We start from the raw sequence: 57,671 nt of genomic DNA on the forward strand, positions 1-57,671 counted from the left end.
GATCCGCTCGACTTGCATGTATTAGGCACGCCGCCAGCGTTCGTCCTGAGCCAGGATCAAACTCTCCATAAAGGATAAAGCTTGACTTGCTCATTTCAAAACTAGCTTGTTTGCGAACCGAAGTTCGCTATACTTGCACGCTCGTTGTTCAGTTTTCAAGGAACAATCCCGTCGTCGTCGACAGCAGCGCCGTCCGAACAGCGACTTTATTAATATACCACATCAGCCCACAACATTGCAAGAACTTTTTTTCTTCGTCCTTCGATCGGTCGAACGATGTCGACTTCTCTTGATGGGGCGAAGACTAATTTAGCACACCCCTTCGAACAAAGTCAAGCCTTCTCGAAAAGTTAGAAAAATCAATCAGGTCGGAAACAAAAAACGCTCAGCTGGTTCCCCAGCCAAGCGCATCGTTCACGTGCACACCGTATACCGCAGCTCGAGGCAGAGCGAATCGTCCTCCGACACGGCAACCTCGCGGATCAACTGCTTGCGCGACATCTTCGTAATCAGCATCGGAAGCTCCAGATCCAGCGCCTTCAGCTCGGCATCCTCGGCCAATTCCTTCAAACTCCACGGAGCCTCACGGCTCTTGATCACATTGAGCAGAATCGAGCAGCAGCTCTCCATCTTCGACATAACGGAGAATTCGCAGGCTAGCAGCACGAGCTTCACCCGTTGCTCCAGCGTCTCCTCATTGGAGAGCAGCTCTTCGTACAGCTTATACACGCCCGGATTGATGCGGCGCACCTGAGCCCACACCAGCACCTCCGGATGCAGCCCTTCCTCAATAATGACGATGCGCGCCCAGTGCCCGAGCGATTCCAGGACACTGCTGAACGCATCGAGCAAGTGACCGTCCTGCATATACTGCTTGCCCGTCTGGTAGCTCCGCACGAACTGCGAGAACTCCATCTGCAGCTTCTGCAGGCGCAGCTCTTCCGGATATTCGATGATGCGTTCGCGCAATCCTTCCATATACAGATGAGGATCCATAACAATCTCTCCTTGCAACATCCACTGGATAACGCTTCGAGTCGGACCGTACACGATCCACGACTCCAACTGAGCCGGGCTCAGGCATCGTTCTTGTATACGGAAACCGTCTTGACTATAATGGGATAGAGATCTTAGCCCATCCTCCTGATCGCGAACGATCAGCACGAGTCCGTCCAGTCCGTCGACCAGAGGACTAGAAGGGGCGGGATTCGGCACGAGTAGAGCGCCCCTCAAGGCAGCATCGGGTGCATACCGGAGCCGGATATGCTCTTTAACGGATTCCATCGCTTACCTCCAGCTTTACATACGATAGCGATTGGGCAGTTCATTTTCATCACTACAAGCTCTACTCCATATTTTCTACACAAGGCATTCGGTTTCCTGCCTCCCGCGAGGGACAATTATGAATTCCAGGTGACCGGGAAATGAGGGATCCCACTTGTTTTTCAAATCCAGCAAAATCAATGAATTCCGGCTATGGGGCCTGCTGCTCACGATGGGCGGCATGGCGGTTATGATCGTAGGCTTGGCCGGCATCGTATTCGATTGGGGACGAGCGGGCAAAGTCATCGCCGCGATCTTCATGGTCCTCGGCATGATCGTCATGCTGGGCAGCGTGGCCGTCTACTTCTGGGCGGGCATGCTCTCCACGAGTGCCGTGTCCCTCGAATGCCCCGAATGCGGCAGACGGACGAAGATGCTCGGCAAGACCGACCGCTGCATGTTCTGCAAGACGAAGCTGACGTTCGATCCTGCATACGCGCCCAATGAGGATGACTCGGCCGATCGGCCCTCCTCGACAACTTCAACAACGCCGCCGACGACCTAACCAATCACTTAGCCAAAACAAACAACCCGGATGCCTCATCATAGGCGATCCGGGTTGCCCGCGTTAAGGCCGGGTTTCCAACGTTTTCTTGATCAACTCCCAGATCGCAGGCACTTCATAGCCCCGTCTCCAAGAGCCGACCCCAGCCAGGTCGTATTTTTTCACCAGCTCGATTCTGGCTTTCATGGACACTTCGTCCTCCAGCCAAATTTTGTTCAGCGTCTCTCCGTCCTTATACTCCACATAGTTCTGTCCGACATCCGGCAGGAACACGGGCGTCAAGTTCTTGTTCTTCACAATCCCCCAAGCCGTATCCATAAACACCGCCCGCGAGGTGACCGACGTTTTGCCGTCCTTCGTTTGCTCGGTCCAAATCCGGGTATAATAAGGAACACCCAGGATGAGCTTGCTCGGCGGCACCTTGTCTTCCTTCATAATCTGCACGATCGACTTCTCCACCCACGGCAGAGAGGACACGGAACCCGCGGTCGGGCTGCTGGCCCAATATTCGTCGTAAGCCATCACCATCATATAATCGACGGTCTCGCTCAGCGCCTGGCGATCGTAAAACATCGACCAGTTCTCGCTGGAGGACTTCACCGTGACGTCGATGGAGACGACCAACCCTTGCTCGTGCAGGAACGGCGTCATTTCGCGTACGAATTGCGTCAAGTTCGCTTTGTCCTTCAGGTTCACATTTTCAAAATCGATATTAATGCCTTGCAGTTTATACGCCTGAGCGAACGACAGCAGCTGCTTGATCATTTTGAGCCGTTTGTCGTAAGTCGCCAGCGCCTCGGTTGTAATCTTGGGATCGAAATTATTATCGAATAAAGCCCACACTTGCAGGTTATTGGTCTGTGCCCACTTCACGTAAGCGGCGTCCGCCATGTTCTTAATATTGCCCTCGCCGTCCATCAGTTTGAACCAGGTCGGGCTAATCACATTAAGTCCCGGCATCGGTGCGATCTGAGCGGTATTCGGATTTTTGGTGACGACTTGTTCCCAGGTCAGATTCACTTTGCCGCCGAGCGGCTTCCAAGGTACAAAGGTGGTGGATGGTTTCGGAACCGGCACAGTCTCCACATGATCGAGCACGATGCTGTCTTTCTTCACATAGCCGGCAATCCCGTTTTTCCGCTGTACATTGTACCAACCGTCTTGATCGGATAAGATCGCGACCTGCTCCTTCGGCTCCAAATCCGCCACGATCGGGAATTTAATGCCGATGGATTTGCGCATGGGGACCGTGTCGGTTCGTTTGCGGCCGGCGCCTTGCACCGTCCCCCACTGAATCGTGTCTCCAGCCTTGTAAATCATGACGATCCCGGTTTCCTCGGATTCCCGGATGTCGAGCGCATAATACTCGCGCAGCGAATCGATCGGGATGTAGACGCTGTCACCGGACTTCTCGACCGGGAAGCGAAGCGTGAACGGCTTCTCATTCACCATGCCGGTAATGTTGTTCGTCTTGAGCCGGACGACCTTGTCCTTCGTCGTGATGATGACGGAATCGGAGGACGCCTCGTACAGCAACGCCGGGTCGATCTTGTCCTGCACCAGCGACAGCGGAAGCTTCAAGCTCTCCTTGCTCCCGAGCGCTTCTTCTTTCCAGATGGCGCCCTCGTAGAACACGGGCTTCTTCATATTGTGCAGATCGGGTTCCGTGCGATCGTGATTCGGATAATAGACGGAATACCAATAATAAGTGCCTGCGGCCGCCGAAAGAATCACGATCAAAAGCAAAAACAGAACAGCGCCGACTCGAAAGCCGCCCCGCCCGCGACGGCCCTGCGGGTCATTCGCAGATAGCTCCAAAGTTTCCCCTCCCCATAGCCCCACAAAGGAATGCGATTGATCCGATCTCCGCAAAAAAACGCACCCGAATCCTCTCCTGTTGGGGAAGAAGCCGGATGCGTCTAGTATACTGGAGTCCTACTAAATGAACATATCACAAAATGTTGTCAATGCGTTCGGGCGCACGAGGGGCAAAGTCCGTGCACTTCCAGGCGGTGTCCTCGCACCTGGAACCCCGTCTCTCTCGCAGCAGCGTTCTCCACCTCGTGCAGAGGCGGGTAGTCGAAGTCGACAATAACGCCGCATTGCTCACAGATCGCGTGATAATGATTCGACATGTCGGAATCGAAACGGCTGGAATCGTCCCCGTACGTCAGCTCGCGGACGAGCCCGGAGTCGATAAACACCCGGAGGTTGTTATACACCGTAGCAACACTCATGCTGGGGAATCGATCCTCCAGCGCCTTGTAAATATCGTCGGCGGTCGGATGGTTCATGGAATCCAACAAATATTCGAGAATGGCATGTCGTTGGGGGGTCATTCGGACACCGGTCGTTTTAAGTTTTTCTAGTGCTTGTTCAAATCGGGATGTCATCGATGTTCACCACCACAAAGTTTGTTGAATATGCCAGTTCAATATTTATTGTACGGTCGTGGCCGCGACTTTGTCAATCCGCGCGCTGAACGGAGATCCCCGAATTCGACGTATCCAGCTTGATTCGGTATTGGCCGGATCCGATTTTTCCCTGAATGTGCTTATCCGTGATGCTGAGCGGCAGGTTCGTGGTGACGCTGCTGCCTCGGCCGTCTAATTCGTAGCTGCCGTTCGAAGGCAGCTGCACTTCGATACGGCCGTTGGTCGTATCGAGCTCCCAATCGCCGCCGACCACACGGCTCGTCGCGGTGATGGACCCGTTCGTCGTTTCGAGCTTCAAGGCGGCTGGCGCATCCGTGACGCTGATCCGGCCGTTCGTAGTTTTCCCTTGAATCTCGCCGGTTACCCGCTCGGTCGTGATCGACCCGTTCGTCGTCTTCATCTCCACATCGCCGGTTACGTCCTGGGCGGTAATGCTGCTGTTGGATGTCACGAGCTGAACTTTGCCGGCGATCGAGGCGATCTTGATCGATCCGTTCGTCGTATGAGCGGTCAACCGCCCCTGCACGTTCGACACGTTCACGCTGCCGTTCGTCGTGTCGACCTCGACCTCGTCTTTCACAGGAAGCTTCGCCGCTTCGATCTTGCCATTCTCGCCCTTGATCAGCCAGTCCACCTTTATCCGCTCGGGTACGGTGATGACCAGCTCAATCGTAGGCTTGCGCGCGAACCGGTTGATGTCGCTTTTGCTCTCGATCGTCAGCGTACTGCCTTCCGAGTAATCGAGATGGGTACCGTTCGCGATTTCTTGCGCACCCTTGTCGTCGCTTCGGTTCACCCAGACGGTACGCTGAATGTCGATTTGGTTCACGCTGCCCGGCTGGACCGTGATGCTCCCGTACGGGTTGTCGATGACGATTTTCTCGGTTTTGTCCGCGAGCGGTACTTGCGTCGTGCCCATCTCGAATTTTTTGCCCAGTTCGCCCTTCACGATGGACTCCCAGTTCATGCCGTTCAGCCATTGGGTCGGAATCCACTTGGACTGCGTGACGCCCACGACACCGATGACGATGACCACCGCGATCAGCACGCCTCCGACATCCAGCCGGAGCTGGCGGTCGCTTTTCTGGTGCCGAATGTTGACCCACAAGTACTCGATGCCGAGCAGGATCAAGATAACCGGCCACCAATCGAGGATATAGCCTAAATAATTCGTATCGCCCATTTGATCGAGCAGCAGCAGAACACCGACCGCGAGTAAAATGAGCGCCGATGTAAATCTCCCCACTTTAATCATGGTGCATGACCCCTTTCGTCTATTTTCCGTCCGTTACGGATTGTTGTTCTTCCGTAGGAACAAGTACCCCCCGATCACGATTAAAACGACGGCCCCCGCATAGGACCCGATCGTGTCTACAACACCGGTCAGCCAGTCGGGCTTGTGGCTCAGGAAGAAGAACAGAGCTCCTACCCCGATAAGCAGCCATCCGGCCCGATTGCCCCGCGTGATCGTTTGCAGGCCGGACCCAAGCGGATCCCCCGCCCCGCCGTACAGCTCATTCGGGTCCCCGAACATCGGATCGTACCGGTGATTGATCCGGTCCGTCAGCTGCAGCGCATCGAAAATATTGTAGAAGTAGATGACCGGCAGAAGCAGGGAGAACAGGGTGATAAGAGGAATGCTAGCATTGACGCTGACGGACAGCTGCACGATGGCGAAAATATCGAGAATAATCGCCAGCATCACCATAATCCCGCGCTGCATCTGGCCCAAGTAAAAATGGCCCGTGCCCGGGATACAGAGCGCCAGCAGGGCGGCCGCGAACTTGCTCTTGCGCCTCGGCGGCGGCATGTACGGCTCGAACGGGAACCCGGCCGGCGGCATCGATTGGTGCGGCGGCGGACCGAAAGGCGCATGCGGCGGCGGGTTAAACGGCTGGGAAGGCCGGCCGGATGGCCGATCCTGCACGCGTTCGCGTGGTTGTTCGCCAAGCGGCGGCATTGGGGGTTGTTGGTCTTGCTCCGACATGGGAGGATCCCTCCTTGTTCTTATTATTGTACGTGGTCCTAGAGTGCCTGAATGGCAGCCGAAATCCAGTCGATCCCGGTATAAAGCGTCCCCGCGACCGTATCCCGGACCGCGAGTCCGAACTCTCCGCCCTGCAGCGAGAGCAGATCCGACCAAACCCCGGCCGAGATGAACAGGAAGGTAGCGGCAGAAGCCACCAATGCGTTCAGAAGTTCGGATCCAATCCCCCTGCTGCGTACATTTCTTGAGGGCGCTCCGGATTGGGTTCGCCGACCTTCCTCCTGAATGGCCCGCATCACCCGGTCGGTAAAATCGTTCGAAGGGTGCTCCAGCTTCAACCGTTCTCGTATGTCATTCGAATCCTGCCTGGAACTCATGAGGGTTGGCCTCCTTCCATCGATCTCTCAGCAACGCGCGTCCGCGGTATAGACGGGTTTCGACGGTTTTGACCGGCAGCCCGGCGATCGCCGCAATCTCCTGGACCGAAAGCTGCCGATAATGGTACAGAAACAAAATCAGCTTGTATTTGTCCGGCAAGCCGCCGACTAACCGCTGCATCAGCGCTTGGGCTTCCTTCGCCACGGCGCTCCGTTCGGGATCCTCGTCGACCGGATTGGCCGTCGGCATCGCAGTCGGGTCCCGACCGAGCCGCAGCAGCTTCAGGAGCGGATTGCGCGAATTCGCGCGCTTGTAATCCACGGCTGTATTGGCGGCGATGCGGTACAGCCATGTCGTGAACTTGGCTTCGGCCCGAAATTGCGGTAGCGACCGATACAGCTTGAGGAATACTTCCTGCGCCAAGTCCTCCGCAGTCTCCCGATGTCCGATCAGTTGGATCAGAAGCGTGAAGATATAGCTCTTGTGCCGCTCTACCAGCTCGCGAAACGCCAGCGGATCTCCACGGCCGGCCTGCAGCGCCAGCTGTTCGTCCGATGCCTCGGATCGTTCCATCGATTTCACCGCCTTTGTGCTTCAACAATTAGACGTACGTGATTCCAAATTCCCTTCAAAAATAATCTAAAAAACACGAAACCAATGGTCCCGTGTTTTTAAGGTAGGCGAGGATGGGCTCGCCCGTCCTACTCGATCGCGACACCGAGGACGCCTTCCACTTGCCGAAGCTCGTCCGTGACCGGCAGCAGAATGTCCGCCCGCGGCATCTTAACCGATAGGCTGATCGCAATAAACTCCTGATCGCCGACGCGGCCCTTCTCTTCGATGTTTACCTTGCGAATGTCGATCGCCCGGCGCGCCATCACGGCGGATACGGCGGCGAGCGCCCCGGGCTTATCCGGCATTTCGATGCGAATGACATGTGTACGCTTGCGGCTGCGGATCCATCTTTTCTCGACTATGTTCAGAATATAGAGGCTCATCAGGACCATAAGGGTGCCGATGATGGACGGATAATAGAAGCCCGCTCCGATCGACAACCCGATGGCGGCCACGACCCAGAGCGAGGCGGCCGTCGTCAGGCCCGAGATCGAAGAGCCGTTGAAGACGATCGTACCGGCCCCCAGGAACCCGATCCCGGTAATGACGTTCGCAGCGAGACGCGCCGGGTCGATCCGCACCTGCGGCTCGTAGACGAACGCGTTGAAGCCGTACATGGAGAGCAGCATGATAAGCGCCGCGCCCAGGCAGACGAGAATGTGGGTGCGCAAGCCGGCCGCATGGTTGTTCTGCTCCCGCTCCAGGCCGACCAAGCCTCCGAGCAGGACGGCGAGCAAGAGCCGCGCGGTAATATGAAACGTATCGATATGCCATGGACTGTTCATGATTAAATCCGTATCCATGCCGATCCCCCCTTGTTGTATAAATGTACAAGATAATGTATTCCGAGTTGGAGCGCTTTCATGTGGCTTGAATGAAAAAAAGCGCCTGCCGGCAGGAGTTGACCAGGGAGCAGTACGCGCCTAGCCCCGCTCGGGCTCGCGACGTACCGGCTCCTGCCTCTCCTGCCTCAGGCAGACGATGTTAACTTAAGGTTATCCGTTCAGGCACTCCAGGATCAGCTTGTTCGCGAGCGCCGGATTCGCTTTCCCCTTGCTCGCCTTCATGACTTGTCCCACGAGGAAGCCGATGGCCTTCTCCTTGCCGGCGCGGAAATCCGCTACCGACTGCGGGTTGTCGGCCACGACCTGCTCCACGATGCTCTTGATCGCGCCTTCGTCGCTGATCTGGACGAGCCCTTGCTCCTCGACGATCTGCTGAGGACGCTTGCCGGTCTCGAGCATCGCCTTGAAGACGGTTTTGGCGATCTTTCCGTTGATCGTGCCCTGCTCGAGCAGACCGATCATCTCGCCCAGTCCTTGACCGGTGATGCGAACCGACTCGAGCTCCACACCGTTCGCATTCAGGTAGCCGAGCAGATCGCCCATGATCCAGTTGGACACGGCTTTGGCGTCTTTCGTGTAAGCCAGGCTCTCCTCGAAGAAGTTCGCCAGCTTGAGCGAGGACGTAATGACGTCCGCGTCGTAGCTCGGCAGCCCGTATTCGGAGGTGTACCGGGCCTTGCGCGCATCCGGCAGTTCCGGAATGCTCTCGCGCACGCGCGCTTTCCACTCGTCGTCGATGTATAGCCGCACGAGGTCGGGATCCGGGAAGTAACGATAGTCATGCGCCTGCTCTTTGCCCCGCATGGACAGCGTCTTGCCCTGGGCTTCGTCCCAGCGGCGCGTCTCCTGCACGATCGTGCCGCCGTCCGCCAGCACTTCGGCCTGACGGAGCTCCTCATACTCGAGCCCGCGCTGCACGCCGCGGAACGAGTTCATGTTCTTCAGCTCGGCCTTCGTGCCGAACTTCATCTGCCCGTACGGACGCAAGCTGATGTTGGCGTCGCAGCGAAGCGATCCTTCCTCCATCTTGACGTCGGAGACGTCGCAATATTGCATGATGGCGCGGATTTTCTCCAGATACGCCTTCGCTTCCTCCGGCGAGCGGAGGTCCGGCTCGGAGACGATCTCGATGAGCGGCGTCCCGACGCGGTTGAAGTCGACAAGCGAGGCGTACCCTCCGTCGACGTGCGTCAGCTTGCCCGCGTCTTCCTCCAAGTGAACGCGAGTGATGCCGATCCGCTTCGTCTCGCCGTTCACTTCGATGTCGATCCAGCCATGCTCGCCGATCGGCTGATCGTATTGCGAGATCTGGTACGCCTTGGGCGAATCCGGGTAGAAGTAGTTCTTCCGGTCGAACTTGCTGTGCGTCGCCACCTGGCAGTTGAGTGCCATGGCCGCCTTCATCGCGTACTGGACCGCCTGCCGGTTCAGCACCGGCAGTACGCCCGGATGGCCGAGGCAGATCGGGCATGTATTCGAATTCGGCGACGCCCCGAACGAGGTGGCGCAGCCGCAGAAGATCTTGGATTGGGTGTGCAGCTCTACGTGCACTTCGAGTCCGATAACCGTTTCAAACCTTTGGTCTGCCAATGTCTATTCCCCCTTACAGCTCAGGCCGCAGCTTGTGATACCCGGTATTCCGCTCGAACGCATGCGCCGTGCGCAGCACGGTCGATTCGTCCATCGCTTTCCCGATGATCTGCAAGCCCACCGGCAAGCCGTCCACCTGGCCGCACGGAATGCTGATCGCCGGAATGCCGGCCAGGCTGACGGGAATGGTCAGGATGTCGTTCAAGTACATCGTGAGCGGATCGTCGACTTGCTCGCCGATCCGGAAGGCCGGCGTCGGCGCGGTCGGGCCGATCACCACGTCGTACTGCTCGAAGACGCGGTCGAAATCTTGCTTGATCAGCGTGCGGACCTGCTGCGCCTTCTTGTAGTACGCGTCGTAGTAACCGGAGCTGAGCGCGTAGGTGCCGAGCATGATGCGTCGCTTCACTTCGGCGCCGAAGCCCTGGCTGCGCGACTGGTGATACAGGTCGAGCAGGTTCGCCGGTTCCGAGGCGCGGACGCCATACCGAACCCCGTCGAAGCGGGCCAGGTTGGACGACGCTTCCGAGGAAGCGAGCAGGTAGTAAGTGGCGACGGCATACTCCGTATGCGGCAGAGACACTTCCTCCCAGACGGCGCCGAGTCCTTCCAGCACCTGAAGCGCCGCGAGCACGGCTTCCTTCACCTTCGGATCCACGCCAGCGCCCAAGTACTCGCGCGGGACGGCGATCCGGAGCCCCTTCACATCCCCCGTCAAAGCCCCGATGTAGTCGGGGATGTCGACGTTCGCGGATGTGGAGTCCATCGGATCGTGGCCCGCAATGCTCTGCAGCACGTAGGCCGCGTCCTCCACGTTCTTCGTGAGCGGCCCGATCTGGTCGAGCGACGAGGCGAAGGCCACGAGGCCGAAGCGCGAGACGAGCCCGTACGTCGGCTTCAGTCCGACGACGCCGCAGTACGACGCGGGCTGGCGGATGGAGCCGCCGGTATCGGAGCCGAGCGCGAAGTACACTTCGCCTGCCGCCACCGCCGCCGCCGAGCCGCCGCTCGAGCCGCCCGGCACGAAGTCGGCGTTCCACGGGTTGCGTGTCGGGAAGAAGCTCGAGTTCTCGTTCGAGCCGCCCATGGCGAACTCGTCCATATTTAGCTTGCCGATGATAACGGACTGGGCACTGCGCAGCTTTTGGACCACGGTCGCGTCATAGATCGGATTGTAGTTCTTCAGGAACTGGCTGGCGCACGTCGTCGTCAGCCCTTCGGTGACGATGTTGTCCTTCACGCCGACCGGCAGGCCGAACAGCAAGCCCCGCTCGCTGCCGACGCCTGCGCCGGCCAACTGCTCGTCCATCACGCGCGCGTCGCGGCGGGCCGCTTCCTCATCGAGCGTCAGGAACGCCCGAATCTTCGCGTCGACGTCCCCGATCCTGCGATAGGAATGGTCGACGAGATCCGAGACGGACAAGTCTTTGCCCGCGAGACGGTTATGAATTTCTTGCAGGTTCAGGTCAAACAAAGACAAAGCAGCTACCCCCTTACTATTTTTACCCCACAAAGTGGAGATGGCCTTCGAAGCTTATTCCCGGCGAAGCCCCTTTGCGGGGACCCCGAGTCAAATTCTTAAGCTTATTCGAGCACAGCCGGGACTTTGAACTGCCCGTCTTCTTCGTCCGGTGCGTTGCGCAGCACTTTCTCCATCGGGAGCGACGGGCGCGTCACATCCTCTCGCATCACGTTCACGAGCGGCATCGGATGGCTGGTCGGCTCCACGTTCGACGTGTCGAGCTCGTTCAGCTTCTCCGCGTATTTCAGAATCGCGTTCAGCTGCCCGGTAAACGTTTCTTTTTCTTTCTCGCTCAGGTCCAGACGGGCCAGCTTGGCCACATGCTCGACGACTTCCACGGTAATACTCATCTATTCAGCACCTCGTTTCGGCCTAATCATCCCACTATTATAGCTTACATCCCCGGCTAACTCAACGCATTATGTGAGTGTTTCTGACGCGTTCTTCAGGGCATGCCTACATCGAAATAAACACAAATAAACCCCCGCCCGTTCCTAAGGCAGAACAGGCAGGGGCGATCTCGCACTAGGGTGTCTCGTTACTCTGCGCTCGCCACTTCGGCCGAAGTCAGCTTGTCGTAGAATTCCGCGTACTTGTCCTTGTCATCCGAATTGCGCAGCGCCATGGCGACGCGAGGATGCTCGTTCAGCATGCCGGCGATCATGTAAGGGATGATGTAGCCCCACTCGACCTTCTCCCGCAGCGGGATCATGCGGCGCTCGATCACTTCGAGAATCGGACGAATCTCGTACTTCGCGTGCTTCAGGTAGCCGACGAGCAGCTCCGTGTTGCAGTTGCCGGCGGCGCGGCCCATGCCGTACACCGAGCTGTCCAGGAACGTCACGCCCAAGTCCGCGGCGGTAATCGTGTTGGAGAACGCGAGTTGCATGTTGTTGTGCGCATGGATGCCGAGCGACTTGTTCGGGAGGTGCTTCTTGAATTTGTCGACCAGGTGCTTGTAATCCTTATGATCGAGGCTGCCGTACGAGTCTACTATGTAGACGACGTCTACCGGACTTTCCACGATTTCCTTAAACGCCTCCAGCAGCTCATGCTCCATGACATGCGACAGCGCCATAATGTTGAGCGACGTCTCATAGCCTCTGGCGTGGAAAATGTTCACCAGCTCCAAAGCCTTGTCCAAATCCTTCGCATACGTCGCCACACGGATCATGTCGAGCATGCTCTCGCTTCTAGGCAGGATATCGTTCTCGTCCACCCGGCCGATATCGACGAGCGCGGACAGCTTGGTATCGCCCTTCTGTGGAATGACTTCGCGCAGGAACGCTTCGTCGAGGAAGCGCCAAGGCCCCGCATCGGCCCCCTTCAGCAGCTTAGGCGAGTTTTTGTAGCCGATCTCCATATAATCTACACCCGCCGCATTGAGCGAGTAGTACAAGTCCCGTACGAAGTCTACGCTGAAATCCCAATTATTCACGAGACCCCCGTCTCGAATGGTGCAGTCCAATATTTTATGCTGTGGTTCTTTCATGTTCCGGTAAAGCCTCCCGATTAAGTTTGATGCTACTCATCATAGCGTACCTGGCGAGCGCATGTCAATCATTGGCTGGACCGCAGACGGAAGCATTTCGGCGGGGCCGCCCGGACGCAAAAAAAGATGCCGGATGGGCATCTTAAGGCTCTATTATGGGTCAAGCAAGCTGCATCTCGGAATCGCTCGGCATCAGTCGGAACGATCCGGGTGCTAGATCCAGGCCTTCAGGTTGATTTGCTTAATAAAATCTTCACGACTTTGTACGTCCTTGTTCGTCTCCGGCGTCGGTTCCGCCTCTTCCCCGTTCATGATTTTGCGAAACAGCTCTTCGTTCTTCGTCGCCAAGGCGTAATCGATCAGCGCCTCGCGCTCGATGCGGTCCGCCTCCTGCTGCAGCAGCAGCTCCTCGAGCTCGATGTCAGCCGCCGGCACGTAGAAGTGCTTGTTCAGCTTCGGCACCCGTACGACGTAATCGAAGACGTTGTCCGCGTTGCGGTCGTAGGCAATAATATATCCTGCTTCCCCGACGGGAAAATTCAACTCGTAGCTGTCGCCGACGAAAACGACTCTCTGCCCCAAGCGAAACATGTCCGTTCCTCCCCTACCAAGGCTTGCGCAGGGCAAACCTCGACCCAAACATAATATGACTGGCTCCCAGAGTTCGGCTCCTCGGCCGGGATACAACTCGCTATCTATCCGGCCGGCTATACCTTGCTCTATATCGTACTATAAATAAGGGTGGAGTGTCCATTCGTTCCGCAGGTTCGGGGCGGAAAATTTGCAGCCCGATTTTGGCGGCCCGAGCAAATGGTTTAAAGCGACGCGCCTTTCACCCGAAACGTACGCACGGCCCCTTCCAAGAGCAGCACGATGAGCAGCAGAGCGACGGCGAGACAAAGCCCGAACGAATCGGCGAGCCCGCCCTGGAGCAGCACGGTGTTGGAGTGCTCCGTCAGCGCCGCCGGACCCCAGCGCATCCAATTGCCGAGCGTCCCCGTTAAGAGCGATAGGACAAGCGTAATGCCCATGGCTAGAAACGCCGTCACGCCCCCGCTCCGGAACAAGCTGCTGAACAGCAGGGTGAGGGTCGCGATGAACAGCAGCCATAATCCGTATAGGCCGGTACCGGCAGCGATTCTCGGAAACGCGACGTGTCCGATCAACAGCTCGGTGTAATACCAGGCCGCCGCGACCCCTCCCAGCAAGGCGATGAGCGTCAGCGTCGCCATCCCCGCCCACTTGGCGAGCATGTAGGCCCGATGCGGCACCGGCTTCATCATGATCATGTGCACGACGCCGCTCGCCCGTTCGCCGGAGACGACGCCCATGAAGGCCAGCACCAGCACGAGCACGCCGATGAAGCTGAACTGGGACAGCGTATTGGCCATCATCTCGGCGCCGGTCGGCATCGGAATTTGGACGACGGCGCCTTCGGGAAGTCCGCCCGATGCTTGCAGCAGGTCGGGCATGTAGTAGGTGGCGACCGGCTGGCTCGCTCCGAACAGCACGAAGACGAGCGGCACCCACAGCAGCTTGTAGCTGCGCCACATCTCTATCAGCTCCTTGCGGTACAGCACGACCCATGGGGTCCACGCCCTGCTGCTCTGGCTCTCGCTCTGGTTCTGGCTATGGCTCTGCCTCTGGCTATCGCTATGGATCATGCTCATGGGCGCCCCTCCTCTCCGACGATGCGCAGGAACAGGTCTTCCAGCGTCGAATGCCCGAACTCCAAGCTTTGCACGGGGATGCCGCGCTCGGCGATGTCCCGGCAGAGGAATGTCCTCGCTCGTTCCATCTCTTCGGGCGAGACGGTGAGCTCCAGCGTGCCCGCTCCTTGCCAGTCGGCACGTGCGATGAACGGCTCCCGCTCCCACTCCGCCGCCCACTCTGCGAGCGGCTGCTCGCTTTGGATCCGGATGCGGGGCTGTCGGTACCGGCCGCGCACCCCGGCCAAGTCGCCCGAGACCGCGATGCGCCCGTTCTGCATGAGCACGATGTCGTCGCAGATCTCCTCCGCGTCGTGCAGCACATGCGTCGAGAAGAGGAGCGTCGTCTCCCGCTTCATCCCGCGGAGCAGCTCCAGCACTTCCCGGCGGCCGACCGGGTCGAGCGCGGATACCGGCTCGTCCAGCATGAGCAGCTTCGGCCGGTGGATGAGCGCCTGCGCGATGCCGAGCCGCTGCTTCATGCCGCCGGAGTAGCCGCCGACCGCGCGCTTGGCCGCGTCGGCCAGGCCGATTGCCTCGAGCAGCTCGGCGGCGCGCTGCTTGGCTTCGCGCGCCGGCAGCCGGGCCAGCCGGCCGGTGAATTCGAGGAACTCCCGGCCGCTCATCCAATTGAAGAACGCCGGATGCTGCGGCAGGAAGCCGATCCATTCCCGGATGTCCCGGGGTGCGCCGGAGGCGAACCGGATCGTGCCCTTCGTCGGGGCGAGCAGGCCGGCGAGCAGGCTGAGCGTCGTCGTCTTGCCGGCGCCGTTCGGGCCGAGGAGCGCGATGCACCGGCCTTGCTCGATGTCGAATGTGATCCCATCCACGGCGGTTTTGTCCCCGAAGCGGCGGGTCAGGTCGTTCACGGATAGCAGGACGCTCATCGCTCACGGCTCCTTCCGAAGACGAAATAAAGGACCGGTCCGATCAGGTTCACCACAACGATGACGATCGCCCAGAGCCACTTGGGCCCGTTTGTCCGCTCTGCCCGGATACAGTCCGTCAACGCGATGACGACCAGGATGAGCTGTACGACAAGGAGCGGGGCGACAATCGCCCAATTGATTTGTTCAATCAAGTTTGTCATGGGGGTCACTCTCCTCTCGGAAATCGGATTGCGGATCGGGTTCCGGATCCGAAGGATTCAATCGGACGAACATCCAGTACATCAGTAAGGGAAACGGGAATTGGATCAGTCCCCAGATGCCCCAGAACCAGGGGGCGGCCCCTCGCCGGCGCGCATCCGTGAACAGCCATGTGCCCTGTGCCAGCAGGAGGAGGACGATCAGCGCCCACAGCCAAATGGACACGCCAGCTATAGAAGGACTCATGTTCGTTCCTCCCTGGCCCGTTTCTTGGACGCCCGGCTGCCGATGAAATAAGCTCCCAACAGGATCGGGGCCTGCAGCCAGGCTATAAGCAGCGGCGACTGGTATAGAACGGCAACGAGGAGGCCAAGGATCATAACGGCGAACAGCCAGAACAGCAGTAAATCCCGCATCAGCTTCCGGCGCAGCTGGCGCTTCTCGGCCGCGATCATGCGTTCCAGGGAAGCCAGATCCGGCACCGGTACCGGGAACAGCGCTTCGTCGTCCAGCTTCCGCATTTCCGTGCGAAATGCCTCTTCCCACTGCCGGGCGTCATGGTTATCGCGCTTATTGTCCATCGTCATCTTCCCTCAACTCCTTTCTCATTTGCCGCAGTCCGTTGTGAATCCGCGATTTGACCGTCCCGAGCGGCACATCCGTCATCCGGGCGATCTCTTCGTAGGCGTAGCCGTATACATGCTTCAATATAATAGGGACGCGCATCTCATGTGTCAGCGTGCCGAACGCTTCCGTGATCTCGGTCAAGCCGTCGGCGCCGAACTGCGATTGCCAGACCACCTTGCGCATCGTGGCCGCCTCCTGCTCCCGCCAGTCCCGCTCCCGCTTCTGCCGCCGGAGTAGATCCGTGTACAGGTTCGTCGCGATCGTAATGAGCCAAGAGGAGAATTTCGACTTGAACGTGTACAGCCGGATTTTCTCGACGCATTTCAGCATCGTCTCTTGGGTGACGTCTTCCGCGGTCTGGGGATGCAGCGTGATTTTCAACAAATATTTGTAGACGAACGCATAGTGCTCCCTCAGCAAGAGCGCGAGCGCACTCGAGTCGCCACGCTGGGCGAGTCGGATTGTATGGGGAATATCTAGGTTCGGCGACGTCTCGCTGCCCGGTATCAAACGGTGCTCACGCTCCTTTCTTGCTCAGGTTGCCCATAATACGATTGGAGGGCCAGGAAAGTTCATTGGGTTGAAAAAAATGTGGACAAAGAAAAAACCGTCCGGACTCGGACGGGGATGTGAAGAGCGACGGACTCACGGCTGCAGTTCGATTTTATGGACGGCAAGAACGCGAGCCGCTAATCTGGCTCAGCAGGTTGCAGCCGTTCAAGGCGATCACGGGTTGGAGTATCACCTTGGAACCGGTAATTGAATCAAGCCTTCCCGGGTCAGGCTCAGCTTCTCAAACCCGGTCTGGGTGATCGCGTACGAATTCTCGATCCCCACTACGCCGCGTCCGGGGAACGTGAACTTCGGCTCGATCGCGATGACCATGCCCGGTTCGAGCGGCTGGATGAACCCGCGCGCCAGCACCGGCAGCTCGTCGATCTCCAGGCCGATGCCGTGGCCGAGGAATTTCACTTGGTCGCGGCCGAAGCCCATGAAGTGCTCGCTCAGCCCGGCCTGCTTCACCTGCTCGAGCGAGCCCATGTACAGCTCCTCGCCGCTCGTGCCGGGCCGCAGCCGCTCCTCGGTGCGGCGCAGCACTTCCTCGCTGAGCGCATAGGCGCGCCGCATGTCGTCCGGCAAGTCGCCGATCACGACCGTCCGGGTCTGATCGAACACGTAGCCGTCGATGCAGCAGCCGATGTCGATCAGGATCGGCTCGTTCGCGCCGATCGGCCGCCGGCTCGCGCTCTGCGGGCTGGCCGGGCCGAGGCCGAGCCCGCCGGCCGGCCCGTCGAAGTACGTCGGCTGCGAGGCCGCCTCCCCGGCTCCGACCATGCCGGTGATGATCTCCTGGTTGTAGCCGCGCACCCGCATGAGCCCCATATGGCCGCTGCGCCGCAGGGCGTGCTCGATCGCGGCCATCAGCTCGAGCTCGGTCAGGCCCGGCCGGATGAGCGCCAGGGCCTGCTCGAATGCGGCGTCGGTCACCCGCGCCGCCGCCCGGATCGCCTCGAGCTCGCGAGGCGACTTGATCATGCGCGTCTCGCGGATGAGCCCGGACCCGTCCACCCAGCGGACGGACGGGAGGGCGGCCTCGAGCCGCTGGAACTGCTGCACCGGCAGCACGTCGTACTCGGCCGCCAGCACGACCGGCGGCGCGTCGGGCGCCCGGCCGCCGCCGAACAGCCCGGGGCTCACCTCCGCGAGCCCCGCGAGGAACGTGCGCATCGAGCCGAGCTCGCGCACGGGCACGTCCGCCTCCCGCTCGGCCCGGAGCAAGCTGCGGCGGACGAAGTACACGGCCTCCCCTTCGGCCGGGAGGAATAAGTAACCGGTTTGCATCGAACCGGTGAGGTAGTATAGATCGACGTTCTGGGTGACGATCAGCCCGTCGATCCCCACGTGGCGCATTTTATGCTGAAGCCGCTCGCGGCGCTGCGGCCGTTCATGATTCTGCTCCATTGCCATACCCAATCGCTCCCTTTGCGAACCGTTTGCAGACGCTTCGTTGTGTCTTTTCCATTATACACCGGATAGCGACCAAGCAGGAAACGGGGAGAGGCAATCCGAATACATAGAGCGAATACATAGAGTGGAACCGATCCTAGAGTTAATAGAAAGGATGTGTCTACCTTGACTCAGCCGTACTACAAAAGCCAAGTGCTCACGCCGGCAGGCGGCTTCACTTCCGGCATCGAGGGCCCTGCATGCGATGCGAACGGCATCGTCTACGCGGTCAACTACGAGCGGCAGCATACGATCGGGCGAGTGACCCCGGAGGGCGAGAGCAGCGTGTTCGTCGAGCTTCCGAAGGGCAGCACCGGAAACGGAATTCGCTTCAGCCGGGCCGGCGACATGTACGTAGCCGACTATACCGGCCACAACATCCTGAAGGTCGACATGGCCACCCGTGCGATCTCCGTCTTCGCACACGAGCCGCGCATGAACCAGCCTAACGACATCGCCATTGCGGATGACGACGTGCTGTTCGCAAGCGATCCGAATTGGTCGCAGGGCACCGGTCAGCTGTGGCGGATCGGGACAGACGGCACCGTAACGCTGCTGGAGGCGGAGATGGGCACAACCAACGGGATCGAAGTGAGCCCGGACAACAAGACGCTCTATGTGAACGAAACGCAGCAGCGGAACATCTGGGCGTATGATCTCTCGCCGGACAAACAGATCAGCAACAAGCGGCTGCTCATCGCGTTCGACGATTATGGCATGGACGGCATGCGGTGCGACGTGGACGGCAACCTCTATGTGACGCGTTACGGGAAAGGCACGATAGCAAAGGTGGCGCCGGACGGCACCCTTTTGGCCGAGATCGGGCTGCAGGGCCACAATTGCAGCAACGTCACCTTCGGCGGGCCTGACGGCTGCACGTGCTATGTAATGCTGCAGGATGTCGGCAACATCGAGTCGTTCCGCGTGGAGCGTCCCGGGCGGGAGTGGGCGCTGATGCACGGGAAGCTGTAAGGTCCTGGCCATCTAAATGAAAGAGCTGTCCCTGTCAATGAAGACTTTTGGGACAGCTTTTTCATGTCATTTTACGTAATCTCAACCTACCACTGGCCGTTTCGTTCGCACAAATCGCCTGGCCAAGGCCTTGTCGCCTATTTCATTTCTTCGCTTTGGATAACTTTATCCGCTTCCTCGTTCGCTTGGCGCAAAACCGTGTTGATATCCGCGCCCTCTACAACCATGCTCTTCTGGGCGTTGCCGAGAATGCTGTAAACCTTGGAATCGAATTCCGTGGACGGCGGCACCGGCGCCGGCTTCACTTTGAAAATGCCGGCCAAGTCTTTGCCTTCATACACCTTGGTGTCTTCCGCAAAATGAGTCCGCATTTCCGGGTTATTCAGCACGGTCAGGATGGTGCCCTTCTTATTCAAGCTTTCTTGCGTTTCATTCGCGATGATCGTCTCGATGACGCGATAGGCCGCTTCTTTGTTTTTCGCATTGGGCGGCACCAGGAAGGCTTGATACTCCGCTTCGCGGCCCACGCCGGGGCGATCGGCCATCGACGGGAATGCGCGAATGTCCCAATTGAGCGACGAGCCGGCTTCTTTCAGCGCCAGCACGCGGCTCGTTAAGCCTTGGATCCAGAACGGGATCATCGCCAGCTTCTGTTCCTTCAGCATGTAATCAAGACCGTACACGTACTTCTTCTTGTCGTCGACGTATCCCGGAATATCATACGACTGCTTGAACAGCGAGAAGGCCTTGACATAGCCCGGCGTCGTCAGCGCCGCTTTCTGCAGCTTGTCGTCCAGAGTTGAAAGCGACATAGCGCGAGTGATCGTTTTCGGGGCCCCAATATCCAGACCGATATATTGTACACCGTTATCGGAGCGGGTTAACTTTTTGGCGATATCGATGTATTGATCCCACGTCATGTTGTCGGTTGGGTAAGGCACGCCGAACTTATCGAAAATATCCTTGTTAATGACCATCGTGCCGTAGTTCATCGCATAAGGAATGCCGAATACCTCGCCGTTTTTCCCATACATCTTCATAGCGTTCACAATATCCGGATCCATGCGGCCGAGATCGATGTTTCGGCCCTTGATCGCATCGCGCAGGTCTCCGCCGAGGCCTACATCGAGGACGTCCGGCATATATACGTGCGTCGTGGCGATTAGATCCGGGATTTGACCGGAGGCCACCAGTTCGGCCAGATTAGCTGGCTTGATTTGCTCGATTTCGATGTTCGGGTACTTAGCCTTAACCGGGTTACCGAGCAAATTCGCCAAGTCGGCTTCGGTATTGATCGCGGCAGCATAGGAATAGAACGTGATTTTAACCGGATCCTTGGTGAAATTGTCCGCCACCTTGGCGGACGGTTCTGCAGTACTCGTCGACTTTTCTTCGTTCCCTCCACAGCCTGCCAGTACGGAGCCGATCAACACGACAACACATGTTAACACGAGTAAACGGTTCTTCACAGCTTCACTCTCCTAGAATAGGGATGAACAGCAGTTACAAAATTATTGAATATCAACCGACCACTCAGCCGCAGGGACAGAGGGATTCCCCGCTTTATCCTTCGCATAGAGCTTGATCTGCTGTTCGCCTACAGGAAGATCTTCCTGAGGCCGCCATTCCAGCCGACCCGACTCCGGCCGATAGTCCGGAATAACCGGAACGCGATTCAGCCACATCCTGATCGATGCGGGATCGATCCCGCTCTCTTCGTCTCTCACAATGGCAGATATGGTCGGCCGCCTATCTGCACACGGAACGTTCGGGGACGGGGTTAAGTCCGTAAAAACCGGTCCGGTCACGTCCTCTCGCAACGTGGTATACTCCGCCCTGAATTCGTCCAGATAGATGCTGCCGCTATTCTTGTTGGCATCGGTAGTCTCGAGCAAATAGATCTCACACACCCGAATCGGGTACGCAATCTGCTGCGGCAGCTCCGCACGGACGTACTTCCAATCATGCCAGTCCAATCCGCCGTCTTCGGTAAAATTTAAGTTGATGATCTGATGGAACGCGTCCCGAATCGCCACCCGGAGCCAATGATTGCCCCCGTCGCCATAGACCCAGAGACCAAGCCGCTTCGGGCTGCCGTCGATAAGAACGCCAAGCTGCTCCCGATCGTCCACCAACTTGACGCCCGCTCTGGACAATCCGACCTGACCGGTAAAATCGTAGCTAAGCATGCCCGCAAAAGTGCCGAACCGTACAGGCTTCGGTCTGGCTACCTTCGTGATTCTCACGGAACCTTCGACCGCGTTATGGGACGAAGCTCTCAGATTCTCAATCTGCTCGAAGCCGGTAATAACAAAGTGCGGTTTGCCGATAACCACCGTACATTCCGCTTCGATATCCCCGTGCTTGGCCGTTACAACCACGGGCCCACGGGTATTCCCGGCCATAAACACCCCCGGCTCCGTAACTGCTCCGTTCTGACCGTCAACCTTCCATTCCAATGCTTCGAAGGAGCATACCACATCGCTTCCGAGACTATCCTTGGCTGTAAAAATCAGCGGCGTGTTCTCTCCCACGTCAATGAGGGGGCTTAGCGCATGGAGCGATAATACCGATATCGCATCAGTCACTTCCACTTGAACGCGCTCGACCAAACCTTCATACCTGGCTTCCACCGTTCCACGGGCCTGGCAAGGTGAGGCCCTGAATCCCCCGTAGGCATCTAATCTCCCGATCTCGCCGGTTACGTACCATTGAATCTGCTCATGTTCGACCTCGATCGGATTCCAGTTGGCATCCACTCCACTAACCTTGAATGACGTCCTGCTTCCGGCAAGAATACACAGCGACGGGCCGTGAGAGATTAGCAGCCGGTTGAGACGGCCTATCGGTGCCCGGCTGTACAGAACGACGGCATTGCCGATACTTCTCTCGAATCCGTCCGAGGGGGAATTTTGGAGGCTGGGGTGCCGGTCCCCGGGCAGCCTAGCGTAAGCCGTCACCGATCCCCCGCCATCGAGATTCATCGCATCCCGCATACCGATCGACTGCAAGTAGGACGCACACTCAGCCAGTGTCATTCCGTCGGAATAACCGGGTTGTCTTCCGTCGATGACGATGAAGCTCAGTTTATCGTCGCTCAGAGCCGCAATCGTACGAGGATGTCGATCCAGGTTGCGGGATTGGGTGAAATCCAGGATCGATTCCTCGATCTCGCCGCCTCTCAACAACATCATGCCTAATGTAGAGTTGGCCGAGATGACCTGTACGGCATCGTTCACGCCTTGGTTATAGTCGATCGAGATCGTGAGCTCCATACCGCTCGTGACATGGAGGCGAACCCATTCCGCCTTCAGACCGAATGCGGCAATGACCAGACAGCCTCTTCGGATCGGGGAGTCGGACGCCATGTGAACGGATTCGACCACTCCTGTCACCGCTTGGCCCGGTACCAGGCGATCGCCCGAAAGGTCCTCCTCCCCGACGCGGACCACAATTTCCATTCCGCCTGCTTGAGTACGGGTGCTGTCGCCATACCGCCAGTTGTAGACAACTGCGTAATCGTCCTGTCGCGGATCGACAGAGCGGTTCACCGCATCGAGCGCCAATGGATCCGCGTCGTCATTCGTGCGCAGACTAGCATGCATCACAACGCTTTCTATAAGCCGATAGCCACCGGTGCTTAAGCTCGCCAACAAGGCTTTCGTTCGGGTCGGGGAAGTAAAGATTTCGCGACCGGCCATCTGCAGTCCGGACGGGGTTCCGGAATAGCTGAAGAAGTCTCCGTTCATGGCGGCTATCGCCTGGCCGTTCTCCCAGTTCCTATGCTGGTGCAGCAGGTGACCGACCGTTTCCAGCCGGTTCACCTTGCCGTGCGAGGACACGGGCACCCAATCGATCCACGATGAATTCCGCTCTACTTCAAGCCGATACACGGTTTCTCTTAAAGAGGATGCCGCGGCCACGCTTTTGCTGTACACGACTCCAGGGGCGAGGTGGAGTCTACGCTCTTCCGATACGCTCCATTTCTCCATGATCATCCGGTATCATTCCTTAGGCGTGTAGACGGCCGTAAAGTTATCGAAATATAACGTGCTGCTCGTTTTATTCCCGACGCTGCTCTCTTCCAAGGCGATATTGCGAATCTTGATCGGGAACACAGTGCCTACCGGTACCTGAAGCTCCACATAACGCCAACCGCTCCAGTTCAAACCGCCGATAGCCGTAAAGTTCCACAGTTTGTTCGCCTTATTGCCGTCCGTAATGCCAAGACGAAGATGATGCATCGTCTTATCTCCATAGACCCAAACCCCTAGACGCTCGGGCTTACCCGGAACAGGACGGCCTAGCTGACCGCGGTCATCGAGAAAATTGATGTAAGCCCCCGAAGTTCCCGTCGTTCCCGTAAAGTCGGTCGTAAACTTAGCTGCGTATTGACCGAATCGGACAGGAGCCGGTGGACCGACCAGGGTCACGGTCGTCGAGCCGGGTACCGTGCGCACTTCGGACGCCGTAATCCGGGCCCCGCTTTCGAAGCTTTCGATTACCGGCGATACCCCGATCTGAACCACGGCCTGAAAGGTAAAGGTTCCGTATTTCCCTGTAATCGTGCCGGATGAATTGCCGCTAGCCGCCGCTGTAAAGACACCTTCTTCATTGATCGTTCCGATCGACGGGTCTGCCGACCAGTCGATTTGGTCATTCGACAGCGCGATGCGACGACCGTCCGCAGCATAGGCACTTGCCGTCATCTTCATGCTCGCGCCGTTCTCCAAGACGAAATCGCGCGGAGTCAGCTTGATCCGATCGATCTGATCGGTCACGGTTACTTCCGCGGAGGCGGATATTTTCCCGCTCCGAGCTGTGACTGCGACTGTCCCGGTTGTCGGGCCCGCCGTCAAATACCCTTGGCTATCGATCTGTCCCGACGGGCCGGCAACCGACCATTCCAATTCATCGATCGGCACCGGATTGTAATAGCGATCCAGTCCTTTCGCCTCCAGCTTCACCTTGCTTCCGGGCGCCGCCAGAATCGGTGCTTCCGGCCGGATCACGATATTCTCCAGCTTTTTGTCCGACTTCTTCGGCAGGACCATAATCGAATTAGCCACGGTGCGCTCAATACCGTCGGACGGACGATTGAGCAAAGTCGGAAGTTCGTCGCCGGGCTGTCTCGCGTAGTAAGTGGAGGAGCCTCCGCCGTCAAGGTTGATCGCTTGATCGGCTCCCAACGATTTCAAATATTTCGCTCCCTCCGCCAACGTCAATCCATTCGAATGTCCCGGCTGCCTGCCGTCCACGACGACGATGAACAGTTTTCCATCCTTCGTGCCGAGCATCGTTCGCGGTTCGCGCGACGTATTCAGACTGTCGGCAGGATCGAGAATTTCCGCCGGAATCTCACCGTCCAGCAGTAAAACCTTGCCCAAAGTGGAGTTCCCCGAAATGACTTGCACGGCATCGTTAACGCCCTTATCGAAGGAAACGTCCATATGTACCGTCTCCCCAACCGCCAGATTCTGACGTACCCATTCTGCTTTCTCACCGGTAGCCGACAAAATCAGTTGATCCGGCAACAGTTCACTGTTATTCGCCGGCCTGATTGACACTACGGACCCTACAAGGCGCCTGCCCGCTTTCAATTGTCCGTCGTGGTTCTTGCCCTCGATGACGACTTCCACTCCTCCTGCCGGCACGTTGGTAGATTCGCCGAAGCGGGAATTGAACAGGAAGGCATGGTTCGTATGCGCGGCAGCCTGAGAACGGTTGATACTGTCCAGAACAAGCGATTCTCCCCCGGGCTTGCTAATCGTCGCGTTCATCGTCACCGAATGCTCGAGCTTTACGCGGCCATTTGGCAGCACCATAAGTAAAGTTTTAATCGTACTCGGCGAGATGATGATCTCCCCATCGGAGATTTGTAGACCGGAAGGCACCCCGACGGCAGTGAAGAAATCGCCGTTCACGGCAGCCGCGACCGGATGCCCCATTGCTTCCTGCTCCTGAAGCATATCGCCTACGCTTTCCCTTCCAAAGACCTCATTATGCAAGGAGAGCACTTTTAGATCGATGTTCGGATTTTGCGTGTCAATCTCCAAGACTTGCAGCGACTGCAGGGAATCGTATAAGTTCAGCTTCTTGCTGGAATGGGACACTCCCGGGGCCAGCATGTAGGATTGTTCTTCAATGACCTGACTACTCGAATCATTATCAGCGAAAGCGGCAGTTTGTGGCGCCAGCCACTGGGGTCCGCCTAGCAAAACCCCGGCGATCAGCAAAGATAGAAAACCCAATCCTATTTTTTTCATCCGTTTACCCTCCCTATTTGCTAGCGTTATACCGGTCATAGGCGGCCTTGTAAGTTTTCATATAGCGATCCAAGCCCATTCGGTTGAGCGTACTTACATATTGATCCCATGTGTCGAACGAAGCGGTGCCTGTAATGAACTTGGCCAGCATTTCCTTGACATAGTTCTCGATATCCGCTCCCATGGTCGACAACTCTTCCGTCTCTTCAATTGTATAGCTGAACGGCGCCCACACTTCGGCTGGGTAATTCGGCGCAAGTCGCTCGGCGGCCTTGATCGAATCCGGATGTCCTTCGGAGCCTTCGAAGTACTTTTGCTTGACGATAGCCGGGTAGGAGATCCCGCGCCATGTCATATACTTGGAGATCGCCGCCGTGAAGCTCAAGCCGTCCGGATTTTTATTGATCAAGTCCGTATATTTGACCGTTCCGTCCGGGGCTTCGGTATACGTGACATCCTTCACGCCCATGAAGAAGAGCTTGCTCCCCTCTTCGCCATAGAAATAGTCGATCCATCGAACGGTTTCCTCCGGATGCTTGTTCTTGTTTGTAATGACGAAGCCCCCGGTATTGACGAGCGCAGGCGTTACGTTGGAGAACAGCTTGTCTCCATGAGGACCAACAAGCGCGGGCAACCCGACGTAGTTATCCAGATTGTAAGCGGTCTTCGGGTTTGTAATGACCATGGAGCCGAATACGCCTTCGTTCGCTCTGGCTACGATCTGTTCCGCCTTGACCGTGTACAGATCCTGGTTGATCAACCCTTCCTTATACAGCTTGTTCAAAAACTGCAGCAGCTCTTTGTATCTCGGATCCGTCGGGATAAAGCGCAATTGCTTCGTTTCCGGGTTAAGATCGACGTAAGGGTGGCCGGTCCCTTTGTTGCCCAATCCGTACGCGCCTTTCAGGATGTTCACCAGAACAGCATCGCCGGTTACCTGAAGCGGGACCTCGTTCATTTTGCCGTCCCCGGACAGGTCGCGCTCCTTGACGGCTTTCAGATAATTGTAGAATTGGTCTATCGTTTGAGGCTCGCTCATGTTTACTTGCTGGAGGAACTTGTTGTTGATCCAGAGCTTCGAGCCCGAGAGGACGGATTTGAATTGAGGATCGAAAATTCTAGGGAAGGAATAAATTTTCCCGTCGGGCATCGTGATACCTCTCTTGATATCCGGATAAGTCTCCATCAGCTTCTTGAAGTTCGGGGCATACTTGTCGATCAAGCTGTTCAGAGGGATGAACGTGCCCTGCTGGCCGTACATAATCAGATCACGGGTAGAAAGTCCGGAGGAATGCAGCGCATCCGGGTATTCTCCCGAAGACAGCGCCAGATTGCGTCTTTCCGCAAGGGCGGTCGTATTGACCATTTGCCATTTGATATCGATATTCGTCTTCTTCTCATATTCGTTGTAGACGAGCACATCGTTCCAATCCAAGGAGTAGGCGCTGGGTGCGAAGAAGGTCATCGAGATCGGTTCTTTGACGATAGGAAATCCATTGGGATTCAGATTCGAATTCTGACTCGGCTCCTCCTTCTTCTCTTTGTCTTTTGTTCCATCCGTTTCACCGGAGCTGCAAGCCGTAAACGCCAGAATCGAGCTGAGCAACGCCAGCAGCACAATGGATTTTCTTTTTTTCCCCATCTGACCACACATCCGTCCTTTTAAGATTATTTACTATAAAGGGCATTACCCCTTTATCGCCCCGATCATAATCCCCTTGATGAAGTACTTCTGCAAAAACGGATAGAGGATGAGTACCGGAAGATTCGCAACGATGACGACCGCATACTTTAACGCTTCCACCTGCAGCGCATATTCGATACGCGAATCATCCGCCAGAGAGGCCATGTCTCCCACGTCGTTCTGGATCAAGATCTCCCTTAGAATGATCTGCATCGGGAACTTGCTCCGGTCGTTCAAATAAATCAGCGCGTTAAAAAAGGCGTTCCAGTGACCAACGGCATAAAACAAAGTCATGACCGCGAGAATCGGCGTGGACAGAGGCAGTACGATACGAAGCAGGATTTTGAGGTTGCTGCAGCCGTCGATCGCGGCGGATTCTTGAATTTCATAAGGAATGCTCACTTGGAAGAAGGTTCTCATGATGACGAGATTCCAGACCGATACCGCTCCGGGTATGACGAGCGCCCAGATGGAATTGAGCATCCCCAGGTCCCGGACCAGCAGATACATCGGAATTAAGCCGCCGCTGAAAAACATCGTGAAGACGACAAAGGCGGTTATCGCATGGCGCCCGTAAAAGTCTTTTCTGGACAGCGGATACGCAGCCATGATCGTCATAATCAGGTTGATGGCGGTTCCTACCACGGTATAAACAATCGTGTTCCAATAGCCATGCAGGATGGCCGCGTTCTGCAGGACGGTCTTATAAGCTTTTAACGTTGCGCCTTTGGGCCACAGCCATACATCGCCTCTTAATATAGCGGCCGGATCGCTGATAGATGCGCTAAGCACATAGATGAGCGGATACAGAACCGCGACCAGCACGATGCCGAGAAGCATGTAATTTACGGTATCGAATAAGCGATCTTCCACACGTCGGACCATCGTCTCCTCCCCTCCTACCAAAGACTCGTTTCGTTTACTTTTTTGGCGATATAATTGACCACGATCAGCATGAGGAACACGATGACCGAATTGAATAACCCTATCGCGGCGGAGTAGCTGTATTGGGCCCCAAGAATCCCCGAGCGGTATACGTGAGTCGCGATTACATCGGAAGCCTCCATGTTCAACTGATTCTGCATCAGGAACACTTTCTCGAAGCCGACGCTCAGCAGCCGTCCTACATTCAAGATCAGCAGGATGACGATCGTAGGCGTGATCCCGGGCAGATTAATGTGCCAGATTCGGCGCATTCGGCTCGCTCCGTCTACCTTGGCCGCTTCATGCAGCTCGGGATTGATCCCTGCAAGCGCTGCCAAATAGATAATGGATCCCCACCCCATGTGCTGCCAGGTGCCGGAGAGGACGTAAATCGTTTTGAACCAAGCCGGTTCGGTCATGAAGGAGATCGGCCCAAACCCGAACAAGCGGAGCAAATGATTGACAAAGCCGGCATCCGGAGATAGAAACAAGAACAAGATGCCGACAAGCACTACGGTTGATAGAAAATGAGGAGCATATGTAACGGTTTGAACGATGCGCTTGAAGAAGCTATGGCGGATTTCGTTAATCATCAGCGCGAGCATAATCGGGATCGGAAAGCCAACGACCAGCTCATACAACCCGATGCCCAGCGTATTCTTGATCAACCTCCAAAAATAAAAGCTTTCAAAAAATCGCTCGAAATGCTTGAACCCTACCCACGGGCTGCCGGTTATGCCTTTCGTAGCGATAAAATCCTTAAAGGCGATCGTGACGCCATACATCGGAAAATACTCGAATACCAAAAAGTAGGCAATGATAGGAACAATCAGCAAGTATAAGTCATAGTTCTTCCGAATTAGCTTCCACCTAAATTTGGCTTTTGAACCGAATCCCTTTCCTATCATAGGCAGCCCTCGTTTACAATATATTAATAAATCAAATGGATTTACTAATTGGCTATGCGAGGGTGGAATTTCTCCACCCCTGCCTATATTCCTTGCACCAACGTATCCAGAGGGACGTCGTAAAAGTGGTTCATCACCAGCCCTACCGCGGAAGCGGATTCGGTCGGAGTCTTCGGCAAGCAAATGATGTTGACTTTGCGGCACGTTTCCGGAATCGTATGCATCACCGATTTTTGGATAGCCGATAAGAAGGGCTCCCCCAGTACATCGAACATCATTCCCGTCAGGAGCACGTGATCCGGATTGAGCAGCGTAATGATATTGCTAATCGCCATCGTCACCGATGTTTCTACACTCGTATATAACTGAACCGCATGCGGATCGCGCTTCTCGTACAAGTCACGCAGCTGCTCGACGCTGTAGCCTGCGTTGTGCTTCAACCCGCTTACGGACGCTAATGTGGTCAAGCATCCTCTGCCGCCGCAATGACAGTCATACGCCTCTTTTCCCATAAAGGACTTGTAGTGCCCGATCTCCCCAGCGACATGGTTGGAGCCGGCGTGAAGCTGCTTGTTGAAGACAATCGCTCCCCCCACCCCGGTGTCCAGCTTGATCGTGACATTGTTCTGGGAATCGGAGAGCCTGCCGTTCAAATTCTCGGCCAGTGCCAGCAAGTTCACGTCGTTCTCGAGATAGACCGGAATGTCGTACTCCTCTTCCAATCGCTTTTTAAGAGGGAAGTTGCGCCACCGCAAGCCGGAGGAATAGAGGACGATCCCTTGCTTGGAATCGACGAGGCCTTGAATACTGCAGCCGATTCCGTTCAGCTTGGCATGCTCGGGCACGTGCTCCAGCAACTGATCGATCACTTGACGGGCATATTCGATCGTGCCTTCCTCATCCTGATATTCGGACACCTCGATTTCGATCTCTTTAATTATATGCCGGTTGAAATTCATCAAGGTTCCTTTGATATAAGTGACGGAGATTTCAATCCCGATCGCGAGCAGCTTCTCGCTTTGGATGACGAGCGGAATCGGTCTGCGTCCGCTGTTGCTGGCGATCGGATGCTTTTCTTTCAATAAGCCTTCATCGAGCAGCCGGTTTACAATATTCGTAATCGTTTGTTGAGTCAGCCCTGTCAGCTCCGACAGCTGTACTCTGGAGACGGAGCCATGCGTAAAGATGATTCTCAATACTTTTTGCTGGTTGATCGACTTCAGCAGCTTGCTGCCTATCGGTTTCTTCGTAGGAGGTGCCATATTACCGCCCTTTCTGACAGATTCAGAATGTTTAAGCGCTTCACCGCACGAAAGTGTGAAACAAGGCATCGGAGCAAACGCTTCCTGAATCGGCATAATAAGCTACCACTTAGGACGAACCCGCCTCTCCGAAATGCTTCGATAAAAGCTTATTTTACCCCTTGCAACCCTCTGTTTACAATTAATTAATAAATCAATTTGATTAAATACAGATACACTGTCATCTTACAAGTTCGTTTCGGATCTGTCAACAGATTTCATCTCGTTTGCCACCCTTATTCGGCTCCTGGCTTCGGCCACCCAAGTACGGGTGATACGGAAGGCTCGGATTTCCAGCCACGACGGCTTCCACTGCTTGACGATCACCCTTATGCTGCGTCTGGCATAAAAATAGGCAGGGATGTTCAGTTGCTTGGCGATATACCGCATTCTGCGAATATGAAACGAATTCGAGATGATCGTGCATGTCTGTATCCCGTAACCGTCCATGATTCGTTTGCAGTATACAAGATTATCAACGGTATTTTGAGACTGGTTCTCTACCAGAATGCAACGCTCTTTCACTCGATGCTGGACGAGATACTCTTTCATTATATCCGCTTCCGTTCGGGTGGATGTGACCGCCCCTCCGGACACGATAATATATTGGTAGTGATGCTTCCTCCATAAATCCAGTACGGTATCGAGTCTTTCCTGGAGCAGCGGATGAATGCGATCCCCGTCACAGCGATAGCCCAATATGATCAAGGCGTCCGCATCCGTTGCCCTCATCAAGCTCGCATGCATCCAACAAAAGAATAATAAAGGGGTGCCCACTAGCAACAAGGCTGCGATTAAGAACTGCATAACCAAATCAAATCAAATCCCTTCTTTACTAAATCAACTTGATTAAGTACAATCATATAAGCGCTGCCTCATTTTTACAAGTACTAATTCAAAGATTGACTCTTATCAAGGGAGGGAACCTGGTTTGATCGATATTCACAGTCATATCTTAGCGGGAATCGACGACGGAGCGAAAGATTTGGAGGAATCGGTGGAAATGGGCCGGCTCGCCCACCAGGACGGGATTCGGTATATTTTCGCCACCCCGCATTTTACGGACACGATGATTAATGACTGTGATACCGTCGTGCGTAGGATCGGTACGCTGCAACGGGAATTGGATGAGCTGGGCATTCCGGTGCGTGTGCTCCCGGGAGCCGAGGTCCGACTATGTAGCTATGAATTTGTGATAGAGTATGCGAAACGCGAGACGTTTAGTTACTTGGTTGGCAGCCGGAAGTTCGTCTTAGTTGAGGAAAGATGGACAGACTATGAATCCGACAGCTTGCGGATCATGGAGTGGTTCCTGGACCGGGAGATTCAACCGGTTATCGCCCATCCAGAGAGGCACGCGTTCTTCCGGAAAGATCCGGCGCTGTTGACCGCCTTGATCGACGCCGGTGCCTGGACCCAAGTGACCGCAGACAGCCTGCTCGGCAAAAACAATGCGGAGGCACAGCAATTCAGCCGCTGGATGATCGAGCGTAGTCTCGTACATACACTCGCTACGGACGCTCACAATGTAACCAGAAGGCCCAATCTGTCCGACGGGTTTCGGATGATTGAAACCTGGGCCGGTCTGGAACAGGTGGAGGCGATTAAAGAACGAATGCATCAATTCGTGCCGCCGTCCCTCACGAATGAACATTCGCCGAGCGTCACCGCTTGACTGTTGTCTTTTCAATACACCAGCTCGGCTACGCCTTTCACCGTCCACTCGATCGGGCTGACTACGCGGAACAGCCTAGGGTAGCGCAGCCGGATCATGAGCACCACGGCAGGCCGGTTCAGCGTGACGGAATAGCCGTAAGCCGCATTCGTGTATGTATAGGGAAACGTCGCCGTTTCGTTCACAATGTCGAACACGACGACGTCCATTCCCGCTCGCCAGTAGCTATCGGCCAGCGGCTCTCCTGCCGCATCCAGCTTCAGATTGCTGCGCAAATAGGAGAGCGCGGCCGCTTCCGCCCGGAGGGGATCGATCGAGACGATCCCCTCCGTCAGCTTCAGGGGGTCGATCTGCTGAGCCGCGGCATGAGCGGCGCGGTTCACCGCGCGCTTGCCCTCGAAGAATGCCTGCATCGCCCTCTGTTCATCCGTCTGCAAGGCGTTCATCACCGCTACATACGAGATTAAGAGCACAAACCCGAGAAATTTGTACATCGACACTCCTCTCGCCATGTCCGCCCCTACGGGACATACTCGCTCATTTTCATACCCGACGCCGCCATTCGCGATCCGGCCGGAGGCGGGGTCACCCGGATGAGCCGGTCGATCTCGAACAACCGCTCATACGGATAGCTGATTCGCAGGCTGATTCCGACTCCCCGCTGCACGGGAGCAGACGGGTTCGTCCCCTCTACTCCGCTTGTCGTTTGCACATCGTATTGCAGCAGAGCCGGATTGAAGCCGATCTGCTGAAGACGCTGCTTGGATGCGAGGACGGCCGCACTGTCGATATAGCCGTGCACCCCGTTCGCCCCCTGCTCCAACAAATAATCGACCTCCTTTTGCAGAACCGCATTGCGTACCATCAGCACATGCTTATACGCAGGCGAGAACATAAGCCAGCACAGCATCGTCGCGAACAGCACGAACACTAGGATTTGCTTCATTCCAGGCCCCCTCATGCGTTCCTTACACGCCTATGGATCGATGGACTGGATGGATGCGCCCACGACTTGGCCGCGAGTGCGCACCATCGCTTTCGTCCCGTTCCCGCCTCCGATTGTGGCATTGTAGATGAGCACGATGACCGCCAGCAGCAGGCAAGTCATCAACAGCTGCTTCATCGTCCGTTCCTACGGAACGAGCGTAGTGACGTCGTTGTTGGCCTGGGTACCGTGGGTCTGAATGTTCCGTCGCATTCCCGTATTGTTGTTATTCACAATGCTGGTGAACAGCAGCGCTACTACGATCAGCATCATGACCGTAATCAAAATATTCCTCAATCGACCTCATCCTCTCGACATTCGTTTATTGTAGAGTCTGAAACAGCTTCTGGCCTTCCATGACCCAAGGGTAAATAAAAATCCGGAACGTATTCATAATCGGCAGCCCCGCGAGCACGAACAACACGTACGAGGTCGTTTCCTTCCGGCTGTCCTTGGCCAGCTCGAGCTTCTCCTTGTAATCCCGAATGCGCGTGCGAAGCAAAGCGTAATAGCTGTCGCTCTCGTACAGGCGCATCGAATTGACCGTCTCGGCGAAGCTGTAGGCTTCATCGGTACCGAGCCGTTCTTTGAAACGGCGGATCGCTTGATCGGCCCCCGAATACCACTCGTTCAGGAGCAGTTGGACGTCGCCCCGAATAATGCGAGTGAAGGGAAGACAGCGGGCCAGCTTCTGATGCAGGCTTTGCTTCGAACCGTTGTAATAGAGCAGTTGGTTGCTGAGCGCGTAAATTTCCTTCATGATGAGCTGCCCGCGCTGCTTGCCGATCGACTCCAGCAGCATCCGGTCCGCACTGGCGAACACGAGGACAATCGCGCCGACCAGCATGACGTACACCGGCTGAACGAGCCCTTCCCAGACGTGCAGCCGCCACATGGCCGTGCCGGCGCCTAGAAGAATGCATGCGAACGCCAATGCGACACGCCGGCCGATTTCGAGTCCCACCGGGTCCGCTTGGAACCCGCTCCTCGCGAGCAGTTGCCTTCTATGCTCCAAGGCCGGCGAATCGAGCCGAATCCCCAGCACCTTCAGCCAACCGGCCGGATAATCTTTTCGCCGGAGCAGCTTGTTCCACTTCAGCACGGGCCACCGGCCCCTTCTGCGCGGCCATGCGGCCAGGAGCTTGTACAGCGCCACGAATACCAGGACGAACAAGGCCGCCAGACTCAATTGCTCCAACCAAAACCATTGCAGGGCAACGGTATTCATGCCACCATCTCTCTCCTTTCTTCTGACTTCCCTACATGCGGCGAATCGACAAGTAAATGCCCATCAGGAACGATCCGAAAATGAGCATGCCGCCATCCAGTACCATATTGCGGCCCGCCGCATCCTCCACATAGTAGTGCCAGGCATTCGTAAAATTCAGCTTGAAGTTGATGCCTAAGAATAGGATTAGGAATAAGATCGAGGTAAAGCTGGCGAGACGAATTTCTAGCAGCCGGTTGCGCTCGGCTTGATCCGCTCTCTGTGCACGGCGCATATCGTCGATGAGTTCCTTGAGACTGTCTCCGATTTCATTGCCTTCGGTCAGGCCGACTCTCATTATGTTGGCAAAATAAACGGCCCAAGCATGTCCCAGCGTAACCGTCAAAATCCGGAGGCTGTCGTCAACGCTGCGGCTCGTCGTTAAGTTGTGGTGCAACTGCTCGAAAACCGCCTTCATCGGGTAGAGCATCCGGCTCTCCTCGAGCGAGATTCGCAACGCCGTTCGGATGTTGCGCCCGCCGGAGACGAGATAGTATTGATAGAACAATTCGACCGCGGGGAGAAATTCCAATCTCGCCCGCATCTGCAACGTTAAGAGCTTCATTCGTAGAATCACGTACGGCATAGCGCCCAGTAAAATACAGAACGAAACGATGCCTTTTATGCTATGGAACAAAAGCGCTCCAGTCACCACGCCGCCTACGGCAAGGAGCACCGTCATGTACAAAAACCAGCCGATGGACATCCTCGAACCGATAGATTCGAGCATATCGGTCAGATGCCGGTGAAGCCCATTGTATCGCGTCATGTAGCGGGTAAGCTTGTTCGACCACGTCGATTCATGTACGTAAGCGAGCCTATAGCGTGCGGTCGAACGCCGGATCATCGTCTGCAGCAGCGTTCGTGCGGACAAGTAGAGGAGCAGGAATAGGACCGTTATGAATCCGACCTGTACGATCATGAAAAATACAGGCTCTTGCGGTGCACCGAACCACGTCAGCACGATTCGATCAATCCCATCTCCTGCAGTCTCGCATTGCCTTCCGGATCCAGCCTGCGAATTCGGGCCGCCGCCCGAGCCGACAGACGGTCCAGGTACTGCCATGCATCCGCCGCATAGTCGTACCGGACAATATCCCTGACCCGCACCGCCCCTTCCACGTACTCATACTCCCCGATTCGCAGCAGCTTGCGCTTGCCGTTCACGAGGCCCATCTCCAGCCCGATCTGCGTCACGTATTCCGTAATCCGCTTCGTCAGCCGGTCCGGGTTCATCCCGCGCCGGTCGAGCATGCACATGTCGGTAATCGCATCCGGCACATCCTCCAGCTCGTTCACATGCACGGAAGTGATGCTGCCCTCATGCCCGCGCGTACAAGCCCGGACATACAGATTCGCGTCGTCGTCCCGAATTTCGGCGTGACAGATTCGCTTCGGCGATTGCCGCAGCGCCAGCTTGAACGCTTGGCCGCCCGAATGGACCCGATCTTCTTCATCGACCTCGTACTCAATGATGTTCTTGTTCGGAAAATCGCGCTTCAGCATGAGCTCGAACCGGGACTCGATCGTGATCAGCCGTTCGGAATCGGGCAGCTCGGCGATCAGCGCCTTGATCAAATTCGTCTTGCCGGAATTCGTCGGCCCGGTAACGACCATATTGAAGCTGCTGCGCAGCATCGTAAGCAAAATGAAGCTCATCGGCTCGGTCATCGTGGCGTATTCTTCCCGGCAGAGCGTACTAAGATTGAAGTAATTCATTGTATAAAACCGGATTGTGAGCGTGGGCTCCGCCGTGAAACCGAACCCGGTCAGCGTCACCCGGGACCCGTCCTTCAGGGCCACCTCCGCCCAACGCTTGCGCGGGTTGATCACTTCGTTGTTGAACAAGACGAGATTTTGCTGAATGCGCTCCACGTCGCGAATCGACTGAAACTTGTAGATCGACGGAATCGCCCGCCCTTGTCGGACCTCGAAGATGTCTCTGCCTACGACTTGGATCTCCTCCAGCCCTTCCCGGTTTTTCAGGATCAGCTCCAGGATATTCAGGCCGATCACTTCGGCGAACACCGCCTCCGCTAATGTCGCGTACAGCTTGCCGGGAGGTTGAACATGCGTCAGCCGCTTCTTCGCCAGCTGATCGTTCACAATCGCGAGGAATTGTCCCCGTTCCTGCTCATATCCGAGCACCGCCCGATTCAAGGCTTCGCTATACTGCTGCTTCTCCTGCTCCGTGCGGCCGCGCGACGCCGTGAGTACGCCCCGAATCTCTTCCACGCATTGCTCGAATTCCGATAAGCTGCGTACCGTAGCCTCCTGCTCGCGGTCAGCAGCCGGATCTGCCGGATGGCTCGTCGCGGCCGAGTAAGCCAACAGGGAGAATTTCGTTTCCGGCGGCACGCCGTCGACTGCGCTCAAGCCTCCCACTTCGTAGTCCTCCCTTTTCCATGGAAAATACCGAGGGCGTCCCATAAGCGGCGAAAGGTGGAAGGCGAAGCGGTGACGGGCTTCCGGTTCAACTGATGGTACCGGATAATCGCGTCGGCGATTTCCCTCAGCTCCTTCTCGATCGGATGCGGCTGCAGCAGCAGGTCGACGAGCTTCCCTTGGTTCAAATAGTCCGATACAGCCGGATAGCGATGGACTTGTCCGAATACATGAAGTCCGGTTTCCCGGCGAATGTCCTTCAGCCGGAGCGCACCCGCTCCCCCTTGCTTGTCGGTCTGGGTAACGATGAGGTCGAACGCCGAAGGCATTAGACCGAAGGATGCGCTCAGGCTGTGCAGCCACCGGTTCGTATCCTCCTGAAAATGCGCCAGCTCGTTCGTCGTGATCCAGTACTTGCTGTCCGCCTCGAGCATTGCCCCGAGCGTCCCCGCATTGTCCCAATAGGCATTCGCCTCCACGACGCACAGGTCGAACGCCGATCGGGCGATTTTCAATAAATGGGCGATGTCCTCCAGCGTGAAATACTCCGCCTGCTCCCGGATCATATTGCCGTACAGCACCTGCAGCTGGGCTACGCCATGGACGGATTCGCACGCCTGGAGCAGTCTTTCGGGGGTCAGGCTCTTCGAGCGCAGCTCCGCCCGCAGGTGGTCGAGCGTAGTGCCCGGGCGTTCGCGGCCCAAATACCGATGCAGCTTGGAGCTCTTCAGGTTCAAGCAAATGTAGCCGATCCGATGCGTCGTCTGCCGGGCCAGCTGCACCGCCGTTCCGAACGAGATGAGAGTCGTACCGATGTTCGGCGTCGATCCGATGAACAAAAGAAGCTTCGAGCCTCCCATCCGCAGAACAGGCGGAATGCCGATCATATGCTCCAGCAGCTGCTGCACGATCATCTCCTTCGTCCGGTGGGGCGACACCCAGAAGTAGCCGTTCGCGAGGCAAGTCTTCATCCAACGCTCGTTCAACTGCCGGTTGTGATGATCGCTTAGTAGCACCGAGATCAGCACGCTCGGTTGCCGCTCCTTCAAGCTCTCCACATACTCGCCGAACGAACTGAAATCGAAGTATCGATCGGACAGCACGACGTGCTGAATATCCTGCCGCTCTATGGCGCTCAACAGCTCATGAGGCTCCGTGTAGGCATCAAACCGGGTATCTCCTCCTTTTCGGTTCGTCAGCCACCTTTGATTCAGATCGTCGTCCTTGGACAACAAGACCAGCATGAGCGCTTCACCTCCTCCTTTATGATTCGAGTCATCCTGTTAAGGCTTCCTCAAGTTATCCTCTCCCAGCGCGTATGATGCGGTCAGCGCGATGACGAGCTTCGCCTTCTTCGTCTTGCAATACCCGTCGATCGTGAGCCATTCCTCCCCCGTCAGATTCAGATTGATCTGATCGATCGTCCCGTTGGCCTCCCTCCTGGAGGCGTACATGCGCTCCGCGTCGGAATTAAGCTTGGACGTCAGGTTGGAGTTCTTCGGATTGTCCACCTCAATGTTGGCGGACGACTTCACCGAAGCGACCGTAATCGCACGGTCGAACAGCTGGCGCGACTCCCCCTCTCCACCGGAAATGTAAAGCTCCACCTGATCGCCGGCTCGTATACCGCCTGACAGCGATAGGATGTATTCCTTGGGGATGTGAAACGTGGATTGAGTCCGATTGGGGAGAAGGTGGAAGCGGTCCACCTTCCACTGCAGAATCGGCTCTTGCGTACCGAGCGGCACAACGGCTTCTCCTCCGACGATGGCGGACAGCTCCGTGACCATGCCTTCTTGGAAGGCACCGGCGACGATCGGCATCGCCTCTACCATGTCGGACGTGATCATCGTGCCGGAAGGGATGAAGCTCTTCGGTACGAGGATGCTTACGGTTTGCTGCAGCTCCACCTGCTTCACTTGAAGCACGTACACTCCATAGACAAGCGCCCCGGCTAGAAGGGCTGCCGTCAGGCTGATGAGCAGGCTTCGCTTTCGATTCATCGGTTTCACCTCCAGAACTGCGATCGACGACAAAAAGGACGCAAAACTGTACAGGCCGTGAAAGCCTGTAAGTTTGCGTCCTTCGCAAACGAATGCAGTGAGAATTGTAGGGTTAATATATCATATTTGTTTGATATTGTAAATTACTTTTTGCGACATGGTCCGTCAAACTTTTTATCGCTGGCGGTGCACCGTCACAATCTCCTGTGCATTTCCGATTATGTTGACCGGGACATCTCTCGCCTTCACGACCCCATTGGCGTACCGTACCTCAAAGTGAATCGGCACGACTCCTTCGGGCAAGCCTGCTGTTACGGACAAGAACCGCGGATCGAACAATTCTCCGGCAAACGTCCATGTCGAACCTTGCCGCACTAATTCAGTCGTGACGGTCAGCTCATTCCCGTCCAACCCTTCCGTAGTTAGCGTTGCTGTGACGCGGTCCACCGATGCCGCCGCTGTCGTCGAATCCAGCTGGAACCGTTCCCCTGAATAGAAGTCGAGCGGCACGACGGTCGTATTGTGTCCTCGCTCCGTGTGCAGCTCCAGCCATTGCGGTGTATGCCGTACCGCAGCCAGAAGCGTGAGTTCCTCCACTTGGATCGTTTTTGTCAAGGAACGCGACTCTACCGCATCCGACACGGTCAGTTTGACGGAATAGGCTCCCGGCAGCAATAACTGCTGCGAAGGTTGCTTCGCGCTGCTCGTGAAGAAAACGGAGCCGTCCGGCCTTCGGATTTCCCAAGAGTAGGTTAGGGAGTCCCCGTCCGGATCGGAGGACTGGTCCAGCAGCGTAACGACATCGCCCTCCCAGACAGGCTTCGGCGACCAATCGAACGCAGGCGAAGGCGGCCGGTTCGTCAGGAACCATTGCACAGGGGACCAATCCGACTCCAGCCCATACTGATCCCAGCCCCGGACGCGGACCTGCAGCTTCAAGCCCGCGGGCAGGTTAACGCCCACTTGGTAGCTGAAGTCCGTGCCGGCGAACACACCCGACTGACTGACGTTCAGAACCTCGCTGCCGTCCTCACGTCCGATCCATACTTGAAATTGCGAGAATACGGTCCCCGGTTCCGGGTCGGTCAGACGGAATCCGATGAGCGGCCGCAGTCCGCCCACCCCAGGATTCCCATACGTCCCGAGCGGTTGGGTGACCGCAGCGGAAGGCCTGGAGTTGATCAGCATCCACCCGATATTGGACCAAGCGGACACGGCGGAGCCATCGGTAGTCCTGACCTTCACCTGCAAAGGGACCCCAGTAGGCAAGTCGGTAGTGACCGTGAAGCTCTGCAAATTGGCCGTCGTATTCTGATTCATACCGGCGCTGTAGACCAGATTCCCGCTCGCATCCTGAATCAAAACATCGCCTCCCTGGAATACGGTGCCGGCATCGGCATCCACCTGTGTGAATTGAATTGTCGGGCGGCGATTCGCCTGGATGATGGTCGGTGCCGTTTGCGAGCCGCTCGGATACGTCAAAGTAACCGTAGGCGGGCTGTTCACTTGCATCCACCCGGTGTTCGACCATACGGACCATTCTTCTCCGTCGCTCACTTTCACTTGCACTTGCAGCTTGACCCCTATCGGCAGATCGATCGGAACCGTCCAAGAAGCCGTGCCGGAAGCCGTCCATTGCGGGCTCTCGCCGCTCTCGGCCACCAGCTGGCCGGACTCGTTCGTGATTTTGACGTGAAATCCTTTGAAGATGGTGCCGATTGTGTCGGCTTGGGTCCAGGTAATAGTAGGCCGCTTGGTGTAGATCAGATTCGGGGCGGCTTGCGTGCCGAACGGGAACGTCAATGAGGCGGTCGGCCGCGTATTCGGAGAGGGTGTGAAGCCGACTGTGACCGTTTGGGTGTATGGCGTGCTCCAGGCTCCGTATTCGTCCCGAACCGCCAGACTGACCGTATATGTGCCGGTTTCAGCCGGCCGGGTCAGCTTGCTCTCCACATAAGTCCCGCTCGGGGAGATATACGAATATTTCCGTTCCATGATGCCGCGAGTGGCCCCATAATCGATTCCGGTGACATCGGGTGCGGAAAAGCTCCCCGCACTCACCCAACGATCCGGGTCGTAGCTCGTGTCCGTCCACCCGATCGTCCCGTCCCCGGCTACGTACAGGCTGAACTGCGCGACAGGCCGGCGGTGTACGATCAGCCGCTGCTGGAACGTATTGGAGTTCTGCCTGTAGCTGTCGAATACCATGCTCGGATACCTGAAGTTCGGGTGAGGATCGTCTCTCGCCCGCAGGCTGATCCAATATTCGCCGACTTTATCGAACTCGAGCCGCTCGCTCGTGTACATTTGTCCGTGCATGCCGGACACCCCTTGGTGGTTCATAAATTTGGGCGAGTGAGTAATCGACCATTGATACGTTCCGGCCCTAGGATCGCCTTCCGGGTCGGAGTACAGCAGGGAGTCGTATCGAACCTCAGCCCTAGCGGCGCCAGACTCCCAGATGGCGTAGTTCGTCAGCCATTCCAGACTGCTCGCTTGAACGATTTTGCTGGACATCGCCTTGAAGCCGACTCCCGGCTTATCCGAAAACGGGCCGAACTTGCCGCTCGGGAATGTCCCGTCCGTTACGTCGAAGTAGGGGACGCCCCCGACGAGTACTTCGATTCGGCTGCCGGTAGCGCGCACCTTGAAGCTGTAATCCGTATCCGGCTGTGCCGGCCAATTCGTGCTTTGCAAAACCGTTCTGCTCCCGCCAACGTAACGCGACAGGTATAAACTCGATCCGTCCGTCTCCACCGCATACCGATTGCGCGGATCGCTCATCCGGAAAGAGAGGCCGGCCAGGTCACGATCTTGCTGCGGTTTTCGCATGGTCAAAGTGAAGTTTATTTCCGCATCGGCTAGTGGCGTATCGGACATAAACTGACCTATTCTGAATCCTTTATAGGCCTCATTCGTGTTAACCGGTCCTGTATCTAGGAAGACCCACCTGTCGTAACTAGGCGCACTGCCGCAAGAGCAGAGGAAGTTTCCACTGTACATGGACATGTAGAGACCGTCTCCGACGAACTGACCATACATCTTATCAGTCGTCTTTCGTTCGTCTGCTCCAAAATAGCCGGTCTTCCACCACATTCGCTGACCTGCATGCAGGTTATAGGATTCGCATGTACCGCTGGCCGTGTAAGTACACCATCCGCCTCCCGTTGCTCCGGATGGAGTTTGATAGAACGGATTCGACCAATAGTTGATCCAGTTGGCGATTTCGGGACCGTTCCACTTCGCACCGGATCCATCCATCATGACCACCTCGTAATGGGTCGTCCATGACGGATTGTAGATATTGAAGGATCGCATATACGCCTGCTTCGTGAAGGGATTGTAGACCAATACCGGATCGTTCTCCATCGGAAAATGATACGGTTGCATAGAATCATATCTGGGCGAGCTGCCTGCCAGCTTGGCAGATTTGATATACGTCCCCGCATTCAAATCAAATTTGACTACCCACATCCCAGTAGGCGCATCCGGGTTTAAGGCGTTATCCATGTACTCCGGTGAAGTGGAGCCCGGAGCATAACATTTGACTTGCATGTAACCGATGATGTTTCCCTCATCGTCCCAGTAAGGTCCGCTGGCCCCATAAGGCCCAACCCATTGGCAGCTATACGTCTTCGGCGTAGATGAGACAACTTGTCCGTAATAATTTTTATAGTAGTACGAAAACGTCTGAACAAAGGATGGAATCTGAAGCGATCCGGAACTAACAATGGCTCCATCCGGTGAGATGATGGCATAGCTGTGCAGCGATCCGTTTGACGGATCACGATACACGATCTCCAGATGATTCCCACGCGCGCTGTATGTATAGTAGTTAGCATAGTAAGAATAGAGCGGCATGGAGCCGATCATGGAATACTGGTAAGTTGAATTATAACTACTCGGTATGGGATGGCTCTTCCCGTCATCCAGTAAATCTCCAGTAACCGCATCAAATTGTGCAATCTGCAGCTTCGGTGGGTCGTACTTGGTCAAGTACGTTTGATACTCGTAGCAATCACCGTTATCATCACAGGAGTATGCATTTCCCCAGTACATACTGTTTGGCGCAGCTGCAGAATACAGAACGTAAATTTTATCGCCCACGAGGGTTGTACTATACTTCACGATTGAATGTGGTCTATCGTACCACACGCCGTTCGGATACCCCCCGCTTGCGTACAAGGAAACGTTCGGATACCGACTATCTAAGACCGTTCCACCGCCTGCTGGAAAAGCCAAATCATAGGGATTGACTCCATTGGCCCAGTGGTGTGTCCATTCGTACTGGGTCTGGCTACCATTCTGAAACGGCGTGCTATACGAGCTGTAGGTCGGGATCCGGCCCTTGTTGTAAGCCATTAAATACTTTTGCTCTCCTATTGCCGCCCAGAAGTAAATGTGGCTTTTAGTCGTTTGTATCGAATCGCTCCATTGATACGGTTGGAGCGATGCATTCGGATCGACTGGCGTTTTTACAACAAACTTATTACTTACGACCGGCGGCAAGAGCAAGGGTTGGCTGCGTGAAGAGTCCACGGAAGTCATGCCCTTGTAGGCTGTAAATCCATTGGGACCAAACCCGCCATCGGAAATGGCAGAGAAAAACGAATAACTATAGTTTGGACTTGATGGCCCCGTCCACTGACTTTTGGATAGCGGGTACTGCACCTCTAAGTGTTTACCGAGCCCGGAGAGTAGGGTGCCGTTCGTGACGGACCAGGAGTAGTTCTTCTTCTCCAGCATGTTGGTTGAGTTCGTCTCGTACAAGTTCCAGCCGTATACCGTATTGGCGCTATAGGTATTAAGCGGATTGAGATCGGGTTGAGGGTTTTTGCCGGAAATCGTGAATTCGACGTTCGGCGCGAGGTTCAGCACATCGATTGTCAGCGTAGTGTTCGCTTGTGTCGAAGAGGCCGATCCGCATCGCCCGTAGTCTTCGCACACCGTGACATCGAGCAAATACTTGCCCACTTTGGTCGGCGTGAATGCGGCTTTGGTCATTGTCCCCGGTAAATGGATCCATCCATCGTTGGCAAATCCGTCATTGGCCGCGTCGTACTTGTAGCGGTAGGTCGCGCTCACAAGCAGATCGCCGTCCGGGCTGTACGATTTGTTATACATGTCGATGGATTGGTGCCGTATGCCGAAGGGAGGGACATCCAGCTTGCCGATGGGCGGGAGGTCCGGCTGAACGGTAATGCTGCATACGGAGGGGCTCAAAGACTTGAGCGGGGGCGAACCGTTATCCCATACGTGCAAGGAGGCTTGGACGGTGATGTCGCTAGTCGTGCCGTTCGTATAGGAAGGGAGCTTGTTCGTCCATTCGTTTCGGGCGTGATCGATCTGCCGGCCAGCCGGACTGTAGCTTTGACTGGCACTGAAGAGGCTGGCAGCCACGGGCCGGTTCTCCTTCACCAGAGGGGGACAGGTCGCAATAGGCACGGGATTAGGCGCAATGACGTCCACCATCGTATAGGCGGTATAGCTTGCACCGGCGCTGTCCGTCATGGTGGCGTAGATGCCGTGAGCACCAACCGTATCGGCGGTAATGTTCCGCAGCGATTCCTGCCCTGGTACGAAGCCGTATACGTTTGGCAGATTCTTGACCCAAATGTCGGTTCGATTGAAGTCCCAGCCCGTAAAGGTTAGGCTGTCGTTCTCGGGGTCGCTAGGCGATGGAGGGGACGATGTGGGGTCCTGAATAACCCTCGCCTGAATTTTGGCCCCTTGGAGCACTTGCATTAAGGGCGTGCGGCTCGTATTGTCGCCTTCCATGAACCATCCGATCTTGAAATAGGGCGGGCTGTTCGTCCCGTTCACCGTTAACGTTTTCTCGATCCAATCGGTCTCTCCGCAGGTGCCCTTGATCTTCATGCTAACCGTTACGGTACCTAGGCCGATAGGGGGTGTGGGGTAATTGCCAGGGTGGCTGAAGGGCAGCTCTTGGGTTTTGCTCGTTTGCTTAGGCGCTGTCCAAGTCGATGATGCCCTCGTTAACTTGAAGCTGTGCTCCGTATACGTGCAGCCGGCGGTTGTGGCGATGTTCTTCGGCACCAGCTTGAACGGGTCCTTGAAGTTAATAATGGAGGGGATGATGTCGAAATCGCCGGTGATGCCGGCCGATACGTTGAACGTGGCCCTCAACTTGTTGTTGCCTTCGAAGGCCCCTTCGTCGATCTCGTTGTTGGCGTCAATGTACAGCTCGAACTGCTTAGTCCCCGGGGCGGTGAATGTGTAGGTGAAGGTGCCGCTTCGCCCTACATCTTTGTCCAGCGGACCGGCGGATGTGGCGTGAATTGTCACGCCGGTAGCCGCATCGGTCACTTTGATCGTGAACCCTTTTGGGTTCGTCGTTTTCCCTAGGTTGGTGTACTTGTACTGGAATGTGGTGGGCGTTCCGATGGCGAGCGGCGTTGTGGCCTGCAGCTCGAGAGGCACAAGGTCCGGCTTGGAGGTGTCGATCGGGGTGTACGTGACGCGAACTTTGTCCGGGTAGCGGTACGTCTTAGACTTGATGTTCACCAGGAAAGATGCGTAATAGACCATTACTTTGGCGCCGGGTGTGGCAAGACTCATGTAATCACCTGCGTGGTCAAAATCTTGCCCGTACTGGACTTCGAAGCTATTTATGTCGGTTGAAAATTTGTCCACCACTCGAGTTGTGAAATCAGTTTTTCCTGAAGGAATCCCCTCCAAGCTGGGGATATTAGCCTCCCTATCAATCTGTACATCTAGTTCTGTAGGGGTTCGCTGAACAACGGAACTATCTATCGGGGTCCCAGTTGCAACTATGGTAAAACCAGAGATTCGCGCACCTGTCATGATTAATCGATCGTCGCTTACATTGGGATATGCAGGCATAGATGGATACTCTGGGTCAGCTGGATCAGGTGGGACTGTTCCGAATCCCAATTCTTCGTATGCCCCACCACGGCGAATGACATTAGCAAACCAACGTTTGTCGGAATCTGTTACGCCATACCGATACCAGGCGTAATATCCTTGTGTCGTTTTGTTTTTTTCTGAGATAACGTCGTGCCCTTCGCCCGTTAGAGGTGTCGTCCCATTCCATGAAGTCTGCCCTACAGGGATAGTTATGTCTAAGATCGCAGTACCGTCCTGGATGAGCTCCACTTTTGATATTTTCATATCTTTGACTCCAGGAATATTAACATTCCCGTTAATATTGCTGTGCGCACTGTATACCGATTGATACCCTACAGCAATCGATTTATCGAATGTTAACGTATAGTCCTGTGCGTACACCGTGACCGAGCTTCCAGGAATGAATATGGACAAGACTAAACTTACAATCAGGGCTCCTGCAAGGACAGTGACCCGTCTTTTTGTCATGAACAACTTCATATGTGGATCCTCTTTTTACTCAATGATTTTAGGCGTTCTTGCCTTGAGGATTGTCTTGTCAAATGTGGGGTTCGGTGACCTGGCAGGCGCGTAAATCACTATATGGAGAGATCCAGTTGTATTCATTGTTTTTGGTATTAGGACCGCTGGTACGTCCGTTAGGGTTTGAACAAAAACACCCGCTGTGCTATTCAACTCCCCGTTCACAAATGCTTTTATATCTGGTGATTCAGCACCGTAAACTACTGCAGGAAGAAACCCATGGAAATCAGCATAAATGCTACTATCGCTACGCATGGTTTCTCTTCCCTTGAAGTACAAAATATAGCTGTTTTTATATGCTGAAACTGGAAATCCATCTTTGGATCCATCCGGTTTCACCTTTAAGTTGTGCCACTTCAAAGTGGAGATATCGGGAAGGTAGTTCAAGAAGGGATCATTCGGATCCTCTAAATCTATGGCAACAAGTTCGTCCAGCACACCTTCATACAACCCATCTGGTGTCTTGATAAACAAATCATCCGGATTCCAACTCGTGCCCGGATACAGATTCCCAAAATACTGCGGCATGACGGTGAAAATATTCGTCTTGTGCCACTTCACCTCCGCACGGCTGATTGCGTGTTTGTCGGCCGGCAAGGTCTCACCGCTGCGTACGCTCATGATCCGCTCAATGATCGTCACGCTCTGAGCCCGATTTGTCGGCAGATCCTCGCCCAGCGTTCCGGTGTCATCCAGCCCCTGTATCAGACCTTTGCTCGTGGCTAAATACATCCATTTCTTCGCATCGTCGTTCTTCTCCCCGGTTGCCCGGACAGCCACACGGGCCATCTCTTCGCGCGTCATAGGCGTGTTCCAATCGCCGCTTGAATAATCGCTCCATTGATGAATCCCACCAGCGACGGCGGCATTGGCGTACGGGATGTACCACTCTGCACCAGTAACGGTACCACTTGCGGGCAGCTTCAGCGCCGTTACGGCCATTTTCACGAATTCCGCCCGGGTTACACTTTGATCCGGTCGGAATGACTGGTCCTCGTAACCGTCTATGTATCCTTTCGCAATCGAAGCTTCAATCGCCGCTTTGGCCCAATGGCCCTCAATATCGCGCATCGCTTTAGGGGGGACAGCCCCGCCTGCCGAAGACCCTGTAGACGCCGAGAACGAGCTAGTCTGCCAAACCCCCACGGCTAGCGCCACGCCTACACCGACGAACCCCAATTTAAGCCATTTTTTTTGCAACATAGTTTTCACTCCTCCCCTCATTCTTGTATCACACCATTCAACATCACGTCCACAATTTCCCAGCACACCCATCCTCGCGAAACACAAAAAACCGCCTAAACTCACACCCAAACGATGTGAATCCTAGGCGGTTCTTCCGCTCGCAAGATAACTGGTATACAGAAAATACCATATGGCGACATAATCCGTCAATACCCATTATGGATCCTAGGTCAACCGAAACCCTTGCTCCTCCAGAAAGTCCTTCATGTACGCCCGTGGCTTCGCCCGGAACTTGTTCACCATCTCCTGCGACCAGGTCGTATCCTTCTTGCCTCCGGTGCGATGGAGGTAATACTCCCGCGTCCGCACGTCATATTCCTGCACTCCCGCTACAACACCCTCGCGCTGATACACATTCTCGTGAAGTACAGCGGAGGCGCGGAGTCTAGGACGCACGCTCGGCTCCTGATCGGGAACCCCGATACACATGCCGAATACAGGATACACGAGCTGCGGCAGCTGCAGCAGTTCCGTCACGCGACGCAAATTGTTGCGGATCCCGCCAATATACACGATGCCCAGCCCCATCGCTTCCGCCGCCACGGCCGCATTCTGCGCCGCCAGAGCCGTATCGATCGTGCTGATCATAAAGTTCTCCATGCCTTCGGACACCATGTCGGCCCCGTTAAGCTCGCAAGCGACTTGGTCCCGATACAGATCCGCGCACCAGACGAGGAAGAGAGGAGCGAGCTCTACATGCTCCTGGCCTCCGGTAACCGCACGAAGCTCGCTGCGCACCGTCGGATCGGTCACCCGGATCACGCTATACGCCTGCACGTTGCTGGAGGTCGAAGCCATCTGGGCCGCTTGCAGCATCGCGAACAGCTGCTCGTCCGTGACCGGATCGGGCTTGTACTTGCGGATCGAGCGATGCGCTTGAAGTAAACGGACAAGCTCATTCATCAGAATCCCTCCTGGGTTCAAGTCTCCTCCCCCTATTATGAACGGTCTGCTGAAATGGATGCAACTCGAGGCAATAAAAGCCAAAATACATATTGTATTTTTATTCATTTATACGTATAATTACTCATCATTACATGGATGGAGGGGACCCCATGATCACTCAAAATCAACTCGCAACCACACAAGCTTCCCTGGAGGAGGCCAAACAATCCGTTCTATTCACCACAGCTCGCCCTGACCTGGTTATGGAACGCGGAGAAGGCATGTACTTATGGGATACCGAGGGCAATCGGTACCTCGATTTCATCGGAGGCTGGGCGGTGACATGCCTCGGTCACGCACCGGCGGTCATCCGGCAAGCCCTGCAGGAGCAAGCCTCGCGCCTCATTCATGCCAGTCCCGCCTATTACAATCGGCCGATGTTGGAGTTCGCCAGCCGTCTCACTTCCCTGTCCGGCATGGACCGAGCGTTCTTCATGAGCACCGGAGCGGAGGCGAACGAAGGGGCCATTAAGCTCGCCAGGCGGCATGGGGCCCGCAATCTCGGAGGGGCATATGAGATCATCACGACCGTGAACAGCTTCCACGGCAGGACGCTCGCCGCGATGTCGGCTACAGGGAAGAAGCAGTGGGAAGCGCTGTTCGCTCCAAAAGTTCCCGGCTTCCGGCATGTGCCACTGAATGACATTGAGGCGCTTGTCGAAGCGGTTACTCCGAATACTTGCGCCATCATGCTGGAGCTCATTCAAGGCGAGGGAGGCGTACACAGCGCAGATGCCGCATATGTCAGGAAATTGCGCGAACTGTGCGACGAGAAAGGAATCCTCCTCATCTTCGACGAGGTGCAGACTGGATTAGGACGGACGGGTAAGCTGTTTGCCTACGAGCATTTCGGCATCCAACCGGACATCCTGACGCTAGCCAAAGGAATCGGAGGCGGCTTCCCTCTCTCCGCGATGCTAGTGAAGGAGGCTTATAACATTTTCGAACCTGGGGATCAAGGGGGAACGTACACAGGACAACCGCTCGGCATGGCCGTAGGGCTGGCGGTGGTGAATGCGATCGTGGAGCAGGATCTGGCCGGCAAGGCGGCTGAGCAAGGCCGGTACCTTACCGAGCAACTGGAACGTATCTCACCTCGATACGGGCTTAATAACATTCGGGGAAAAGGCTTGCTAGTGGGACTGGACCTTCCCGAGGCAAACGGCAGCCGCATCGTGCACGAATGCCTCCAAGAAGGGTTGTTGATCAATTCACCTAGCCCAAGCACGATTCGCCTCATGCCTGCGCTGATCGTTACGAAGGCCGACATAGATGCGATGATTCAGATTTTCTCGCAAGTGCTAAACCGGGTCTACAAAGCCTAATCCGCCCAGGATGAACTGCTGCGTATCCTGCACGAGCTCGTCGAACGTAGGTGGTGTATCCTCAACCAGGGGCTGGAAATAGTCGCTCTGCTTGTGGAACAAAATCGTGCCCATGATGAAGAACATCATATTGTCCAGGGAGCGATATTGAAACAAGCCGGCGGTCTTGCCCTGCTCGAGCAGCCTGCGCAGCAATTTCCACACAGGAAACACCTGACTGCGAATATAGTCGATCCGCTGCGTATTCTTCAGAATCTCCTGCTGCATCAGCTGCACGAGCTGGGGCTCCTTCACCCGGAAGCGGATGAGCTCTTCGATCAGCCGCTTTAGCCCCTCGACCGGTTCCTCGAACAGATGGGCATGCTCCATGATGTCCTTACTGCCGGTGAAGAACTGGTTGAACAACTCGTAGAACAGATTCTCTTTCCCGCCAAAATAGTACGAGACCAGCGCGACATTCGCTCCCGCTTCCTCACAAATTTGCCGGACGGTCGTGCAGTCGTAGCCTTGGGAGGCGAACAGCTGCTTGGCGGCCAAAATAATTCGCAGCTTCATGTCGGAATCGGCGGGTGGCATGTCGTACGTCATCTCCTGTCGTGGCTTTCTACTGTTTTCTATCTCACTATAAGTCCATTATGCCTTTCGTTACTTGACAGTTGCAACATTAGCTTGAAGCGCCGGAGCGTGAGCCGGGGCTTTTTCTTTGCGCAGCGCGGTAATGAGCAGCCCCACGACGATCGAGACGAGCATGATGGCGACTAGCGACCAAGACGGCCCCGACACGGATGGCCCGCCGAAGAGCAGGTTCATATTGCCCTCCACCGCATAGGTGGCCGGCAAATACCCGCTCAGCCCATGGTAGAAGCTCGACAGCAATTCACGAGGCACCATGGCACCGGAGGACACGAGTTGGGCCGACAGCACCATAATGTTGAACAGCATGCCGGCATTGCCGAACAGCAGCAGGAAGATCTGCGCGAAGAACATGAAGCACATCAGGAACAGCGTCTCGAAGCCCCACATGACGAGGAAGCCTTTTGCCGCGTGACCGCCCATCAAGAGGACGAGCGACGATCCGACCAGGGCGATGACGACTGCCGAGACGATATTGAGCAGCGCACGTGCTCCGAATTTCTGGAAGCGGGAGAACGCTGCCCCGATCATGTTCGAAGACACCTGAACGTTCATCGCCATTATCATCGAGCCGACGTAGGAGGCCAGCACCATCATCATCGGAATCATCTGATTCGACATGCCGGAGACCGGGTTCGTGTAATGCATGTCGGCCACGACCTTCTCCGCGAGCCCTTGGGCCATGCCCTTCGCTTGGGCGGCGGGAGCGTTCATCTGCGTCAGCACCGCTTCGGCGCCTGTGGCGATCGCTTCCTTGTTCACCGAGGCGGTGACCGTGGCTGCGACGCTCTGCATCATACTCTTGATGAGCGCGGGATTCGACTCGTTTATCCAATATTGCAGCTGGCCTTTCTGTCCGGCGGTCTGCAGCTGCTTGGAGAAGTCGGCTGGTATGTACAGCACCATCTGTACGTCCCGGTTATCGAGCTGCTGCTTGGCTTCCTCCAGCGTAGAGGCGGATTGAAGCTGGAACGGCAAATTTTGCTGCAAATTCTGGCTAACTTGCTTGCCTACCCCCGGATCCTCATTGACCACACTGATCTTCAGGTGGGAGGCGTTATCGGTAATGCCGTCATAACCGGTCATCCAGACGAGGCTGAAAATCACTTGAAACATCAACGCCGTCGCCACCCCGATAATTGTGGTCGGTTTTTTCAGAAAAGCTTGCAACGCTTGAAGCATGTACGGTTTCATCTCCTTTGTCTCTATCGAATAATTTAAACACATGTTTAAATTAAACGTTTGTTTAACAATGTAGCAGAGAAGGAGGTTGTCTGTCAAGGGCAAGAGGCAAGGGAGAACGTGTACCAGTACAAAGAGATTGAAAATACATTTACTAGCGCCAAGAAAGTGCCAATCACTTCAAAAGAACTGTAAATTTGAGACGAGCAAGTACCTACATTGTGTGAGTTGAGTTTAGATCAGGGGTTGAAGGTCTATGTGTAGCGGATCTTGCCTCCGTTAACATGCAGGATTTGACCCGTCACAAAAGCTGAATCGTTAGAGGCTAGATACACATATGCGGGAGCCAATTCGAAGGGTTGGAGGGCTCGCCCCATCGGAATGTCGGTCCCGAAGGTCAGTTGTTGTTCTGCCGGATAGGTGCTTACCGTGAGTGGTGTCCACGCCGGTCCGGGTGCCACACCGTTTACCCGAATATACCGATCAACGAGTGAAAGCGACATACTCCGGGTGAAGGAGACAATCGCTCCTTTAGTGGCCGAATAGTCAATCACATCTTTATCCCCTTCGTAGGCTACCCTAGACGCGGTGCTGATGATTGAACTCCCAGGTCTTAAATGAGGCAATGCAGCCTTGGTCATGTAAAACAATGGAAAAATGTTGGTGCGAAACGTATTCTCCAATTGTTCGTCCGAAACGTCGAGGATGCTTCTTGTATAAGGCTGGACGGCGGCATTATTCACTAAAATATCCAAACATCCATACGTGTCAACCGTAAGCTGTACGGCATGATAAGAAGTAGCAGGAATCCGCAAGTCACCGGGCAGGAGTAAACAACGGACGCCTAGTGCCTCCACATACCGCTTAGTCTCAAGTGCATCTTCATGTTCATCCAGATACACAATCGTTAAGTTAGCGCCTTCCTTCGCAAAAGCAACCGCTGCCGCACGACCGATTCCGCTGTCTCCACCTGTGATTATTGCCGCTTTCCCCTGAAGTTTGCCGCTCCCTACATAGCCCGCATAATCGAATATAGGGCGTGGATACATCATCCACTCCAGGCCGGGCACTCGATCCTGATGTTGCGGCGGAAAGGTTAGCGGTGTCGTTACTAATCGTTGTACCCAGCCAAAATAAGGATAAACCGGATAAGGCAGGTTCATGGGTTCCCTCCCTAAAATTGTGTTTTATATACCTCCATGGGGCGCATCATTTCAAAATCTTCATGCTCCAACATGTGACAATGCCACACATAACGCCCGGTAAAGGGTCCGAAACGAGCTATGATGGACGTAACGTAACTAGGCGGGGTCTGAACCGTATCTTTTAATCCCGTTTCATAAGGTGCAGGAGGAGTGGGAGGTCCGGTAAATAGAAGGTTTCCGGTTTTTTGAAAATGAGAAACATCAAAGGGCTGACGGCTAAGAATCTGGAAGTCTACCAAATGAAGATGGATGGGGTGGTTGTCATTCGACGTATTAATTAACCGCCATATCTCAACCGTCCCTAGTTCCATTTTCTCCGAGATACGATCAATCCACATTTTACCGTCCAGTAAAGGCATATGTCTTCCATATTGATCGTTGACTCTCACGATTTTGAGATCTCTTATTCTCCTGGCCATCCATGGGGAAAGTCGTTGAAATTTCTCCAAATAAACTGGGATGGAGCTGGTATCCTTGCTTCTTAGTGGAGCTGTTACTCTAAATTGCATGACATCTGTCGTTTCTGGTGATGCAGTTTTGGTGACATTTTTGAGAATGATCGTCTGACCATAGTATTGAGAAAAATCAATGATAACATCTATGCGTTCGGCGACCAAAAGAATAAAGTCATTGATTTTTTGCGTTGCCTCAAGAAAGCCCCCATCCGTTCCAATTTGATAAAAAGGCTGACCGGAATCCAATTTTAATGTAAGGGCTCGACTATTGGAGGCGTTCAAAATACGAAATCGGTATTTTCTTGGTTCAACTTCCAGATAGGGGGAAACTTTTCCGTTTACCAACATATGGTCTGCGTCAAATGGGGTGACAACAGAGGGATAAGGAAGACGAGTATCGTTGGAATCCGGTGTCGGAGGGTAGTAAAGCGAACCGTCTGGGTTAAACGAGCGATCTTGAATGAGAAGAGGGATTTCATATTCGCCTGCCGGAAGATTCAGGGTTTGCTCATGTTGATCTCGGATCAGATAGAAGCCGGCCAGTCCCGCATAAATGTTTAATCTTGTGATGCCTACTGCATGGTCGTGATACCATAAGGCCATGGCTCTATCGATGTTTGGATATGTATAGATCTCTCGTTCAAATATAGGACCCGTTTGTTCAAAATTTCTTGTATACCACGCTTCCGGGTAGCCATCACTATCCGCAGGTGTCGTTCCTCCGTGCAGATGTACGACGGTTCTAACTTCCGGTACAGTGATTCCTGCACCATGAACCGTTGTATCCACGGGAAGGAAATGCTTTGTCGGCAGATCATTGATCCATTTAACATAAACGGTATGAAATTGCATCACGTCAAAAGTCGGCCCCGGATAAGTTCCTTCATATCCCCACAAACGGGTTGGACCGAGGTCCCTGTGTAACTTCTGGGAAAACTCTTTCATGGTTACTTCGTAATAGGAATGATGATTAGTTTGCTTGGTGGGAGATAACTTCTTTATTATAGGCAATCCATCCACAAACTTTTCCAGCTTTATTCTTCCGCTCATAAGAATGGAACCCCCTTGTAAGGAGCAACTAAGTAAGTTTATGAATATGAACTTGGCCATTATACTGCAACGGGAATCGCGAGCGTAAGTAACTGAACAAACAGGCCGTTATCTTAAGATGCTGGCCACCCTGATAAAAAAGAGGGTGGAAATCGTCTCCACCCCAAAAATTAATAAATTCTAGTATGTTGTCCACGATCGACTCATCAAAGGAGTTTAAGGTAAAGGCATCGGTCCAAAAAGAGGAAGAGGCTGGCCCGCTTCATCCTTCAGATTAACCGCCGGATAGAATCCTGCACCGTAACTGAGCGAGGCGTTCTCCGGCGCGGGCTCGGCGAACTGGAGAATGATCCCCGTCCTGTCCTCCGAGAGACGGGAATCGATGGGAAGCCACTCGTCCTGATCGTCAACTACGAGCTGGAAGCCGAAGGCCCTCTTGACCGGCATCCACTTGCCGGTCATTCCTGTGCAGTTGATCGTCAACTCCGTACGATCCGAATTCCAGCGGCAGGATTGGAGGCGCGGACCAGCGGGAACGTCGAATCCGTAAGCCAGCCTCAATGCCTGCCGCCCAAACCGCCTTCCGACCCCTTGCAGCGATACGGCATCCAGATGAATCGGATCGGACAAGGTCGAATCCGCCGTCGCGACCATGGCACTCGGCGACAGCCGTTCTTCCAGCAGGAGCTGCTCCTGCCGAATCCGTGTCCACCAGCACTCATGCACCTTGTTCCACGAATGAAAGTTTGCCAATTGGGAGTATACGAACGGCAGCTTCGGATCGTGCAAATCCCTGCGCAGCGCGGACACGAACCGCTCCATTCGTTCGGAATAGAAGGGGGCGTGATCCGGATTGGCGTCACTTTCCCCCTGATACCATAAGAGGCCTTTCACCTTGCCGCCTACGGCCTGTACCCTTCGGATCATGGAACCATAAAGCGATTGTCCGCCCTGGGAGAGCCCATCCGGATCCCATTGCTGCATGCAGGTGCCCCCATGAGCGCACATGACTAAACCGACAGGGACGCCCGTTTCTTTCAAAATTTCTTTCCCGAATGTTACCCCAAGCCCTGCTCCTCGCACTCTAGTCCGGCGTTCCTTCCCAGCAGCACATGCACACTTTCGACGGGCACCGTCCAGTGGACGGGATCGACGGCTTCATTAAACCAACATAGCGGATCCTCCGCCACATCCCATCGGTCATCCAGATAAAAGCAGCTTATTCCGGTCCGCGGCTCTTCAACGTTCACGAGGGTGCCGCAGCCTTCCATGTTCGATTGTCCCGCCAGCAGCCACAGATCCCCTACAAAAATCGGCTCAACCTGATCTTCCGCCAGAATGACCTCCGAGTCCTCGGCGACAATTCGGAATTGCAGGCTGTAGGCTCCGGCCGTAAGACCGGCAATAACCCCCTCGAATGGCTTCATTGGGGATAGAACCCCGAGATCCTCCCAGGTGCCCTCATCGGATTCCATAGCGGCCCGAACCCGGACTCTCCCCCGCACCGAAGGAAGAATCTGCAGAGAGAAGGGGACATCGGCCTTTCCATTCTTATCCCTCTGATATACCCGATGTGGAGTTATTCCTTCTACCCTACACTTGTAATCCGTCATGTCTCAGTCCTCCCGCACCGGTCGGATCATGGCGACGTACCCGTCTTCAGGCTGCAGTACAATCCTTAAGCTCCGATCGGCGGGGCCCCAAGTTGCTTCGTTTCGTCTCAGAGCAGCCCGTTCCGGACTCGTAATGGCGATCGCCTCATACGGGCAGCCGTCCAAAAACGACAAATCCAGCTCAGCCTCCCTCACCTGGTTCGTACCGTTCACGGCGGCAACAAACCAGACCTCCCCGCTTCTGCGGGCCATTACGGCGAGCTCGGCGATGGCGCTTGGAGGCAGCACCCGGGTCTCGTCCCAAACGCTCGGAATCGCCTTCAAGACATCGAGTGCGGGGAGCACCCGCGGATCGCGCAGCAGCACATCGGGATTCTCGGCGATGACCTGAAGCGGTGAAGTAAACAAAATCGCCGTAGCAAGCTGATGGGCCCATGTAGTCGTGCCCGGATTCGTAAAGCCTACCGGCGTATAATCGCCATGCCCGGCTAGGAATCGGGTAAAAGGCAGAGCGGCATTGTGAAAAGCAGGAATCGGTCCCTCCTTCATCTTGTTCAACTCCAACCCCCGGATGCCTTCGCGGGAAATCTCGTTGGGGTATGTCCGGGATTCGCCGGTGGGCTTCGAGATGCCGTGAAAATTCATCATCAGCTTTAATTCGGCGGCAATCCGTAGAGCGTTAATCTCGAAATCGATCGAAGCTTTATCCTCGCAATCGATAAAATCGACCTTCAACCCTACACATCCCGCAGCCTTCACTTTCCCAAAAAAGTCGCGCATGTCCGAATATCCGTCGGCGGGATTATTAATTTCCTTCGAACGCTTCCATACGAAAACACCGACCTCCCAAGCGGTGGCATACTCCGTAAGCTCCTGCAGCGATCCCCAGGGATCATCCCAGCTCTCCCAACCTTCGTCAATGGTTGTATATTCGAAGCCCAGCTCCTCCGCGCAATCGATCATGTGACTCTCCTCTTCCGGCGTGCCGGTACCGAGGCTCCACCAACGCCATACGGAACGTCCGGGACGAATATAACCGGTGTCGGCGAATAACTCCGGGGACGGAGGCGGATTCAGATTCGCGATCAGGTCCGAATTCACCAAGCCGTTCAGGTCGGGGCTGATCAGGATAACCCGCCAAGGCGTAACAATCGTTCCGGCTACCGTGAACCCCCTGTCGCCTTCCGTGAATTGGGCTCGCAGCCTTCGTCCGCCCACCGCTTCCACTCTCATCCCGCTGTAATCGTATAAGGCTGCTTCCATAATCGCGGCATATTTGCCGGCCAGCTCGAAGACAAGAGGCGTTCCTTGAACCGCTCCCATAACGGAAACTTCATGCAGTCTCTCCACATCGGTTTTCAACCATTCGCCCGCATAGCTTTTCAGCTTCCAATCGTTGTTGCGCTCGAAATACCAAACCCCGCTGCCCCTCGGGATCGTCCAGCCCGATGATTCCCCGTCGACCCGCCGCTCTCCCTCCCCCGGAATCTCATAGCGGAAGGCAAATCCGTCGTCATAGCATCTCGCATATAACATCCAAAGCGTACCTGACGGGACATGCCGGATTTCCGCTTCTAATTCACAGCAGTGATTCACTCCTGCCGGATGATGTCCCCTCGTCGGATATTCCTCTCGAATCGTTCGAAACTGATACGATTCGAACCGTACATTCTCGCCTAATCGAATACCGTCCACCGTAATGCCCATATCCGATTCTTCTACAATCACAACCTCATTTGCCATTACGGTATATCGCAATGAACCGCTAACGGATACATATATTTCGCACTTTATATAGCCATCCGGGCTTGCCATGGCAATCGACTGCAGTGGTGCCGAGACCTTCGTCATCCTCTATCCTCCATCTGAATGGCAACAGGGGAAGCGAGCCCTTGGGCTCCGTTCTTCCCCCATCGGTTTATCGTATTATTTCGAGCTTTCCATCTTTTTGATGTAATCGTTCATTTGCTTGACGTATTCTTCGCCGCCCGCTTTATACCAGCCGTTCAGCAGCTCGTCGAATTTGGCGACAGGCACTTCTCCCATCAAGATCTTCATCGTCGTTTGATCCCATTCTTTCTGGTAGTCCATATAGTTCGGCTTCTTCGCAGCATC

52 protein-coding genes and 1 rRNA gene (1 of these 53 running past the window's edge) are annotated in these 57,671 nt (G+C 55.4%); 4 read left to right on the forward strand and 49 right to left on the reverse strand.

From position 1 onward, the window contains the following. Together ACI5FR_RS16380 and ACI5FR_RS16385 are read right to left on the reverse strand one after the other, a co-directional pair. Positions 1-72: ribosomal RNA gene (locus ACI5FR_RS16380) — 16S ribosomal RNA — on the reverse strand; the annotation flags it as partial. Between the two features lie 342 nt (positions 73-414). Beyond that, the gene (locus tag ACI5FR_RS16385) at positions 415-1,284 is read right to left on the reverse strand and encodes a nucleotidyltransferase-like protein (protein ID WP_405456129.1); all 870 of its coding nucleotides are present in this window, start codon (positions 1,282-1,284) and stop codon (positions 415-417) included. A 154-nt stretch (positions 1,285-1,438) separates the two neighbouring features. Here ACI5FR_RS16385 and ACI5FR_RS16390 point away from each other — a divergent pair, with 154 nt between their 5' ends. Continuing rightward, positions 1,439-1,828 (forward strand): YgzB family protein, encoded by a 390-nt coding sequence (locus ACI5FR_RS16390; RefSeq protein WP_405456131.1) that lies wholly within the window; start codon positions 1,439-1,441, stop codon positions 1,826-1,828. Positions 1,829-1,891: 63 nt separating this feature from the next. Here the strand turns inward: ACI5FR_RS16390 and ACI5FR_RS16395 are convergent, their stop codons facing one another. From ACI5FR_RS16395 to ACI5FR_RS16485, 19 genes are all read right to left on the reverse strand, one after another. Next, the gene (locus tag ACI5FR_RS16395) at positions 1,892-3,646 is read right to left on the reverse strand and encodes a glycosyl hydrolase family 18 protein (RefSeq protein ID WP_405456133.1); all 1,755 of its coding nucleotides are present in this window, start codon (positions 3,644-3,646) and stop codon (positions 1,892-1,894) included. A 146-nt stretch (positions 3,647-3,792) separates the two neighbouring features. After that, entirely contained in the window at positions 3,793-4,221 is a 429-nt protein-coding gene (gene perR / locus ACI5FR_RS16400) for a peroxide-responsive transcriptional repressor PerR (protein WP_405456135.1), read from the reverse strand. Positions 4,222-4,294: 73 nt separating this feature from the next. Then, entirely contained in the window at positions 4,295-5,518 is a 1,224-nt protein-coding gene (locus ACI5FR_RS16405) for a DUF4097 family beta strand repeat-containing protein (RefSeq protein WP_405456137.1), read from the reverse strand. A gap of 33 nt (positions 5,519-5,551) precedes the next feature. Beyond that, complete coding sequence (locus ACI5FR_RS16410) at positions 5,552-6,250, reverse strand: TM2 domain-containing protein (RefSeq protein WP_405456139.1); 699 nt, start codon at positions 6,248-6,250, stop codon at positions 5,552-5,554. A 38-nt stretch (positions 6,251-6,288) separates the two neighbouring features. After that, entirely contained in the window at positions 6,289-6,627 is a 339-nt protein-coding gene (locus ACI5FR_RS16415; RefSeq protein WP_405456141.1) for a hypothetical protein, read from the reverse strand. Next, positions 6,602-7,201, reverse strand: a complete 600-nt coding sequence (locus tag ACI5FR_RS16420; RefSeq protein WP_405456143.1) for an RNA polymerase sigma factor — start codon at positions 7,199-7,201, stop codon at positions 6,602-6,604. Before ACI5FR_RS16420 ends, ACI5FR_RS16415 begins: the two co-directional genes overlap by 26 nt. A 128-nt stretch (positions 7,202-7,329) precedes the next feature. Beyond that, on the reverse strand, positions 7,330-8,028 hold the full coding sequence (locus ACI5FR_RS16425; RefSeq protein WP_405456425.1) for an MgtC/SapB family protein: 699 nt from the start codon (positions 8,026-8,028) through the stop codon (positions 7,330-7,332). Between the two features lie 210 nt (positions 8,029-8,238). After that, positions 8,239-9,678, reverse strand: a complete 1,440-nt coding sequence (gatB, locus tag ACI5FR_RS16430; protein WP_405456145.1) for an Asp-tRNA(Asn)/Glu-tRNA(Gln) amidotransferase subunit GatB — start codon at positions 9,676-9,678, stop codon at positions 8,239-8,241. Between the two features lie 13 nt (positions 9,679-9,691). Further along, positions 9,692-11,158: an Asp-tRNA(Asn)/Glu-tRNA(Gln) amidotransferase subunit GatA gene (gene gatA, locus ACI5FR_RS16435; RefSeq protein WP_405456147.1), complete on the reverse strand. Its 1,467-nt coding sequence runs from the start codon at positions 11,156-11,158 to the stop codon at positions 9,692-9,694. Positions 11,159-11,262: 104 nt separating this feature from the next. Beyond that, positions 11,263-11,550 (reverse strand): Asp-tRNA(Asn)/Glu-tRNA(Gln) amidotransferase subunit GatC, encoded by a 288-nt coding sequence (gene gatC, locus ACI5FR_RS16440; protein WP_405456149.1) that lies wholly within the window; start codon positions 11,548-11,550, stop codon positions 11,263-11,265. 188 nt (positions 11,551-11,738) lie between these two features. Continuing rightward, positions 11,739-12,692, reverse strand: coding sequence for an aldolase catalytic domain-containing protein (locus ACI5FR_RS16445; protein ID WP_405456151.1), 954 nt, complete (start codon positions 12,690-12,692; stop codon positions 11,739-11,741). A gap of 213 nt (positions 12,693-12,905) precedes the next feature. Beyond that, positions 12,906-13,283, reverse strand: coding sequence for an ATPase (locus tag ACI5FR_RS16450; protein WP_405456152.1), 378 nt, complete (start codon positions 13,281-13,283; stop codon positions 12,906-12,908). Positions 13,284-13,507: 224 nt separating this feature from the next. Further along, entirely contained in the window at positions 13,508-14,362 is an 855-nt protein-coding gene (locus ACI5FR_RS16455; RefSeq protein WP_405456154.1) for an ABC transporter permease, read from the reverse strand. Next, a complete protein-coding gene (locus ACI5FR_RS16460; protein WP_405456156.1) occupies positions 14,359-15,288 on the reverse strand; it encodes an ABC transporter ATP-binding protein in 930 nt (309 codons plus the stop codon). The genes ACI5FR_RS16455 and ACI5FR_RS16460 overlap by 4 nt, the downstream gene beginning before the upstream one ends. Further along, complete coding sequence (locus ACI5FR_RS16465; RefSeq protein ID WP_405456157.1) at positions 15,285-15,491, reverse strand: PLD nuclease N-terminal domain-containing protein; 207 nt, start codon at positions 15,489-15,491, stop codon at positions 15,285-15,287. Before ACI5FR_RS16465 ends, ACI5FR_RS16460 begins: the two co-directional genes overlap by 4 nt. Continuing rightward, on the reverse strand, positions 15,475-15,735 hold the full coding sequence (locus ACI5FR_RS16470; protein ID WP_405456159.1) for a hypothetical protein: 261 nt from the start codon (positions 15,733-15,735) through the stop codon (positions 15,475-15,477). Before ACI5FR_RS16470 ends, ACI5FR_RS16465 begins: the two co-directional genes overlap by 17 nt. Next, complete coding sequence (locus tag ACI5FR_RS16475; protein ID WP_405456161.1) at positions 15,732-16,076, reverse strand: YxlC family protein; 345 nt, start codon at positions 16,074-16,076, stop codon at positions 15,732-15,734. Before ACI5FR_RS16475 ends, ACI5FR_RS16470 begins: the two co-directional genes overlap by 4 nt. Further along, the gene (gene sigY / locus ACI5FR_RS16480; protein ID WP_405456164.1) at positions 16,060-16,626 is read right to left on the reverse strand and encodes an RNA polymerase sigma factor SigY; all 567 of its coding nucleotides are present in this window, start codon (positions 16,624-16,626) and stop codon (positions 16,060-16,062) included. Before sigY ends, ACI5FR_RS16475 begins: the two co-directional genes overlap by 17 nt. A 231-nt stretch (positions 16,627-16,857) precedes the next feature. Next, positions 16,858-18,084 (reverse strand): M24 family metallopeptidase, encoded by a 1,227-nt coding sequence (locus ACI5FR_RS16485; protein ID WP_405456166.1) that lies wholly within the window; start codon positions 18,082-18,084, stop codon positions 16,858-16,860. Positions 18,085-18,249: 165 nt separating this feature from the next. On the opposite strand from ACI5FR_RS16485, the gene ACI5FR_RS16490 reads away from it, so the two are divergent. Next, entirely contained in the window at positions 18,250-19,095 is an 846-nt protein-coding gene (locus ACI5FR_RS16490) for an SMP-30/gluconolactonase/LRE family protein (protein ID WP_405456168.1), read from the forward strand. A gap of 137 nt (positions 19,096-19,232) precedes the next feature. Here the strand turns inward: ACI5FR_RS16490 and ACI5FR_RS16495 are convergent, their stop codons facing one another. The 8 genes from ACI5FR_RS16495 to ACI5FR_RS16530 form a co-directional block, all read right to left on the reverse strand. Continuing rightward, a complete protein-coding gene (locus ACI5FR_RS16495) occupies positions 19,233-20,564 on the reverse strand; it encodes an ABC transporter substrate-binding protein (RefSeq protein ID WP_405456170.1) in 1,332 nt (443 codons plus the stop codon). A gap of 42 nt (positions 20,565-20,606) precedes the next feature. Further along, on the reverse strand, positions 20,607-23,093 hold the full coding sequence (locus ACI5FR_RS16500; protein ID WP_405456172.1) for a phosphodiester glycosidase family protein: 2,487 nt from the start codon (positions 23,091-23,093) through the stop codon (positions 20,607-20,609). A gap of 6 nt (positions 23,094-23,099) precedes the next feature. Continuing rightward, complete coding sequence (locus tag ACI5FR_RS16505) at positions 23,100-25,361, reverse strand: phosphodiester glycosidase family protein (RefSeq protein WP_405456174.1); 2,262 nt, start codon at positions 25,359-25,361, stop codon at positions 23,100-23,102. Between the two features lie 13 nt (positions 25,362-25,374). After that, positions 25,375-27,003 carry an extracellular solute-binding protein gene (locus ACI5FR_RS16510; RefSeq protein ID WP_405456177.1) on the reverse strand — a complete coding sequence of 543 codons (1,629 nt, stop codon included), beginning with the start codon at positions 27,001-27,003 and terminating at the stop codon, positions 25,375-25,377. Between the two features lie 45 nt (positions 27,004-27,048). Next, positions 27,049-27,930: a carbohydrate ABC transporter permease gene (locus ACI5FR_RS16515; RefSeq protein WP_405456179.1), complete on the reverse strand. Its 882-nt coding sequence runs from the start codon at positions 27,928-27,930 to the stop codon at positions 27,049-27,051. A 14-nt stretch (positions 27,931-27,944) separates the two neighbouring features. Next, on the reverse strand, positions 27,945-28,877 hold the full coding sequence (locus ACI5FR_RS16520) for an ABC transporter permease (protein ID WP_405456181.1): 933 nt from the start codon (positions 28,875-28,877) through the stop codon (positions 27,945-27,947). An 83-nt stretch (positions 28,878-28,960) separates the two neighbouring features. Further along, entirely contained in the window at positions 28,961-30,139 is a 1,179-nt protein-coding gene (locus ACI5FR_RS16525) for an ROK family protein (protein WP_405456183.1), read from the reverse strand. Positions 30,140-30,364: 225 nt separating this feature from the next. Beyond that, on the reverse strand, positions 30,365-30,910 hold the full coding sequence (locus tag ACI5FR_RS16530; RefSeq protein ID WP_405456185.1) for a YdcF family protein: 546 nt from the start codon (positions 30,908-30,910) through the stop codon (positions 30,365-30,367). A gap of 199 nt (positions 30,911-31,109) precedes the next feature. Here ACI5FR_RS16530 and ACI5FR_RS16535 point away from each other — a divergent pair, with 199 nt between their 5' ends. Continuing rightward, entirely contained in the window at positions 31,110-31,853 is a 744-nt protein-coding gene (locus tag ACI5FR_RS16535; protein WP_405456187.1) for a tyrosine-protein phosphatase, read from the forward strand. 11 nt (positions 31,854-31,864) lie between these two features. Here ACI5FR_RS16535 and ACI5FR_RS16540 read toward each other — a convergent pair whose 3' ends face one another. The 12 genes from ACI5FR_RS16540 to nfsA all read right to left on the reverse strand — a co-directional run bounded on the left by ACI5FR_RS16540 (position 31,865) and on the right by nfsA (position 48,051). After that, a complete protein-coding gene (locus ACI5FR_RS16540) occupies positions 31,865-32,347 on the reverse strand; it encodes a hypothetical protein (RefSeq protein ID WP_405456190.1) in 483 nt (160 codons plus the stop codon). A 26-nt stretch (positions 32,348-32,373) separates the two neighbouring features. Further along, on the reverse strand, positions 32,374-32,799 hold the full coding sequence (locus ACI5FR_RS16545) for a hypothetical protein (protein ID WP_405456192.1): 426 nt from the start codon (positions 32,797-32,799) through the stop codon (positions 32,374-32,376). Positions 32,800-32,829: 30 nt separating this feature from the next. Next, positions 32,830-32,976 carry a hypothetical protein gene (locus tag ACI5FR_RS16550; protein WP_405456193.1) on the reverse strand — a complete coding sequence of 49 codons (147 nt, stop codon included), beginning with the start codon at positions 32,974-32,976 and terminating at the stop codon, positions 32,830-32,832. Between the two features lie 9 nt (positions 32,977-32,985). Beyond that, positions 32,986-33,135 (reverse strand): hypothetical protein, encoded by a 150-nt coding sequence (locus tag ACI5FR_RS16555; protein WP_405456194.1) that lies wholly within the window; start codon positions 33,133-33,135, stop codon positions 32,986-32,988. Positions 33,136-33,160: 25 nt separating this feature from the next. Further along, positions 33,161-34,066, reverse strand: coding sequence for a hypothetical protein (locus tag ACI5FR_RS16560; RefSeq protein ID WP_405456197.1), 906 nt, complete (start codon positions 34,064-34,066; stop codon positions 33,161-33,163). Between the two features lie 31 nt (positions 34,067-34,097). Then, positions 34,098-35,069, reverse strand: coding sequence for a type II secretion system F family protein (locus tag ACI5FR_RS16565; protein ID WP_405456200.1), 972 nt, complete (start codon positions 35,067-35,069; stop codon positions 34,098-34,100). Further along, complete coding sequence (locus ACI5FR_RS16570) at positions 35,063-36,490, reverse strand: ATPase, T2SS/T4P/T4SS family (protein ID WP_405456202.1); 1,428 nt, start codon at positions 36,488-36,490, stop codon at positions 35,063-35,065. The genes ACI5FR_RS16565 and ACI5FR_RS16570 overlap by 7 nt, the downstream gene beginning before the upstream one ends. Further along, positions 36,478-37,734, reverse strand: coding sequence for a CpaE/TadZ family protein (locus ACI5FR_RS16575; RefSeq protein WP_405456203.1), 1,257 nt, complete (start codon positions 37,732-37,734; stop codon positions 36,478-36,480). The genes ACI5FR_RS16570 and ACI5FR_RS16575 overlap by 13 nt, the downstream gene beginning before the upstream one ends. A 39-nt stretch (positions 37,735-37,773) precedes the next feature. Continuing rightward, positions 37,774-38,493 carry a CpaB family protein gene (locus tag ACI5FR_RS16580; protein WP_405456205.1) on the reverse strand — a complete coding sequence of 240 codons (720 nt, stop codon included), beginning with the start codon at positions 38,491-38,493 and terminating at the stop codon, positions 37,774-37,776. 174 nt (positions 38,494-38,667) lie between these two features. Further along, positions 38,668-45,072, reverse strand: a complete 6,405-nt coding sequence (locus ACI5FR_RS16585) for a PKD domain-containing protein (protein WP_405456207.1) — start codon at positions 45,070-45,072, stop codon at positions 38,668-38,670. Between the two features lie 804 nt (positions 45,073-45,876). Next, positions 45,877-47,106 carry an S-layer homology domain-containing protein gene (locus tag ACI5FR_RS16590; RefSeq protein WP_405456209.1) on the reverse strand — a complete coding sequence of 410 codons (1,230 nt, stop codon included), beginning with the start codon at positions 47,104-47,106 and terminating at the stop codon, positions 45,877-45,879. A gap of 207 nt (positions 47,107-47,313) precedes the next feature. Further along, positions 47,314-48,051 carry an oxygen-insensitive NADPH nitroreductase gene (gene nfsA, locus ACI5FR_RS16595; RefSeq protein WP_405456210.1) on the reverse strand — a complete coding sequence of 246 codons (738 nt, stop codon included), beginning with the start codon at positions 48,049-48,051 and terminating at the stop codon, positions 47,314-47,316. Positions 48,052-48,203: 152 nt separating this feature from the next. Between nfsA and ACI5FR_RS16600 the strand changes: the two genes are divergently transcribed. Beyond that, the gene (locus ACI5FR_RS16600) at positions 48,204-49,418 is read left to right on the forward strand and encodes an aspartate aminotransferase family protein (protein WP_405456213.1); all 1,215 of its coding nucleotides are present in this window, start codon (positions 48,204-48,206) and stop codon (positions 49,416-49,418) included. Here ACI5FR_RS16600 and ACI5FR_RS16605 read toward each other — a convergent pair. From ACI5FR_RS16605 to ACI5FR_RS16640, 8 genes are all read right to left on the reverse strand, one after another. Beyond that, positions 49,395-49,994: a TetR family transcriptional regulator gene (locus tag ACI5FR_RS16605; protein ID WP_405456214.1), complete on the reverse strand. Its 600-nt coding sequence runs from the start codon at positions 49,992-49,994 to the stop codon at positions 49,395-49,397. The two genes, ACI5FR_RS16600 and ACI5FR_RS16605, sit on opposite strands and share 24 nt — an antisense overlap. A 69-nt stretch (positions 49,995-50,063) precedes the next feature. Further along, on the reverse strand, positions 50,064-51,233 hold the full coding sequence (locus tag ACI5FR_RS16610) for a YhgE/Pip domain-containing protein (protein ID WP_405456216.1): 1,170 nt from the start codon (positions 51,231-51,233) through the stop codon (positions 50,064-50,066). 254 nt (positions 51,234-51,487) lie between these two features. After that, positions 51,488-52,396, reverse strand: a complete 909-nt coding sequence (locus ACI5FR_RS16615) for an SDR family oxidoreductase (protein ID WP_405456219.1) — start codon at positions 52,394-52,396, stop codon at positions 51,488-51,490. An 11-nt stretch (positions 52,397-52,407) separates the two neighbouring features. After that, positions 52,408-53,943 (reverse strand): multicopper oxidase family protein, encoded by a 1,536-nt coding sequence (locus tag ACI5FR_RS16620; protein WP_405456221.1) that lies wholly within the window; start codon positions 53,941-53,943, stop codon positions 52,408-52,410. Positions 53,944-54,159: 216 nt separating this feature from the next. Next, on the reverse strand, positions 54,160-55,026 hold the full coding sequence (locus ACI5FR_RS16625; protein ID WP_405456224.1) for a sialate O-acetylesterase: 867 nt from the start codon (positions 55,024-55,026) through the stop codon (positions 54,160-54,162). Beyond that, positions 55,002-55,370, reverse strand: coding sequence for a sialate O-acetylesterase (locus tag ACI5FR_RS16630; RefSeq protein ID WP_405456226.1), 369 nt, complete (start codon positions 55,368-55,370; stop codon positions 55,002-55,004). The genes ACI5FR_RS16625 and ACI5FR_RS16630 overlap by 25 nt, the downstream gene beginning before the upstream one ends. A gap of 189 nt (positions 55,371-55,559) precedes the next feature. Next, the gene (locus ACI5FR_RS16635) at positions 55,560-57,407 is read right to left on the reverse strand and encodes a glycoside hydrolase family 97 protein (protein WP_405456228.1); all 1,848 of its coding nucleotides are present in this window, start codon (positions 57,405-57,407) and stop codon (positions 55,560-55,562) included. A gap of 75 nt (positions 57,408-57,482) precedes the next feature. After that, positions 57,483-57,671, reverse strand: partial view of an extracellular solute-binding protein gene (locus ACI5FR_RS16640; protein ID WP_405456230.1) — the 3' portion only. 1,383 nt of this gene lie beyond the right edge of the window; the window shows 189 of its 1,572 coding nt (coding positions 1,384-1,572); its start codon lies off the right edge, out of view; it ends in the stop codon at positions 57,483-57,485.

The sequence above is a fragment of the Paenibacillus sp. HJGM_3 genome (assembly GCF_045062745.1).
Classification (GTDB): domain Bacteria; phylum Bacillota; class Bacilli; order Paenibacillales; family NBRC-103111; genus Paenibacillus_AA.

Coding starts and splice junctions, on each gene's coding strand:
- ACI5FR_RS16385 (WP_405456129.1), bottom strand. CDS start 1,284: ATGGAATCCGTTAAAGAGCATATCCGGCTCCGGTATGCACCCGATGCT.
- perR (WP_405456135.1), bottom strand. CDS start 4,221: ATGACATCCCGATTTGAACAAGCACTAGAAAAACTTAAAACGACCGGT.
- ACI5FR_RS16405 (WP_405456137.1), bottom strand. CDS start 5,518: ATGATTAAAGTGGGGAGATTTACATCGGCGCTCATTTTACTCGCGGTC.
- ACI5FR_RS16410 (WP_405456139.1), bottom strand. CDS start 6,250: ATGTCGGAGCAAGACCAACAACCCCCAATGCCGCCGCTTGGCGAACAA.
- ACI5FR_RS16415 (WP_405456141.1), bottom strand. CDS start 6,627: ATGAGTTCCAGGCAGGATTCGAATGACATACGAGAACGGTTGAAGCTG.
- ACI5FR_RS16420 (WP_405456143.1), bottom strand. CDS start 7,201: ATGGAACGATCCGAGGCATCGGACGAACAGCTGGCGCTGCAGGCCGGC.
- ACI5FR_RS16425 (WP_405456425.1), bottom strand. CDS start 8,028: ATGAACAGTCCATGGCATATCGATACGTTTCATATTACCGCGCGGCTC.
- gatC (WP_405456149.1), bottom strand. CDS start 11,550: ATGAGTATTACCGTGGAAGTCGTCGAGCATGTGGCCAAGCTGGCCCGT.
- ACI5FR_RS16445 (WP_405456151.1), bottom strand. CDS start 12,692: ATGAAAGAACCACAGCATAAAATATTGGACTGCACCATTCGAGACGGG.
- ACI5FR_RS16450 (WP_405456152.1), bottom strand. CDS start 13,283: ATGTTTCGCTTGGGGCAGAGAGTCGTTTTCGTCGGCGACAGCTACGAG.
- ACI5FR_RS16455 (WP_405456154.1), bottom strand. CDS start 14,362: ATGAGCATGATCCATAGCGATAGCCAGAGGCAGAGCCATAGCCAGAAC.
- ACI5FR_RS16460 (WP_405456156.1), bottom strand. CDS start 15,288: ATGAGCGTCCTGCTATCCGTGAACGACCTGACCCGCCGCTTCGGGGAC.
- ACI5FR_RS16465 (WP_405456157.1), bottom strand. CDS start 15,491: ATGACAAACTTGATTGAACAAATCAATTGGGCGATTGTCGCCCCGCTC.
- ACI5FR_RS16470 (WP_405456159.1), bottom strand. CDS start 15,735: ATGAGTCCTTCTATAGCTGGCGTGTCCATTTGGCTGTGGGCGCTGATC.
- ACI5FR_RS16475 (WP_405456161.1), bottom strand. CDS start 16,076: ATGACGATGGACAATAAGCGCGATAACCATGACGCCCGGCAGTGGGAA.
- ACI5FR_RS16485 (WP_405456166.1), bottom strand. CDS start 18,084: ATGGCAATGGAGCAGAATCATGAACGGCCGCAGCGCCGCGAGCGGCTT.
- ACI5FR_RS16500 (WP_405456172.1), bottom strand. CDS start 23,093: ATGATCATGGAGAAATGGAGCGTATCGGAAGAGCGTAGACTCCACCTC.
- ACI5FR_RS16505 (WP_405456174.1), bottom strand. CDS start 25,361: ATGAAAAAAATAGGATTGGGTTTTCTATCTTTGCTGATCGCCGGGGTT.
- ACI5FR_RS16510 (WP_405456177.1), bottom strand. CDS start 27,003: ATGGGGAAAAAAAGAAAATCCATTGTGCTGCTGGCGTTGCTCAGCTCG.
- ACI5FR_RS16515 (WP_405456179.1), bottom strand. CDS start 27,930: ATGGTCCGACGTGTGGAAGATCGCTTATTCGATACCGTAAATTACATG.
- ACI5FR_RS16520 (WP_405456181.1), bottom strand. CDS start 28,877: ATGATAGGAAAGGGATTCGGTTCAAAAGCCAAATTTAGGTGGAAGCTA.
- ACI5FR_RS16525 (WP_405456183.1), bottom strand. CDS start 30,139: ATGGCACCTCCTACGAAGAAACCGATAGGCAGCAAGCTGCTGAAGTCG.
- ACI5FR_RS16530 (WP_405456185.1), bottom strand. CDS start 30,910: ATGAGGGCAACGGATGCGGACGCCTTGATCATATTGGGCTATCGCTGT.
- ACI5FR_RS16540 (WP_405456190.1), bottom strand. CDS start 32,347: ATGTACAAATTTCTCGGGTTTGTGCTCTTAATCTCGTATGTAGCGGTG.
- ACI5FR_RS16545 (WP_405456192.1), bottom strand. CDS start 32,799: ATGAAGCAAATCCTAGTGTTCGTGCTGTTCGCGACGATGCTGTGCTGG.
- ACI5FR_RS16550 (WP_405456193.1), bottom strand. CDS start 32,976: ATGAAGCAGCTGTTGATGACTTGCCTGCTGCTGGCGGTCATCGTGCTC.
- ACI5FR_RS16560 (WP_405456197.1), bottom strand. CDS start 34,066: ATGAATACCGTTGCCCTGCAATGGTTTTGGTTGGAGCAATTGAGTCTG.
- ACI5FR_RS16575 (WP_405456203.1), bottom strand. CDS start 37,734: ATGCTGGTCTTGTTGTCCAAGGACGACGATCTGAATCAAAGGTGGCTG.
- ACI5FR_RS16580 (WP_405456205.1), bottom strand. CDS start 38,493: ATGAATCGAAAGCGAAGCCTGCTCATCAGCCTGACGGCAGCCCTTCTA.
- ACI5FR_RS16585 (WP_405456207.1), bottom strand. CDS start 45,072: ATGAGTCTTGCCACACCCGGCGCCAAAGTAATGGTCTATTACGCATCT.
- ACI5FR_RS16590 (WP_405456209.1), bottom strand. CDS start 47,106: ATGTTGCAAAAAAAATGGCTTAAATTGGGGTTCGTCGGTGTAGGCGTG.
- nfsA (WP_405456210.1), bottom strand. CDS start 48,051: ATGAATGAGCTTGTCCGTTTACTTCAAGCGCATCGCTCGATCCGCAAG.
- ACI5FR_RS16600 (WP_405456213.1), top strand. CDS start 48,204: ATGATCACTCAAAATCAACTCGCAACCACACAAGCTTCCCTGGAGGAG.
- ACI5FR_RS16605 (WP_405456214.1), bottom strand. CDS start 49,994: ATGCCACCCGCCGATTCCGACATGAAGCTGCGAATTATTTTGGCCGCC.
- ACI5FR_RS16610 (WP_405456216.1), bottom strand. CDS start 51,233: ATGCTTCAAGCGTTGCAAGCTTTTCTGAAAAAACCGACCACAATTATC.
- ACI5FR_RS16615 (WP_405456219.1), bottom strand. CDS start 52,396: ATGAACCTGCCTTATCCGGTTTATCCTTATTTTGGCTGGGTACAACGA.
- ACI5FR_RS16620 (WP_405456221.1), bottom strand. CDS start 53,943: ATGAGCGGAAGAATAAAGCTGGAAAAGTTTGTGGATGGATTGCCTATA.
- ACI5FR_RS16630 (WP_405456226.1), bottom strand. CDS start 55,370: ATGAAGCCATTCGAGGGGGTTATTGCCGGTCTTACGGCCGGAGCCTAC.
- ACI5FR_RS16635 (WP_405456228.1), bottom strand. CDS start 57,407: ATGACGAAGGTCTCGGCACCACTGCAGTCGATTGCCATGGCAAGCCCG.